The sequence below is a fragment of the Streptomyces sp. NPDC006552 genome, from assembly GCF_040611655.1.
Classification (GTDB): Bacteria; Actinomycetota; Actinomycetes; order Streptomycetales; family Streptomycetaceae; genus Streptomyces.
Genome location: NZ_JBEXOS010000057.1, coordinates 1 through 50,776, shown reverse-complemented (window position 1 = coordinate 50,776; position 50,776 = coordinate 1). Strand labels below are relative to the sequence as shown.

General features: G+C 70.8%; 41 protein-coding genes and 5 pseudogenes. 34 read left to right on the top strand and 12 right to left on the bottom strand.

Translation table 11 applies throughout. The annotated features are described in order from the left end of the window. The first annotated feature begins 112 nt into the window (after nucleotides 1-112). The 7 genes from ABZY33_RS27365 to ABZY33_RS27335 are packed head-to-tail and all read left to right on the top strand — an operon-like array spanning nucleotide 113 to nucleotide 10,317. A complete protein-coding gene (locus ABZY33_RS27365; protein WP_356494342.1) occupies nucleotides 113-1,477 on the top strand; it encodes a condensation domain-containing protein in 1,365 nt (454 codons plus the stop codon). 2 nt (nucleotides 1,478-1,479) lie between these two features. Continuing rightward, complete coding sequence (locus ABZY33_RS27360) at nucleotides 1,480-3,843, top strand: peptidase domain-containing ABC transporter (RefSeq protein WP_356494346.1); 2,364 nt, start codon at nucleotides 1,480-1,482, stop codon at nucleotides 3,841-3,843. Further along, entirely contained in the window at nucleotides 3,840-5,402 is a 1,563-nt protein-coding gene (locus ABZY33_RS27355; protein ID WP_356494341.1) for an AMP-binding protein, read from the top strand. Before ABZY33_RS27360 ends, ABZY33_RS27355 begins: the two co-directional genes overlap by 4 nt. Further along, on the top strand, nucleotides 5,399-6,715 hold the full coding sequence (locus ABZY33_RS27350) for a type III PLP-dependent enzyme (protein WP_356494340.1): 1,317 nt from the start codon (nucleotides 5,399-5,401) through the stop codon (nucleotides 6,713-6,715). The genes ABZY33_RS27355 and ABZY33_RS27350 overlap by 4 nt, the downstream gene beginning before the upstream one ends. Further along, on the top strand, nucleotides 6,708-7,931 hold the full coding sequence (locus ABZY33_RS27345; RefSeq protein ID WP_356494339.1) for an acyl-CoA dehydrogenase family protein: 1,224 nt from the start codon (nucleotides 6,708-6,710) through the stop codon (nucleotides 7,929-7,931). The genes ABZY33_RS27350 and ABZY33_RS27345 overlap by 8 nt, the downstream gene beginning before the upstream one ends. Next, on the top strand, nucleotides 7,928-9,241 hold the full coding sequence (locus tag ABZY33_RS27340; protein WP_356494338.1) for a hypothetical protein: 1,314 nt from the start codon (nucleotides 7,928-7,930) through the stop codon (nucleotides 9,239-9,241). The genes ABZY33_RS27345 and ABZY33_RS27340 overlap by 4 nt, the downstream gene beginning before the upstream one ends. Next, a complete protein-coding gene (locus ABZY33_RS27335; RefSeq protein ID WP_356494337.1) occupies nucleotides 9,238-10,317 on the top strand; it encodes a nucleotidyltransferase family protein in 1,080 nt (359 codons plus the stop codon). Before ABZY33_RS27340 ends, ABZY33_RS27335 begins: the two co-directional genes overlap by 4 nt. 41 nt (nucleotides 10,318-10,358) lie before the next feature. Here the strand turns inward: ABZY33_RS27335 and ABZY33_RS27330 are convergent, their stop codons facing one another. Together ABZY33_RS27330 and ABZY33_RS27325 are read right to left on the bottom strand one after the other, a co-directional pair. After that, nucleotides 10,359-10,847 carry a cytidine deaminase gene (locus ABZY33_RS27330; RefSeq protein ID WP_356494336.1) on the bottom strand — a complete coding sequence of 163 codons (489 nt, stop codon included), beginning with the start codon at nucleotides 10,845-10,847 and terminating at the stop codon, nucleotides 10,359-10,361. Between the two features lie 102 nt (nucleotides 10,848-10,949). Then, on the bottom strand, nucleotides 10,950-11,675 hold the full coding sequence (locus tag ABZY33_RS27325) for a class I SAM-dependent methyltransferase (protein WP_356494335.1): 726 nt from the start codon (nucleotides 11,673-11,675) through the stop codon (nucleotides 10,950-10,952). Between the two features lie 231 nt (nucleotides 11,676-11,906). Here ABZY33_RS27325 and ABZY33_RS27320 point away from each other — a divergent pair, with 231 nt between their 5' ends. The 4 genes from ABZY33_RS27320 to ABZY33_RS27305 all read left to right on the top strand — a co-directional run bounded on the left by ABZY33_RS27320 (nucleotide 11,907) and on the right by ABZY33_RS27305 (nucleotide 15,957). Next, complete coding sequence (locus tag ABZY33_RS27320) at nucleotides 11,907-13,106, top strand: YcaO-like family protein (protein ID WP_356494334.1); 1,200 nt, start codon at nucleotides 11,907-11,909, stop codon at nucleotides 13,104-13,106. A 38-nt stretch (nucleotides 13,107-13,144) separates the two neighbouring features. Then, nucleotides 13,145-14,572: a TfuA-like protein gene (locus tag ABZY33_RS27315; protein ID WP_356494333.1), complete on the top strand. Its 1,428-nt coding sequence runs from the start codon at nucleotides 13,145-13,147 to the stop codon at nucleotides 14,570-14,572. 250 nt (nucleotides 14,573-14,822) lie between these two features. Further along, complete coding sequence (locus ABZY33_RS27310; protein ID WP_356494332.1) at nucleotides 14,823-15,050, top strand: hypothetical protein; 228 nt, start codon at nucleotides 14,823-14,825, stop codon at nucleotides 15,048-15,050. 346 nt (nucleotides 15,051-15,396) lie between these two features. Next, on the top strand, nucleotides 15,397-15,957 hold the full coding sequence (locus tag ABZY33_RS27305) for a hypothetical protein (protein ID WP_356494331.1): 561 nt from the start codon (nucleotides 15,397-15,399) through the stop codon (nucleotides 15,955-15,957). A gap of 28 nt (nucleotides 15,958-15,985) precedes the next feature. Here ABZY33_RS27305 and ABZY33_RS27300 read toward each other — a convergent pair whose 3' ends face one another. Both ABZY33_RS27300 and ABZY33_RS27295 read right to left on the bottom strand, forming a co-directional pair. Continuing rightward, nucleotides 15,986-17,014 (bottom strand): helix-turn-helix transcriptional regulator, encoded by a 1,029-nt coding sequence (locus ABZY33_RS27300; RefSeq protein WP_356494330.1) that lies wholly within the window; start codon nucleotides 17,012-17,014, stop codon nucleotides 15,986-15,988. Nucleotides 17,015-18,162: 1,148 nt separating this feature from the next. Next, nucleotides 18,163-18,243: pseudogene (locus tag ABZY33_RS27295) on the bottom strand (IS5/IS1182 family transposase); the annotation flags it as partial. A 35-nt stretch (nucleotides 18,244-18,278) separates the two neighbouring features. On the opposite strand from ABZY33_RS27295, the gene ABZY33_RS27290 reads away from it, so the two are divergent. From ABZY33_RS27290 to ABZY33_RS27280, 3 genes and pseudogenes are all read left to right on the top strand, one after another. Then, nucleotides 18,279-18,755, top strand: coding sequence for a hypothetical protein (locus tag ABZY33_RS27290; protein ID WP_356494329.1), 477 nt, complete (start codon nucleotides 18,279-18,281; stop codon nucleotides 18,753-18,755). 123 nt (nucleotides 18,756-18,878) lie between these two features. Continuing rightward, complete coding sequence (locus ABZY33_RS27285) at nucleotides 18,879-19,637, top strand: hypothetical protein (RefSeq protein ID WP_356494328.1); 759 nt, start codon at nucleotides 18,879-18,881, stop codon at nucleotides 19,635-19,637. A 21-nt stretch (nucleotides 19,638-19,658) separates the two neighbouring features. Next, nucleotides 19,659-20,053, top strand: a pseudogene (locus ABZY33_RS27280) (helix-turn-helix domain-containing protein); the annotation flags it as partial. Between the two features lie 176 nt (nucleotides 20,054-20,229). Here ABZY33_RS27280 and ABZY33_RS27275 read toward each other — a convergent pair. Both ABZY33_RS27275 and ABZY33_RS27270 read right to left on the bottom strand, forming a co-directional pair. Beyond that, nucleotides 20,230-20,652: an ATP-binding protein gene (locus tag ABZY33_RS27275; protein ID WP_356494345.1), complete on the bottom strand. Its 423-nt coding sequence runs from the start codon at nucleotides 20,650-20,652 to the stop codon at nucleotides 20,230-20,232. A 408-nt stretch (nucleotides 20,653-21,060) separates the two neighbouring features. Then, nucleotides 21,061-21,396, bottom strand: a complete 336-nt coding sequence (locus ABZY33_RS27270) for a MerR family transcriptional regulator (protein ID WP_356494327.1) — start codon at nucleotides 21,394-21,396, stop codon at nucleotides 21,061-21,063. A 1,333-nt stretch (nucleotides 21,397-22,729) separates the two neighbouring features. Between ABZY33_RS27270 and ABZY33_RS27265 the strand changes: the two are divergent. The 4 genes and pseudogenes from ABZY33_RS27265 (at nucleotide 22,730) to ABZY33_RS27250 (ending at nucleotide 26,035) form a co-directional block, all read left to right on the top strand. Continuing rightward, nucleotides 22,730-23,604, top strand: a pseudogene (locus ABZY33_RS27265) (IS5 family transposase). A 101-nt stretch (nucleotides 23,605-23,705) separates the two neighbouring features. After that, entirely contained in the window at nucleotides 23,706-24,401 is a 696-nt protein-coding gene (locus tag ABZY33_RS27260; RefSeq protein WP_356494326.1) for an alpha/beta hydrolase, read from the top strand. 455 nt (nucleotides 24,402-24,856) lie between these two features. After that, nucleotides 24,857-25,267, top strand: a complete 411-nt coding sequence (locus ABZY33_RS27255) for a MerR family transcriptional regulator (protein ID WP_356494325.1) — start codon at nucleotides 24,857-24,859, stop codon at nucleotides 25,265-25,267. A 36-nt stretch (nucleotides 25,268-25,303) separates the two neighbouring features. Further along, nucleotides 25,304-26,035, top strand: coding sequence for a nitroreductase (locus tag ABZY33_RS27250; protein ID WP_356494324.1), 732 nt, complete (start codon nucleotides 25,304-25,306; stop codon nucleotides 26,033-26,035). A gap of 597 nt (nucleotides 26,036-26,632) precedes the next feature. Here the strand turns inward: ABZY33_RS27250 and ABZY33_RS27245 are convergent. Further along, nucleotides 26,633-26,824: a hypothetical protein gene (locus ABZY33_RS27245; RefSeq protein ID WP_356494323.1), complete on the bottom strand. Its 192-nt coding sequence runs from the start codon at nucleotides 26,822-26,824 to the stop codon at nucleotides 26,633-26,635. A 401-nt stretch (nucleotides 26,825-27,225) separates the two neighbouring features. Beyond that, a complete protein-coding gene (locus ABZY33_RS27240) occupies nucleotides 27,226-28,272 on the bottom strand; it encodes a helix-turn-helix domain-containing protein (protein ID WP_356494322.1) in 1,047 nt (348 codons plus the stop codon). 94 nt (nucleotides 28,273-28,366) lie between these two features. Between ABZY33_RS27240 and ABZY33_RS27235 the strand changes: the two genes are divergently transcribed. From ABZY33_RS27235 to ABZY33_RS27170, 14 genes and pseudogenes are all read left to right on the top strand, one after another. Further along, on the top strand, nucleotides 28,367-29,200 hold the full coding sequence (locus ABZY33_RS27235; protein WP_356494321.1) for a dienelactone hydrolase family protein: 834 nt from the start codon (nucleotides 28,367-28,369) through the stop codon (nucleotides 29,198-29,200). Nucleotides 29,201-30,010: 810 nt separating this feature from the next. Next, nucleotides 30,011-30,175: a hypothetical protein gene (locus tag ABZY33_RS27230; protein WP_356494320.1), complete on the top strand. Its 165-nt coding sequence runs from the start codon at nucleotides 30,011-30,013 to the stop codon at nucleotides 30,173-30,175. A 76-nt stretch (nucleotides 30,176-30,251) separates the two neighbouring features. Then, on the top strand, nucleotides 30,252-30,503 hold the full coding sequence (locus tag ABZY33_RS27225; protein WP_356494319.1) for a hypothetical protein: 252 nt from the start codon (nucleotides 30,252-30,254) through the stop codon (nucleotides 30,501-30,503). A 1-nt stretch (nucleotide 30,504) separates the two neighbouring features. After that, the gene (locus ABZY33_RS27220; RefSeq protein ID WP_356494318.1) at nucleotides 30,505-32,190 is read left to right on the top strand and encodes a radical SAM protein; all 1,686 of its coding nucleotides are present in this window, start codon (nucleotides 30,505-30,507) and stop codon (nucleotides 32,188-32,190) included. 4 nt (nucleotides 32,191-32,194) lie between these two features. After that, nucleotides 32,195-33,088 carry a DUF692 family multinuclear iron-containing protein gene (locus tag ABZY33_RS27215; RefSeq protein WP_356494317.1) on the top strand — a complete coding sequence of 298 codons (894 nt, stop codon included), beginning with the start codon at nucleotides 32,195-32,197 and terminating at the stop codon, nucleotides 33,086-33,088. Continuing rightward, nucleotides 33,085-33,864 carry a hypothetical protein gene (locus tag ABZY33_RS27210; RefSeq protein WP_356494316.1) on the top strand — a complete coding sequence of 260 codons (780 nt, stop codon included), beginning with the start codon at nucleotides 33,085-33,087 and terminating at the stop codon, nucleotides 33,862-33,864. Before ABZY33_RS27215 ends, ABZY33_RS27210 begins: the two co-directional genes overlap by 4 nt. Beyond that, a complete protein-coding gene (locus ABZY33_RS27205; protein ID WP_356494315.1) occupies nucleotides 33,861-35,189 on the top strand; it encodes an MFS transporter in 1,329 nt (442 codons plus the stop codon). The genes ABZY33_RS27210 and ABZY33_RS27205 overlap by 4 nt, the downstream gene beginning before the upstream one ends. Then, the gene (locus tag ABZY33_RS27200; RefSeq protein WP_356494314.1) at nucleotides 35,186-36,505 is read left to right on the top strand and encodes a hypothetical protein; all 1,320 of its coding nucleotides are present in this window, start codon (nucleotides 35,186-35,188) and stop codon (nucleotides 36,503-36,505) included. Before ABZY33_RS27205 ends, ABZY33_RS27200 begins: the two co-directional genes overlap by 4 nt. Beyond that, on the top strand, nucleotides 36,502-37,419 hold the full coding sequence (locus ABZY33_RS27195; protein ID WP_356494313.1) for a cupin domain-containing protein: 918 nt from the start codon (nucleotides 36,502-36,504) through the stop codon (nucleotides 37,417-37,419). The genes ABZY33_RS27200 and ABZY33_RS27195 overlap by 4 nt, the downstream gene beginning before the upstream one ends. 299 nt (nucleotides 37,420-37,718) lie before the next feature. Next, a pseudogene (locus ABZY33_RS27190) lies at nucleotides 37,719-37,835 on the top strand (IS5/IS1182 family transposase); the annotation flags it as partial. Nucleotides 37,836-38,030: 195 nt separating this feature from the next. Beyond that, nucleotides 38,031-38,660, top strand: a complete 630-nt coding sequence (locus tag ABZY33_RS27185; RefSeq protein ID WP_356494312.1) for a hypothetical protein — start codon at nucleotides 38,031-38,033, stop codon at nucleotides 38,658-38,660. Then, nucleotides 38,657-39,334 carry a hypothetical protein gene (locus tag ABZY33_RS27180; RefSeq protein ID WP_356494311.1) on the top strand — a complete coding sequence of 226 codons (678 nt, stop codon included), beginning with the start codon at nucleotides 38,657-38,659 and terminating at the stop codon, nucleotides 39,332-39,334. The genes ABZY33_RS27185 and ABZY33_RS27180 overlap by 4 nt, the downstream gene beginning before the upstream one ends. A gap of 406 nt (nucleotides 39,335-39,740) precedes the next feature. Continuing rightward, nucleotides 39,741-39,890 (top strand): annotated as a pseudogene (locus ABZY33_RS27175) (transposase); the annotation flags it as partial. Between the two features lie 243 nt (nucleotides 39,891-40,133). Continuing rightward, on the top strand, nucleotides 40,134-40,979 hold the full coding sequence (locus ABZY33_RS27170) for an LLM class flavin-dependent oxidoreductase (RefSeq protein ID WP_356494310.1): 846 nt from the start codon (nucleotides 40,134-40,136) through the stop codon (nucleotides 40,977-40,979). Between the two features lie 17 nt (nucleotides 40,980-40,996). Here the strand turns inward: ABZY33_RS27170 and ABZY33_RS27165 are convergent, their stop codons facing one another. Together ABZY33_RS27165 and ABZY33_RS27160 are read right to left on the bottom strand one after the other, a co-directional pair. Beyond that, nucleotides 40,997-41,170: a hypothetical protein gene (locus tag ABZY33_RS27165; RefSeq protein ID WP_356494347.1), complete on the bottom strand. Its 174-nt coding sequence runs from the start codon at nucleotides 41,168-41,170 to the stop codon at nucleotides 40,997-40,999. 280 nt (nucleotides 41,171-41,450) lie between these two features. After that, the gene (locus tag ABZY33_RS27160) at nucleotides 41,451-42,014 is read right to left on the bottom strand and encodes a TetR/AcrR family transcriptional regulator C-terminal domain-containing protein (protein ID WP_356494344.1); all 564 of its coding nucleotides are present in this window, start codon (nucleotides 42,012-42,014) and stop codon (nucleotides 41,451-41,453) included. A gap of 85 nt (nucleotides 42,015-42,099) precedes the next feature. On the opposite strand from ABZY33_RS27160, the gene ABZY33_RS27155 reads away from it, so the two are divergent. Further along, nucleotides 42,100-43,341, top strand: coding sequence for an FAD-dependent monooxygenase (locus ABZY33_RS27155; RefSeq protein ID WP_356494309.1), 1,242 nt, complete (start codon nucleotides 42,100-42,102; stop codon nucleotides 43,339-43,341). 973 nt (nucleotides 43,342-44,314) lie between these two features. Beyond that, the gene (locus ABZY33_RS27150) at nucleotides 44,315-46,201 is read left to right on the top strand and encodes an ABC transporter ATP-binding protein (RefSeq protein ID WP_356494343.1); all 1,887 of its coding nucleotides are present in this window, start codon (nucleotides 44,315-44,317) and stop codon (nucleotides 46,199-46,201) included. Nucleotides 46,202-46,222: 21 nt separating this feature from the next. On the opposite strand, the gene ABZY33_RS27145 is transcribed toward ABZY33_RS27150, so the two are convergent. Continuing rightward, nucleotides 46,223-46,915: a histone-like nucleoid-structuring protein Lsr2 gene (locus ABZY33_RS27145; RefSeq protein WP_356494308.1), complete on the bottom strand. Its 693-nt coding sequence runs from the start codon at nucleotides 46,913-46,915 to the stop codon at nucleotides 46,223-46,225. Beyond that, nucleotides 46,912-50,776 (bottom strand): RHS repeat-associated core domain-containing protein (locus ABZY33_RS27140; protein WP_356494307.1); only part of this gene is annotated, 3,865 nt, incomplete at its 5' end. The genes ABZY33_RS27145 and ABZY33_RS27140, both read right to left, overlap by 4 nt.

Sequence of the window (50,776 nt, the reverse complement as noted above, 5' to 3'; positions counted from 1 at the left end):
TGACTCTGCGCTCGCTGTGCAGACCCGTTGTGGTTGCCCGGTGGCCGGGGAGGGCGCGGCGCGCCCTCCCCGGCCACCGTCGCGTCCGGAGCACGTACGGAAAGGCAGCCCAGTGACCCAGCAGCGAACCGGCGGCGTGTCGGAGCTCTCCTACGCGCAGGAGCACGAGTACGGGCGGCTGCGGGAGACCCAGCAGCCCACGAAGGTCGTTCAGCTCGCCGAGCGGATCGAGGGCCCGCTGGACGTGCCGGCCCTGCATCGCGCCCTCTCGGCCCTGGTGACCATGCACGAGGCGCTGCGGCTGCGCGTGGGCACGGCGTCCGACGGCCGGCCCGTGCAGTGGCTCGCCGACGCGCCCCCGCCCGAGGGCCTGCTCGACGCCCGCCGGATCAAGGCCCGCTCACCGGAGCAGTTCGGGACGTACCTGGCCGGGGCCCGCGCCCAGGCGCTCGCGGAGCCCTTCGACCTGAGCAGCCGGCCTCCCTTCCGCTTCCGCCTCTTCCGCTACTCCGAGCAGCTGCACGCGCTCATCGTCGATCTGCCGACGCTGACCGCCGATCTCGCCAGCCGCTCCCTCGTCCGCGGCCGGCTGTGGGAGGCCTACGGCGCCGCGCTGGCGGACCAGGAGTACGCGAGCGACGGTGAGGGGGACGGGCTGCTCGCCGCGATCAGCCGGGCCCGCGAGCAGCACGACCGGCGTTCCGCCACGGTCGAGCACCGCTACTGGTCCCGCAAATTCGAGGCCATGGCCGCGCTGTTGGACGAGCCGGAGAACGCCGGGAGCGGAGCCGACGCCCCCTCCGATGCCCCGGCACCTGCCGCGATCACGCGTTTCTCGTTCATTCCGGGCCCGGCCGTCGCCTCTCTGCGGCTCAGCTGCCGGGAGGCGAAAGTGACGCTCTTCCAGTTCGCGCTCGCCCATTTCGCCCGCATCTATTTCCTGCACACGACGCGGCCCGGTCTCGCGATGACGCTTCCGCTGGACACGCGGAGCACCGGCGAACGGACCGTGGTGGGCAAATTCTCCCGGGGCCTGCCGATTCTCGTCGAACGCTCCACTGATCTCACGACGCTCCTGCGCCGGATCGGCTCCGAACTGATGCAGACGATGCGTCATCAGCACATCGCGTATACCGACCTGTGCCGGGCGCGGAGAGCGCCGGGCCGGGCGGACGGCGACGGGCTGCGCGGCGCCATCGTCCGCTACACCCTGCACGCGGAGCGTTTCGTGGAGGCCGGTCCCGGCGGGCTGCGTCTCACGCACAACGCGTTCGCCCCGCAGGTCAACTACACCTGCGACGGCATCAGTTTCATCGTCAACGAATACCAGCAGAGTGTGACGTTTGTCCTCTGTTTCGACCCCCGTGAGTTCTCGGTGGCGCAGGCGGACCGCTTCACGGCGGACCTGAACACGGCGCTCGGCGCCGTCGCCCGCTCCGCGTCGCCGTGGGCCGTCTTCCCGGGAGACCCCTCGTGACCATGTTCCCCTCCTCCCCTTCTCGCTCGGCGTCGCCCCACGGCGGCGACGCCCCCGCGGCGCTCACTGAACCACCGGACCCGGCACCACCCCGTCCCGGCCCGCTGCGCTACCGCCGGCAGGCGGTCAAGGCACGCGGCGGCTCCCGGGAGTTGGGCCCGGCCCTGGAGACCGGCCGGCTGCTGAGCCGACCGCTCCTGCTGCGTCGGCTGACCGAGAGGTGGCTGCCCTCGCGCGACCGGCGGCGCGTGCCGGTGCGGCTCCAGGCGCAGACCAGCGACTGCGGCGCCGCCAGCCTCTCCATGGTGCTGGCCCTGCACGGCGTCGACGTACCGGTGCGGGAGCTGCGAGAGGCCACCGCCACCGGCAGGGACGGTGTCTCCGCCCGCCGGCTCCTGGACGTCGCCCGCGGGTACGGGTTCGAGGGGCGGGGCGTGCGGGTGCCGTTGCCGCGGCTGCACGATCTGCCCACCGGCGCCGTCCTGTTCTGGAACTTCGACCACTTCGTGGTCCTGGAGCGGGTCAGCGGGCGGTGGGTCTACCTCGTCGACCCGCAGCACGGCCGCAGACGGCTGCCGCTCGAACAGGTCGGAGACTCGTTCACCGGGGTGGCACTGGTCCTGACCCCGCCGCTCGAGGACCCCTCCGCGGGGCGCGGACCCAAGCGCCCGGCGGGAACCGACCGGCCCTGGCGGTATCTGCGGCTGTTCCTCCCCAGGACACGTCGCTGGACGCCCTTCGTCGTCTGCTCGCTGCTGCTGCTCGGCTTCAACCTCGCGACCCCGCTGGCCACGAACTACGTGGTGGAGAGCGTGGCGCCGGGGCACGCCCTCGGCCACCTGGAGTTCCTCGCCGTCGGGCTCGGCTGCCTCGTCGGCCTCGACTTCGTCCTGCAGTTCGTCCGCTCCGCCGCGTTCCTGACCATCCAGACGCTGGTCGACGAGACGGTGACCCTCGGCATCGTGCACCGGCTGTTCGCGCTGCCGTACGGGTTCTTCACCAGCCGCAGTCCGGGCGATCTGCAACAGCGGGTACGGACCAGCTCGACCGTGCGGCAGACGCTCTCCGCCACCGCCTTCGCCAGCGTCTTCGACGGGCTGCTGATCCTCGTCTACATGGCCCTGCTGCTGATCGCCGATCCGCTGCTCGCCGCCTTCGTCATCGTGCTGGCGCTCCTCCAGGTCGCGCTGGTGGCCCTGTTCTGGCGGCGCCAGGGGTATGCGGGCGCCGACGCCCTGGAGGCGCAGGCGCGGGCGGACGGGGAACTGACCGAACTCCTGGAAGGCATGGGCACCCTGAAGTCGGCCGGTCTGGAAGCGGTGGCCGGGCGACGGTTCAGCCAGACCCTCGCCGAGGAGCTGAACACCCGGCTGCGCAGTCGGCGCCTGGCGGCCCTGGCGTCGAGTCTGAGTATCGCCTTGCAGGTCGGTGCTCCGCTGCTCATCCTGGTCGCCGGCTCGGTCCGCATCGCGCAGGGCGGGATCTCCGAGGGCAGGGTGCTGGGCTTCAGCGTGCTGGCCATGGGGCTGCTGGTGCCGCTCGCCAACCTGGCCCAGGTCGGCCTGCAGACGTCGGCGCTCGGCGCCTCCCTCTCCCGGCTGAGCGACATCCTGGAGTCCCCGGCGGAGCGGCCGCCCGGTACGGCGGGGCCCCGCGTCGCGGGCGAACTCGCCGTGGAGAACGTCTCGTTCGCCTACCAGGGCGGGCCCCCGGTGCTCACCGACGTCTCGTTCGACGTGCCGCGCGGCAGCTTCACCACGCTCATCGGGGCGTCGGGCTCGGGCAAGTCGACCTGCGGGCTGCTGCTGGCCGGTCTGTACGGCCCGACCGCGGGGCGCGTGCTCGCCGGAGGTCAGGACCTCGCCTCGGTCGACACCGCCGACTACCGTCGCGCCATCGCCTTCGTCGCCCAGGACGCACGGCTGTTCGGCGCCAGCATCCGCGACAACATCGCCTGGGGCGGCACCGACGTGTCGGACGCGGACGTGCAGGAGGCGGCCCGGGTGGCGGGCATCCATGAGGACGTGGCGGCCATGCCCATGGGTTACCAGACCCTGCTCGCCCCGGGGGGCGGCGGGCTCTCCGGCGGCCAGCGGCAGCGGGTGGTGCTGGCGCGTGCGCTGGTGCGCAAGCCACGGCTGCTCATTCTCGACGAAGCGACCAGCGCGCTCGATCCGGTGGTGGAGCGGGAGGTGTTCCGGCGGCTGACCGCGCTGGGCTGCACCCTGGTGGTGATCGCCCACCGGCTGACCGCGGTGGAGGACGCCGACCAGGTGGTGGTGCTGGAGAGGGGCCGGGTCGTGCAGCGCGGCCGGCACCGCGATCTCATGGCCGCCGACGGCCCGTACCGGGAGCTGGCCTCGTGAGGGCCGCGCACGGGAGATCCACGGCGACACACACCGACGACCGGCTCGCGTGCGCGGGCACCGCCACCGCGGCGAGCGGCGGCGTCGAGCCGCCCGTACCTGACGTGGTGGCGCTGCTCGACGCGGCGGCCGGGCGCTTCGGGGAGCGGCCCGGTGTCACCGATGACGCGGGCAGCTGGACCTGGCGCGAGCTCCAGGCCGCGAGCCGTCGCGTCGCCGGTGCCCTGCTGGCCCGGGGAGTCGCTCCGGGCGACCGGGTGCTGGTCGTGCTGGCGCCCGGCCGTCCGTTCACGGCGGTGCTCTTCGGCGCGCTGCGCGTCGGCGCCGTCGTCGTACCGGCGGGCGGCTCCGCCTCGCCGTTCGAACTGGGCTGGGTGCTGACCGACGCCGCGCCCCGGGTGCTCGTGTCGGACCGCGCCGAACTCACCGCCCTCGCCGAGCGCGTGGGAGCGAGGCCGGTCACCCCGGCGGAGCTGCTGGACGGACCGGTGGCCGAGCCGGTGGCCGTCCCTGCCGACGGCACGGCCCTGCTGCTGTACACCTCCGGTTCCACCGGGCGCCCTAAGGGCATCGTCTGCCCGCACCGGGCGGTCGCCTTCGCCGCCCGCGCGATCTTCGGGCGGCTGGCCTACCGCCCGGACGACGTGGTGTTCACCCGGCTCCCGCTCTCCTTCGACTACGGGCTCTACCAGATCTTCCTCTGTGCCCTGGCGGGGGCCGAACTGGTGCTGCCGGACGGCACGGCCTCGTCCCGCGAACTGGTGGCGCTGCGCGCGGCCGGGGCCACCGTCGTGCCGGTCGTCCCCACGTACGCGGCCATGCTGGCGCGGCTCGCGGCCCGCGACCGGCGTCCGCTGCCGGTCCGGCTGTTCACCAACACCGGTGCCGCGCTGACCGGTCAGGACGTCCACCGGCTGCGCGGCGCCTTCCCCGGCGCGGCGGTGGTCTGCATGTACGGCATGAGCGAGTGCAAGCGGATCACCGTCGCCGACCCCGACGAGGACCTGGCCCACCCGGCGACCGTGGGCCGGGCCCTGCCCGGCACCCGCCTGTGGGTGGTGGACCCCGCCGGGAGGCCCCTGCCGCCCGGCGAGAGCGGGGAGATCGTGGCGGCGGGCCCCCACGTGATGGCCGGCTACTGGAGGGCCGAGGAGCAGAACGCCGTGCGATTCCGCCCGGCGCCGGACGGCGCGGGTCCGGCGGTGTTCACCGGCGATCACGGCCGGCTCGACGCCGACGGACGGCTGTACTTCGCGGGTCGCGCCGACGACCTGTTCAAGCGGCGCGGCTGGCGCATGGGCACTCAGGAACTGGAGCTGGCAATGCTCGACATACCCGGAGTGCGGGCCGCGGCGGCGGTCCCGCCCGCCGCGGACGGCACCCTGACCGTGTGGGCGGTCACCGACCTCGCGCCGGAGGGGGTATTGCGCGGTCTCTGCGAGCGCCTCGGCGCCGCCCGCACCCCCGACCGGTGCGTCGTCGTCGCCGACCTGCCGCGCACCGCGCACGGCAAGGTCGACCGGGCCGCACTGCCCGCGCCGGAAGGGGCCGCGCGGTGAGCCCGGTCACGGCCGCCCTGGCCGACGGCGTGCCGGGGCCCCTGGACCACGCCGGGCTGCACGCCCTCGCGGAGCGGTTCGGCACCCCCGCGTACGTCTACGATCTGGCCGCCCTGCGCGAGGCCGCCGACGCTCTGCGCGCCGATCTGCCCGCCGGGGCCGCGCTGCTGTACTCGGTGAAGGCCAATCCGCACCCGCTGGTCGTCCGGGAGCTCGCCGGGTGCGGTCTGCGCAGCGAGATCAGCTCGCTGGGCGAGCTGGCGGCGGTGCGCAGTGCCGGCGCCCGGTGTGCGGACGCCCTGTACACGGGACCGGGCAAGACCCCCGGTGAGCTGCGCGGCGCGCTCGACGCGGGCGTGCGGCAGTTCTCCGTCGAGTCGCTCGCCGACCGCGACCGGCTTGCCCGGGCCTGCCGGGACACCGGCACGCGGGCGGAGTACCTGGTGCGGCTCAACGGGCCGCGCGGCAGCAGTGGCGGTTCGCTGCGGATGACCGGACGCCCGACGGCCTTCGGCACCGACTGGCAGGCGCGGGAGGAGCTGGCGGCGCTGTTCACCCCGGCCGGGCCCGCCCGGCCGGTCGGCACCCACACCTTCTCGGCCACCAACGTCGAGGACCCGCGGGCGCTGGCCGTCGAGCTCCGGCAGGCGCTGGCCACCTCGGTCGAGGTCGCCCGGAGCGCCGGTTTCGTACCGGAACTCCTCGACCTCGGCGGGGGCTTCCCCGCTCCGATGGCGCGGCCGGGCCCGCTTCCGCGGTTTCCCGCGCTGGCGGGAACCCTCGCGGCCGCTCTCGACGCGCACTTCCCCGGTCGCGGCCAGGACGGCGGACCGGGTGTCGCCTTCGAGACGGGCCGTCATCTGACCGCCGCCGCGGGCACGTTGCTCACCACGGTCGTCGACGTCAAGCGCTCCGGTGACCGGACCTTCGTGGTTCTGGACGCGGGCGTCAACGTCCTGGGCGGGATGTCCGGCCTGGGCCGTCTCATGGCTCCCCGGACGGTCCCGGTGCCCGTCCTGCCCGCTGAAGGGGCCCGGCCGCCGATCGCGCCCGCCCCCTCCCGCGCGGAGCGGGTGAGCCTCGTCGGGCCGCTCTGCACCCCTCTGGACGTACTCAATCCGGCCGCCGACCTGGCCGATCCCCGGCCCGGCCAGGTGCTGGCCGTGCCCAACACCGGCGCCTACGGACTGACCGCGAGCCTGCTGGGCTTCCTCAGCCGTCCGGCGCCCGTCGAGATCACGGTGGACGGACGCACGGTGGTGTCGGCCCGACAACTGACGCTGCGGACAACGGGAGTTGACATCCATGCCTGAGACCGGTCTGCGCGGGGCGCAGCGTCCCGCGGTACCTCGTGAGCGCATCGAGGGGCCCGATACGCTCGCCCGGCTCGTCGCGGTCCTTGCCGAGCACGCCGACGCGGCCGACCGCGAGGCCGCGTTCCCCGAGGAGAGCGTGGACGCGTTGCGGCGCGCGGGGTATCTCGGCTTTCTGGTCCCCACCGAGCACGGGGGAATGGGCGGGGACCTGGCGGGGCTGGTGGCGACCGCCCAGGCCCTCGCGGGGGGCTGCCTGTCGACCGCCATGATCTGGGTGATGCACTGCCAGCAGGTCGATGCCCTCGTCCGGCACGCCGGCTCCGGGCTGCTCGACCGGCTCCTGCCCGCCGTCGCCCGCGGCGAGCTGTACCTGGCCTCCGTCACTACCGGGCCGGTGACCGGCGGGCACTTGCTGACCGCCGCCGAACCACTGCGCCGCACAACCGACGACGCGTCGCAGGACGGCGGTCTGTGGCTGGAGCGGACCGCCCCCGTCGTCACCGGGGGCGGTCACGCCGACGGCTTCCTCGTCACCATGCGCGCGGCGCAGGACGCGGGCCGGCACTCCGTGTCCCTCGTCTACGCCGACCGGTCGGCCCTGACCGTCGAGTCCACCGGCAAGTGGAAGACCCTGGGCATGCGCGGTACCGACAGCGGGCCGCTGCGGCTGCGGGGCGAAGTCCCGGCCGATCAGGTCGTCGGTGCTCCGGGCGGGTTCCGCCGGGTGGCGACCGACAGCATGATCCCGCTCGCCCATCTCGGCTGGAGCGCGTGCTGGCTCGGCGCGGCGCGTGGTGCGCTGCGCGGACTGCTGGGGTGGTTGCGCGGCAGCTCCGCGCACGACACGACGTCCCCGCTGGTCCGCGAGCGCCTCGCGCGCGTACGGCTCGAACTGGAGCTGGTCAGCGCCTATCTGGAACGGATGCGGGAACGGGTCGACGAGGTGCGTGCCGTCGGTGGCAGCCTCGACGCCCCCGCTCTGCAGATTCAGCTCAACACCCTCAAACTCGCCGCTTCCGAGCTGTCGTTCAGCGCGGTGGACCGCATGGTCCAGCTGGCCGGACTCTCGGCCGGCTACGGCGCCGAGAGTCCGCTGCGCCTGGAGCGTGTCTTCCGGGACCTGCGGTCGGCCGCCCTCAACTACGCCAACGACCGGCTGCTGACGGCCAACGGCTCCCTCGCGCTGCTCGACCGGAAGGTGGGTCTGCTGTGAACGCGCCGTACCCGGCATCAGAGCGCCGCCCGTGGCCACCCGTCCCTGCCGAGGTCGCCGCCCCGCCGGTCACCGTGTCGTGGTTCGACCTGCGCCTGGAGGTGGTCACCGCCCTCGACGGCGTCCGCGCCGAGATCGCGGCGCAGCACGAAGTACTGGACGCCGCCCCCAGGTCTCGTACGGACCACCGCGTGACGCTGGTCATCGACCCCGGGCTCGTCGAGCGCGTCCGCTCGGCCGGCGCCGGACGGCCCTCCACGTCGGTGGAGTCGTTCGCCGGATGGTGGTACGAGACCTGGCCGGGCGAGGGAGCGGGCCGGGTGCTGGCCTCCGGCGAGGGCCAGGAGTGGGATCACGTCCTGCTCACCGAGGACTTCGTCTCCTGGACGGTGGTCGGCGCGGCGGTGGACGGAGCCGCTGTCGCCGTGGGCCGGCTGCTGCGTGAGCTGATCCGTGAGGATCTGGTACGGCGGGGGGCGCTGATGTTCCACGCCGGGGCCGCGGTGCTGCCCGACGGCCGGGCCGTGATGCTGCCCGGTGACGCCGGGGCGGGCAAGACCTCGTCGGCCGTCCGGGTGGCCGAGGCGGGCGGCCGTGTCGTCGCCACCGACCGGCTGCTCCTGCTGCCGCCGGGCGGCGCGCGCGGTCCGCACGGCTGGTGGATGGTCGGCCTGCCTTCCACCACCCGCCTCGGTGCCGGTGCGGTGGCGGCGTTGGGGCTGGCTTCCCAGCTCATGGGTGAGGCCTCGGTGGGCCGTTCCAGGCCGGACTGGCTGGCGGAGCTCGCTCGCTCCGGGGTGCTGAGCGAGAGCTCCCGGAGCGCCGGGAAGCTGTCGCTCGCCAACAAGGAGGTGCGCACCCTGGTGGGCGGGGGCTGCCTGAGCGCCGCTCCCCTCGACGGGATCGTCGAACTGCGGGCGCAGGACGTCGTCCGACCGGAGCCGACCCGTCCTGCCAACCCGCTCGGCGCGCTCGAGACCCATCTGCTCGTGCCCGACCCCGCATACCGGACGCACTGGCTCGCCGCCCGGCCCTTCCGGGAGGATCCGTCGGCCGCGCGCCGGGCACTGGCGCGGCTCGTCGCGGAGGTGCCCGTGCGGCAACTGAGGTGGAGCCCCGCACGGCACTGTGACGACGCGACGGCCTCGCTGCTCGGTGCGGCCTTGGAGAGCGCCTGCCGGGACGATGCCTGTGCCTGCGGTGATCCCGCGCCGCCGTCCGCCGTCGCGGCCGACGGCTTTCGTCAGAGCGTCCATCAGGGGCCCGCGGAGCATGCGCCGGCCACCCCGTCCTCATGGAGGAACGAGTGAGCACCTCATCGACACACGCGCCGGTCCCCGCGGCCGGCGGGACACAGCGACCGTTCGCGCTGGAGGGCGATGAGCGGACCGTCCTGCTGGCGGTGGCCGAGCGTCAGGGGCTCGACCAGGTGCCGGACGACGTCGGGGAGTTGCTGCGCCGGCCGGACTTCGACCACGGGCGGTTGATCGAGCACGCTCTGCGGCACAAGCTCGGCGCCGCGCTCTCCGACTATGTGCACCGGCACGGGCTGCGCCGCTCGTTCCCCGTCCCCCTGCGGGTGCCGCTGTTGTCGTTCCATCAGATCGCCCGCCACCGGGCGGCCGTACTGACGGCGGAGGCCGCCCGGGTGTCGCGGGCCGTCGCCGCGGCCGGGATCGCCGCCGCCTGGACGAAGGGGGTCGTCGCGCAGGACCGGCTCTACGACGGACGCGCGGTGCGTCAGTTCAACGACATCGACCTGATGATCCGGCCCGGGGACCGGGATCGGCTGAGAGCCGCGCTGGTCGATGCCGGGTATGTAGCGGAGCAGGTCTGGGACTCGGTCTCGGGGCGCCTGTTGCCCCGGTCCCGTGCCGAGTTGCGTATCTACCAGTTGTCACCGGACCACTTGCCGCACTTCCACCGGCTCGGCCCGGACCCGGTGGTGCCGGTCGTCGTCCTGGACGTCGCCAACAGTCTGACCTGGCACGGTGCGACGTGGCAGGTGCCGATGGACGAGGTCCTGGCCGGACGGCGGAGCCTGCCGGCGGGCGGGGCGTCGTTGCCCGCGCTGTCCGGCGCGCATTCCTTCCTGTTCGTGTGCCTGCACCTGTTCCGTGAGGGGTGGGTCGACCGGTTCGCCCGGCTGAAGGGCGCCAATCTCTCCCAGGTGGCGGAGGTGCTGCGGGAGTGGCGCCGGCTCGGTGCCGGTGAGCGCGCGGCGGTCCGCGACGCTATCGCCGCCCACGGCCTCGCCCGGCCGGTGGCGTGGGCCTGCGGGCACACCGACCGGGTCTTCGGGACCTCGCTCGCCGAGGACGTGGGGGTGGGCGAGGAGGCCACCGCGGAGTGGCTGGGCGAGGGCCGGGACGGCTTTCCGGGCTGACGTGTGGTGACGCACCCGGGCGACGTGCCTCGCGAGGGCGGTCACCGGCAGGCGCGCGCCGTGGGCGAGGGCGGCTCGGTCCGTGCCCGGCGGTTCTTGCGGAGCCGGCTCAGGACCTGTGCGCGGCCGGCGTGTTCGGCGAGCGGCAGCAGGTCCTCGATCCGGACGCTCCGCACGCCTTCGGGGGTGGGGAGGAGGACCCGGATGCCGGGGTGGTAGTCGAAGAGCACCTGGCGGTCCCTGCCGCACGGGCCGACGGGTCCCCGGCCCGCATCGCCCACCGCGACGATCGTGGACAGCTCCCTGGCGCCGGAGGCCCGGGCGTGGCCGAGCGCGACGAGTTCCGCGCAGGGGCCGCCGGTGAAATGGTAGACGTTGATCCCGCCGTACACCTTTCCGTCGGCGCCCCTGACGGCTGCGGCCATGGTGTGGGCGCTGATGTCGCCGTCGGAGTGCGCCTCGACGATCTCCTGGGCGAATGCGATGAGTTCGAGGTCGTCGGGGGTCAGTTCTCGGCTGGGAACAATCATGCGGTGATGCTAGAGAGGGTCGTTTGCGGGCCACCATCACGAGTTCTCTTGACACGCCTGGCGGGCTGTCCCGATGCCGGGTGACGTCGGCGGTGTTCCGTGTCAGAGGGCGGTGAACGTGAACTCGAACATGTCGTTCAGACCCGACCTGAGGTATGCGGCGGATTTCGCGTAGTAATTCAGGTGCCAGTCCAGTCGCCGTTCACTTACCAGGGAAAGCAGCGCGGTCCGGTTGGCGTTCAGGTTCCGGACGAACAGGTCGAGCGTGCGCGCGTAGTCGGCGGCCAGCGAGCCGGACGTGTGCACGTCGAATCCCGATTCCCGTGCGCGTTCCACGATCTCGTCCTTCGACGGCACGCGGAACATCCGGCGGTCGGCCGTCACCGTCAGCATGACCATGATGCCTCCCACCGGGAGCAGCGTGCGGCAGTGCGGAAGGAAGCCCCGCTTGTCCTCGAAGTTCTCGAAGGCGTTGACGCAGACGATGCGATCGACGGGTTCGGTGAACTCCTCCCAGCTGCTGAGACGGAAATCCACGCGCGGGCCGCCGCTCTCCGCGTCCCGTCGGCGCGCGTAGGCCAATTGCCCCTCGTCCAGGGTGATGCCGATGCAGTGCGCCCCGTACCGCTGCGTCGCGGCCCTCGCGGTCGCGCCCCAACCGCAGCCGACGTCGAGGACCCGCATGGCCGGCTCGATCCGGCAGCGGGACAAGATCGCCTCGGTCTTGGCGCGCTGCGCCTGTTCCAGGGACAGGGTGTCACTCGTGAAATAGCCCGAGCTGTGGTTCAGTTCGGGATCGAGGTGGAGCTGGGCATAGCTGGTTTCCATGGTTTCCGGTCCTTTCCCTTCCGGTGTCCTCCGCTCTCCGCGGTGACGGGCCGCCGGATCTCTTGCGCCGCTCTCATCCTGGCACCGGCTCCGCCGTTTCATCGCTCCGGTCGGCAAGTGCGGCCGTCACGAGTATTCGGTACTTATGGCGCGTGCCGGACTCCGGAAAAATGCGTCCCGCAGACATCGCCCGTACCGCCGGAACCCACCCTTGACGAAGGAATCAGCGTGATGGAACTTTCGCTGGACACCATCAAGTCAGCGGCCACGGCGAAGGGCCACCGGCACGGGACGGACCGTCTGGTACCGCCGCGGGAGACCTTCGAGAGGGTCCGCCCCCATTTCGCCGAGATCGGTCTGACCCGGGTCGCCAACGTGACGGGTCTGGACGTGCTCGGTATACCCGTTGTGCTGTCGGTCCGGCCCAACTCGCGTTCCCTCGCCGTCCACCAGGGCAAGGGCCTCACCCTCGACGCGGCGCGGGCGTCCTGCGTGATGGAGAGCCTGGAGCGGTGGCACGCGGAGAACATGACCCTGCCCCTGCGTCTGGGCACGCCTCGGGAGATGGCGCGGCTCGGGCAGGTGCTGGACCTGGAGCGGCACGAACTCTTCCGCAGCGAGGACGTCCGGGACCGCAGGCGGCTGTGGGTGGAGGGACGCGACCTGACCGGCGGCGGCGCCGTCTGGGTCCCCCACGCCCTCGTCACCATGGACTTCCGCTGTGACGGCTTCGACCTGCTCGGACATGCCACCGTACCGCCGTGGGGGAACTCCAACGGGCTGGCCTCCGGCAACCACCCCATGGAAGCCCTGGCCCACGCCCTGTGCGAACTGGTCGAGCGCGACACGTTCATCAGGGACTCCGTGCGGCCCGCCGCCCCGCGGAACACGGTCGACCTCGCCACGGTGGACGATCCCGCCTGCCGACAGGTCCTCGACGTCTTCCTGTCCGCGGGCCTTCGGGTCACGGTCCGGGACCTGACACCCGACCTGGGCATCCCCACGTTCGAGTGCGGCATCGGTGAGGACCCGGGGACCTCGCACAGTCCGCTGCCGATCAACACCGGCTGGGGAACGCATCTGCGCCGCGAGATCGCCCTTCTGCGTGCCCTCACGGAGGCCGCCCAGACCCGGCTCACCTTCATCTCCGGCGCCCGCGACGATCTGCCCCGCAACGTGTACGACTCGCAGCGCGACAGGCTGCGGCTCACGGCCAAGTGGAAGGAGATGTGCGGGAGCGGCGGCACGCGCGCCTTCCACGAGACGCCGAGCCACCGGCACGACACGTTCGAGCAGGACGTGCTCACGATCGTGGACGCGCTGCACGAGAGGGGGCAGTCGCAGATCGTCGTGGTCGACCTGACCAAGACGCACATCGGAATCCCGGTGATGAAGGTGCTCGTCCCGGGCCTGCTGGCCCCCATGGAGTGAGCGGCGCAAAGCACGGTGACCGACCAAGGAGCCAGACAATGACAGCGTTCGTCTTCGTGGGTCCGACCCTGGCCGAGGAGGACCGCCCGCAAGACTGGGACGTGGTGTACCTGCCGCCGGTCGAGCAGGGCCATATCAACGCGCTGGTGCAGGACGGCCCGACGGCGATCGGCATCATCGACGGGAGGTTCCACGACGTGCCCGCGGTCTGGCACAAGGAGATCCTGGAGGCGCTGCACGCCGGCATCCCCGTCTACGGAAGCGCCAGCATGGGAGCGCTGCGCGCCGTCGAACTCGCCCCGTTCGGCATGCGCGGCATCGGCAGGGTCTTCGAGCAGTACCTGGGCGGTGTCCTCGAGGACGACGATGAGGTCACCGTCGCGCACGCCGGCCGGGACGACGACCACGTACAACTCTCCGACGCGATGGTGAACATACGGGCCACGCTCCGCGAGGCGCGCGCCCGGGACGTCATCGGCGACGCCACCGAGCAGCGCCTCCTGGACCTCGCCAAGGCGACGTACTACCCGCAGCGCAACCTGCGCCTGACCCTCGCGGAAGGCCGCGCCGCCGGGCTGCCGGAGCACGAGATCGACGCGCTCTCGGCGTTCGTCGCGGAGCACTCGGTCGACCAGAAGAAGTGCGACGCCCTCGCCATGCTCGCCGTCATGCGCGGTGAGCACGGCACGCTCCCCAGGTCCGACGCGGGCTTCCCCCTCCAGCGCAACGCGTTCGTCGAACGGTCGCACAGCAACGGTCTGGTCCACGACGGGGACGGCGACTTCCTGCGGATCAACGCGATCCTCAACGAGGTCAGGCTGCGCCCCGCCCGCTATCTCCGCCTGCGCCGCGACGCGCTCGGCGCCGTCGTGCCCCGCCTGGGCACACCGCCCCCCGACGCGCGGACCAGGACATCGGCCGCGCTGGCCCGATTCCGCACGACCCACCACCTGACAGCGGATGCCCGGTGGCGGAACTGGCTGGCCGAACGCGAGTACACGCAGGAGGTCTTCACCTCCCTCGTCGAGGACGAGGTCCTCGCCCGCAGCCACCGCCCCTACGGCGGCGCCCTGAACCTGCCGTTGCTCCGCGCGCTGCGCTCGGACGCCGACCACGCGCGCGTCGTGCGCCGCGCCCGCGCGAAGAAGCACTTCATCGCGGCGCACGGACTCGCGGACCCGTCCGGCCCCGGCCACGTGGCGGACAAGGAAGTCCTGCGCTGGTACTTCGCCTCGATCGGCACGCCGTTCCCCGGTGACATCCACCGGTACGCCATCAGTCTCGACTTCCTGGACGGCTACGAGTTCCTGAAGGCCGTCAGGGACGAGTTCCACTACGTGCACGGCGACTCGACGACACCGTCCGCCGCCCCCGAGCTGACCTGCGAGGCGCGGGAGATTGACGAGGACGACCTCAAGCGCCACATCTCGACCGCTGTCTGGGAGGCCGAGTGGCCGAGCCGCTGAATCCGTCCGCCCCCTCGGAACCGTGGGACGCCGGACACCCGGCGGCCGCGTCGGCAGAAGTCCGGCCGAGGAGCACCGTTTTGTCAATCTTCGCCCCTTTTGCGGGCCGTTCGTCTTGCTGCCGAGCAGGTTGGTGAGCCCCTGATCCCATGGCGAGCGGGGCCCGTACCGGAGAACCTTGAGTCAGCGGGGGTTGCGGACCGAGAGCCCGCCCGCCGCGATTCCGCACCACTTCACGACAGGAGTCCCAGTGAACGCCAGACGCCCCGTCACCGCAGTGATCACCGCCGCACTGCTCGCCCTCGGCGCCGTGTCCGTCGCGGAGGGCACGGCCTTGCACTCCGCCGTCGCGGCGAACACCTCCGACAGCGGCTGGGGCAGTGTCGAGCCCCCCGTGGCTTCGGGCGAACTGCGTACGGCCGTCACGCCGGCCGACAGCGGCTGGGGCAGCATCGAACCCCCGAAGGCGTCCAGCTGAGCGCGCACCGCCACCGCGGGCCGCCGGCTCCCTCCGCTCCGGCCCCGTTGCGCGACCGCGAGCGCTCGCCCGTCGCCCCCGGATGACCCCGATTCCGGTCGGGGAGGACCACGCCCGGCAGGCCGCCCCTCGGCCTGCCGGGCGGTCGGGCTGTTGGGGAGCACATCCGCGCGGTGTCGCGGAGACTCGTGACTACACGGGCGGACGCGCGAACGTCACAATGCCTTTCACACCGCCGTCGGGTGCCGGGCCCGGTGGTAATTCTGTGCAGCGACGGAAGCGGCACCGACTCGACGGAGCCCGCGGTTTTCCGGCCTGGGACGGGCCGAGGCGAGATCGGAGAGTTGTGCCGCAGCCCCAACGGCTGGACAAGCCGCTCGATGCGTTCGTGCGGGAGATCGCGCTGTGCGTCGCGACGAACGGGGACAAGGGCCCAGCGCTGTTCTGGCCCGAGAATCTCCGCACTTTGCCCGCACTGCAACGCCTCGCGCGCTCCGGCCGTCCGCCCGGTGACGGGTCCCGCGCACCCGGACCGCGGGTATCCCCCGCGGCCGGGCCGCCGCGACAACCCGGGGCCGTCGGCCCGGAGGCCGAGCTGCTGGCAGCCGCGCTCGGCGAGCAGCTGGGCCTGCTGGTCCGCCCGTCCTACCGGTTCCTTTCCTGCGGGGCGGTCGGCGCCCGGCAGGCGTCGTGCGCGGCCGAGTACATGGTGACGGTGCTCGACGGCGCGTGCCGGTGCCGGGTCACGCGCGATGCCGATGCCGCGGGAGAATCTCCGAAGGATGCGGTGGACCTGCGCCTACGTGCGGGCGGGACACTGTTCGTGCCCCGCGGCCACGCCTATGACCTCCTCGATGTGCACACCCCGACGGTCCTGATGGAGCTCGTCCTGAACGAACCCGGGTGAGGGCCCGGGTTCTTGACGTGGCGTCTGTTCACGAGTCGGAGTTCTGGAGTTCCTCACCCTCGGAGGCCGGGTCGTCATCGCTGAGCAACCCCCGTGTGGCGACGGCGAATCCGGCCTGGAAGCGGCTCTCGGCGCCGAGCGTCTGCATGATGTCCGCGATGTGCTTGCGGGTTGTCCGCAGCGACATGCCGAGGCGGCGGGCGATCGTCTCGTCCTTCCGTCCGGTGGCCAGCAGCCGCAGGATGGTGCGGTCCAGGTCCTTGGCCACGGCCTCCAGTCCGTCGGCGGCCGCGTCGGAGAAGGGCTGCGCCTCCGTCCATGCCTGCTCGAAGAGTTCGCACAGGAAGTGCACGACCGACGGCTCACGGATGGCGACTGCCCCCCACGTTCCCCGGTGGTCGGGCAGGAACGCCAGGGTGCGGTCGAAGACGATCATCCGGCCGCAGAGTTGGTGAGCGGTCCGGTACTCGGCACCGAGGGCGCTGGCCAGCGCCACGTAGGCCTGGCTCGGGCTGTTGAAGCGCGCGGTGTGGTGGTACAGGGTGCGGATCCGTACGCCGCGCGCGAGCACCTCGCTGTCTCTGGCCAGCGCATCTTTGAGCACCTCGGGGGCGCGTGTGCCGCCGGGCTGGACGGTGATCATCTCCTCGCGGCACATCTCGGCGGCCCGGTCCAGAGCGGCCCGTACCTCGCTCAGAGCAGGGATGGTCTCCAGGGTGGCGGGGGTGCCGCGCAGCCCCTCCTCGTAGTGTGCGGAGAGCTGCACGAACTGGTCGCGGAGGGCCCGTAGGGATATTTCCTGCTCGCGGATGGCCCGTTCCACGGGCGCCGACGCCACCGCGGCCGCCAGGTGCGGATCGACGGCTCTGAGCATGCCGTGGCCCACCGTGTCCCGCTGGAGCAGGCCCAGTTGGAGGAGAGAGTCGACGGCGTCGGTCACCTGCGCCTCGCTCAGCGCCAGTTCCGCTGCCATCCGCGCCGGGTCGAACTGCCGGTGGAGGGCGATCTGCCGGTAGACGGCCTCCTCCTCGGCTCCGAGCTTGTGGTCGACACCCACTGTGGGATCTTCAGCCCACTGCCGCACAGTCATCCCCTGTCTATGCCGAACGACGCGGGAACACAGGAAACTCGCTTGGCCCCATGCGATGCGGGCGGTCGACTCTTCACAGACCTGAGGGTCCTCTCTTCTGTGGATACGCACCCGAGTTGGGGCGTGGGCACGACGAGGGCGCCCACCGCGCCGGGACCGCGAGGATCTCTCGCGTCTCCCCGTCGGCCACCCGTCGCGACGCTGCGACGGACGCTCCCCCGAACCCGCCCGGCCGACGTTCACGCGCCACCGATTCATGCTGATGATGCCCCCCCAAACGTGACCGGTGCGTAGCTGGGCGGGACATACCATAGCGCCCGAATCGAAACGGAGGCACGGAGGACATGCGGGGCACCGGCAAACGGGCACTCGCGGGCGGACGCAGGCGGACTACGGGCGCGGGGCGGTTGGTTGGGCGGCGGTGACCAGCCGTGGAGTCGGAGCCGGGGGCCCGTTCCCGGCGCGGAGCCCGCCCGTAGCGGCGCCCTGTCTACCTGTCCCCCGGCCCTACTGGCCGGTGGCCTGTTGGCCCTGTTCGGCGCGTTGAGCGGCCTGCTGTGCGCGGCACCCTTGGCCTCGCCGGCCGCGGCGTGAGCCTGCGGCGCCTAGGACCAGGCATGCCGGGACATGTCCCCCGGCAGATACGTCCAGAAGCACCTGGCAGCGGCGGACGAGACCCCAGGTGCCACCCGGTACGCGACGTTCTGGTCGAACTATCACGAGGTGGTGTTTGCCCAGCCGATGTCTCCCGGACTTTGTAATCACATCGTTCAGGCACCGACCCAGCTGGAGCTGCCCGTCCGTTCGGATGAAGTCGAATGTCGTTCCGGCGCCTGACGTGACGAGGGCGCACGCCATAACCACTGCGGAGATCCGCTGCAGAACTTTCTGTTTGCCATGAACTCACCTTTTCGGTTCTGCGGTACGCAGCGCGGGGACGGTTTCACTACGGACCGTAGAGACGTAGGCCACGGGGATAATCTGGCGACGGCGGACAGCCACCCGGTCAGCCCGCATGTGTACGTCGAACGCCCACGGTTACCGCGTGCTTGGACCGGAGCCAGGAGCAGTCCCTGGGGGCTGGCGATGTCGACCGCGGGGCCCCGGCGCTCTGTCAGCTTGCCGAACTGACGTGGGCTCAGTCCGGTGAACGGGGCTATACGGGACGGCTCGGACGCCGTAGTCACACCAGTCACAGCGAGATCGTCTCGAAGATTGACGGCGTGGCACGATGACCACCATGTCAGGTCAGGTCTGGGTTTCACTCATATCGCTGGGCGGCGTTGTCCTCGGTGGCGCGTTGTCCTACCTCGTCCAGCACAGGACTCAACTCTCGGCAGAACGCGCTGAGCAGCAACGGCAGCAGAACGCCTTGTCGGAAACCCGGCGCGGGGAACGGCTGGCTCTGTTGGAGCGGTTCATCGAGGTAGGGGCAGAGGCCGAGCGCGCGGCGTTCCGTCGGCCTTCCGAGTGGGAGGACACCGACGCCTGGTTCCTCACGACCCGGGACGCCATGAACAAGCTGTGGGTTGCGGAGCGGCTCCTCCGCATCCAGTTCCCCCTGCCCGTACACGACGCGGCCCGCGCCTACTGCCTCGACCTCAACCGGGCGGTGTGGGAGGGCTTGCCTGACGGCGAAAATGTGCGGGACTACCTGGAGGACAACCGACTGGCGTTTCTGGATGCGGCTCGCGCGGTCATGGGTTAGCGCACCGCCGTCTCCGGAGATCCTTGACGGGACGCCCACTAGTGCCGCATCAGGCAACGTTTACCTTCACCTGGGAGACCTCGCCTGGCCCACCCGTCGCAGGGAGTGTCAGTAGGCAGTGCGATGCTGACGCCAACAACTCCGCTCACGGTGATCAATGGGGGGCTGATGCCTGCTGAACGATCAGGGTCTGACTTGTCCTCGGACGGCTTCGATACTGCCTGGTGTGCCACCGACCTGGGTGTGTACCGGCCCTGCCGCTACACCTATGAGTACTACCCCTACGAGAGCCTGCCGCCTCTCGACTCCACCGAGCTCACGGGCACCTTTCAACAGCTCGGTGGTACCAGCGAAACTGTTCCCGAACAGGTCACGGCGCTCAATCGCTTGGCAGAGAACCTTGCGACCAAGGGCTTGACGCTACCTCGGGACTTCGTCACCTTCCAGGCCGACTCGAAGCTGCACTGCTCGCTGGACGAAGTCTCGGTGACTTGCTGCTGGACCGATATCTCGGAGCCCCTGCCCAGTCCGGTGGAGCCTGGCGCCTTCCTCGTGCGATTCCTGCGGGATCAACAAGACTCCGTCATCTGGTACCTCTACCTCCGTCCTCCAGGTGAGGCGTTCGTGGTGCACTCCTATCTCGACTACGAATACGAGTACGAGGCACGGCGCCATGGGGAGGGAACGGAGAGCAATTTCGACGATCCACAGGAACAGAGGGCCGCAATCCTCTGGTGTTCACCTTCGTTCGAGGAGTTCGCCACTCGCTTCTGGATCGAGAACCGTCTCTGGCATGCCCTGAGCGGCAATGACCTGTCCGGACTCGAGCCTCAGGTGCGTGACTACTTGCGTCACTACGCTCCGTCCGGGATACCCGCATGACCTTGCATTGAACGAGATCATGTGCGGACGGCAGAGCGGGTACGCGTTCGCGAGATCGATGGCGACGAGGGGCAGCGCCTGCTGCGGATCACCCGTAGAGGCACCGGTCCAGTGGTGACCTGGCGGCGGGCTCAGATGGTGCTGTTATCCGCCCAGAACATGCCGGTGGCGAAGATCGCCGAGGTGACGTTCACCAGCGACGACCGGGTCCGCAATGTGCTCCACAAGTTCAACGCGGACGGCTTCGACTCGCTGTATCCCAAGTACCGGGGCGGCCACCCGAAGACCTTCACCCTGCCCGAACGCCGGGCGACCAAGAAGTTTGCCAAGTCCAAGCCGACCGAGCACGGCCTGCCGTTCTCGACCTGGAGCCTGGCCAAGCTGGCCGACTTCCTGGTCGCCGGGGGGTGGTCGACGGCCGCCGAGAACGCGGCCGGCCATCGGTTCGGTTGCTGCGGGTGGCGTCGCAGCAGCTGGGGCGACCGAGCGGGCCGCTCAGGTCCACTTCATCAGGGCGTGGGTCCGGGACGGCGCCGGCTGTCACCCCCGGGTGCGCGCCGCCGTTCGGCCGGCTGCCCCTCTCTGTGTCATGTCAGAGCAGGCGGCCTGCCGGACTCCCGCCGGGATCGTCGGCCAGCACGACGGTGGCTTTGATGCGCTTGCCCACCGGGTCACGGCGCATCTCGAAGCTGCGGCACACGCCGATCACGATCTCCAGTCCGTGCTGCCCGACCCGGCCCGGGTCGGCGGCCTGAGCCACCGGCAGCGTGGGATCGGTGTCCCATACGCTGATTTCGACGGCACCGTCGCTGATCTCCAGGTCCATCAGGCACGGGCCGGGCGCGTATTTGTGGGCGTTGGTCACCAGCTCGCTGACCACCAGCTGCACCATGCCCATCGCCCGGTCCGACACCGGGATTCCGTGCACGGCCTGCACCTGGATCAGGAAGTCGCGGGCCGCACGCCGGGCCTCGCTGACCGGCTCGTCGCTGGCGAAGGTCAGAGCGGACAGGATCGGGCGGCTGTCCAGCGGCCTGTCTTCGTTTTCGGGCACCACTGGGAGCACACCGTCACCCTCGTCCTGAGTAATACGGATAAGACCCGTCGCATGCCCCAGAAGTCACACTCCACACACCTGATCCGCGGCGAGCTCCCGTCGCTCGCCTTACCTCGGTCAGGAGCGGTCCGCGCGATCTTTGACCTGTGCGCACAGGCCGTCTCTGCGGAAACGGCCTGGCCCACGAGCCTGACTGTCAGGAACGTGCCGAGAACCGGCTGCGGAAGTGCACCGCTCACGGCGCCCGCGGACAGGGCGCTGCCGGACGACGGGCCGCCGTGCCAGCGCACCGCCGCAATCGGCTCCGGCAAGACACGCGTCACTGCCGGCTCTCGGCACGTCCGCGGTGTCTTGCGGGTGGGTCCTTCAGGCCGCGGTCTGCTCGGCTGCCTCGGTGGTGGAGCGGTAAGCGGCGTTGATGCGCTGGGCTTCTTCGAGCTGGTCCTCGAGGACGATGATGCGGCAGGCAGCCTCGATGGGGGTGCCCTGGTCGACGAGTTCGCGGGCGCGGGCGGCGATGCGCAGCTGGTAGCGGGAGTAGCGGCGGTGGCCGCCGGGTGAGCGCAGTGGGGTGATCAGGCGGTGCTCGCCGAGCGAGCGCAGGAAGCCCTGGGTGGTGTTCAGCATGTCGGCGGCGCGGCCCATGGTGTAGGCGGGGTAATCGTCGTCGTCGAGACGTCCGAAGGTGTCGTCTGCGGTCATTGCACCTCTCTGGTCAACGCGTTGAGGGGCCCGGGCGCACTGTCGCGCCCGGGCCCCGAAGGAACTGTCACACCATCTGCCGACCCTGGTCCTGCGCCGGCCTGTTTTTTCCGCCGCTCCGGCCACAACTGCGCCGGAGGTGCGGGGATCGCGGTTGCGTGACCGGAGACCACCTCACTATCGATGTCCTGCGGTACCCGGGCTCACAAACTCCCGCCCGGGCGATCCCGATGGCGCCCTGCTCCTCCGTCCTTCCCTCTGATCTTTCTGAACTGTTACTGCGGGTGGCCTGATGTAGCGCCACCTTCAGCAGCCAGCCCCGTCGCCCGTCCTGCGGCCTGCTGTGGCTTGGAACCCCACTGCCGAACCTCCCGGTGCGCGCGCCCGCAGCCGACGCCTTCACCGAGGTACCTCCGACTTCACTGCTGGTACTGCCCTATTGCGGTCCTGCTCTTGGCGGCCCCTGATCACTGCGGGCCACCCGGCGCGGTCGCCAGCCACGTCGCCGTCCAGCAACCGCTCTGGCTTCGCGACTCCACCACCGCACCGTCCTACAACTGCACTTGCTGGTACTGCTGCCCGGCAGTTCACCTCTGCCGGGCCCTGCTCGATCTCTGCTACGACAGAAACCATAACCACACGGCAGGCCAATGTCTACTCCCGCCAACACAGATTTCCTGTGTGCCGGGAGAAGAGTCAGTCAGCAGGAGGCGGGTGACGTGGTCGGCCTGCGCAGGAATCCAGGCGCCGGTGCTGGGCGAGCGAACCGCGCACCATCGCGGCCTCTGCGAGCCGCCGGGGACAGAGCGGTGGCGGCACAGGGCGGCGCCCACCGCGCCCGTCAACGGTGAGCGCACGCGGTGAGCGCGGCGGGCGGACCGGCGCGGCCGGGGCCCGATGCGGCATAGCGGCCCGGTGCAGCCCGGCGACGGGCGGACAGGGCAGCACAGCCCGGATGGGCACGGGACGGCGAGCGACGCCGGGTATGGGGCCGGGCGGCGCGGTACGACGGCGGAGGCGCTGCGGCGGCCGGGCACTTCCTGCCCGGCCACCGCGGTGCGGAACGAGTACCCGATCGGGAAGTGGGCTACAACATGCGCGACGCTGCCCGGCTCGCGCACCGGATCGCCGCACGCCGCGAGACCGGGGAGCGGCCGGGCCGGAAGCGGGTGCGCTCACCGAGGCGGCAGCGGCAGCTCGACGACGTCGATTCCGGATGGCCCCGGGCGCGGGGACGCCGGGTGGCAGCGCTGCCTGCGGCTCGTACAGACGGCGGTCGCGGCGCTAGGACGTGTACCGAAAGTGGATCTTGAGCGTGGGATGATCTTGGTTCGTGGCACGTGGAGATCCGACAGACGCGCAATGGGCGGTGCTGGAGTCGCTGTTGCCGAAGGGCAACAAGCCCGGACGGCCGTCAACGTGGGCCAGGCGGCAGCTGATCAACGGCATACGGTTCCGGGCCCGCACCGGGATTCCGTGGCGGGACCTGCCCGCCGAGTACGGGCCGTGGGGCCGAGCGTACGACCTGTTCCGCCGCTGGCAGCGGGACGTCACCTGGCATCGGATTTTCACCGAACTCCAGGCCCGGGCTGACGCGAGAATGCTGATCACCTGGGACATCAACATCGACTCCACGGCGTGCCGGGCCCACCAGCACGCCGCCGGGGCGAGGGAAAAGGGGAGCTGCAGAAGGCGCCGCCCGGCGGCATCTGCGTCGAGCCGGACGACCACGGGCTCGGGCGCTCGCGTGGCGGTCTGGCCACCAAGTTGCACCTGGCCGTCCAACAGGGTCAGAAGCCCATGTCCATCGTGATCACGGCCGGGCAGCGGGGCGATTCCCCGCAGTTCGGGCCGGTCCTGAACAAGGTCCATGTCCCGCGTCTTGGGCCGGGCAGGCCGCGCACCCGACCCGATCGCGTACGTGCCGATAGGGCATACGCCTCCCGCAAGAACCGCGCTTACCTGCGGCGTCGCGGAATCCACTGCACCATCCCGGACAAGGCCGACCAGGCCCGCAACCGCAAGAAACGCGGCTCGCGCGGCGGCAGGCCGCCGAAGTTCGACCCGCAGGACTATAAGGCTCGGCACGCGGTCGAGTGCGGCATCAATCGCCTCAAGAGGTACCGGGCCGTGGCCACGCGATACGACAAACTTGCCGTCCGCTACGAAGCCACTGTCCTCATCACCGCAATCAACGAATGGCTGTGAACGCCCATATTGTGGAGGCGCATGGGCTAAGTCGACGCGAAGCGTTCTGCTGTCAGCCAAGACTGTCGCGCCTCCGAAAGCATGGGCGACAGGATCGTCACATGCAGCCGATCTTCGTTCTCCTGCACAGTCCGTCCGTAGGCCCCTCGACCTGGCACCCTGTGGCCGAACACTTGACGGCGGCGGGATACCAGGTGCGGGTGCCGTCCCTGCTGCACATAGGCGCCGGTGCTCCGCCCTTCTGGCCCCACATCGTCGACGCCGTCCGCGACGATCTGCGGCAGGTCCCGGCCGGAAGCCCCGTCACATTGGTGGCACACAGCAACGCAGGCTTGTTTCTCCCGATGATCCGCTCGGGCCTCGACCATCCGGTGGCCAGCTCGATCTTCGTCGATGCCGCGCTGCCGGCCCGGCCCGGACCGACCCCCGTCGCCACACCCGAACTGCTCGGGTTCCTACGCCCCATGGCTGTGAACGGCAGGCTGCCGCGCTGGACCGACTGGTGGGACGAGGCAGACGTCGCACCCATGTTCTCCGATCCGCTGGTGCGGCAGACAGTCGTCGAGGAGCAACCCACCCTGCCGCTGTCCTACTACGAGCAGCACATCCCGGTCCCCGACGGCTGGGACGACCATCCCTGCTCCTACTTGCTGTTCGGTCCTCCGTATGACGACATCGCCGCCGAGGCGCGCCAACGCAGCTGGGCCGTGGCACACCTGCCCGGCGCACACCTCCATCAGATCATCGATCCTGCTGGCACCGCCCAGCTCCTCGTCGAACTCGCCACTACGACTTGATCCACTTCCGATACACGCCCTAGCGGCGTCGTACCGCAGGCCATAGGCGCTCCACCCCCAACGCCGCGGAACACAGGGGCTCCTGCCGCGTGACCATGCGTTGCGCGTTCCGTCCATTGACGGGGCGCAGGCGGCGGACACAGAAGCCGCGCACGCGACGGGATGCCGGCTCCCGGCGAAACCTCGTCGCCGTACAGCGCACGTGTATCGCCATCCGGGAGCGGCTGCTGCGCGGCGCAGCAGGCGGCCGGGCTTACCGGCACTGGACCGTGGCCTTCGCGGTGATGCCAAGCCCCCGCGCCTTCGACGTTCGCTGAGTGCGACCATCCTGCACCCCGTTCCACTGCGCCCTACACCGCTGTGCTGAGGTCGAGCGGTACGAAAGGCGCGTCGCCGGCTCATGGTAGATGTGGCGGAGTCGGGGCGAGACGGATGGATTTCGAAGATGGAGCGGTATGCGCATCGGTGAGTTGGCGAAGCGGACTGAGGTTCCGGCGCGGATGTTGCGGTACTACGAGGAGCAGGGACTGATCACGCCGCAGCGGTTGGGCAACGGTTACCGGGACTACGACGAGTACGTGGTGGACCGGGTGCGCCAGATTCGCGGGTTGCTCGATGCCGGGATCCCCACGCGGATCATCGGTGACATGTTGCCCTGCCTCGGTGAAACGAAGGACATCGTGGTCTCGGGCCCTGACCCGGAGTTGCGCGCGCTGTTGGAGCGCGAGCGCGACCGGATGACGAAGAGGATCGGTTGCCTCACGCGGAATCGGGATGCGCTCTCGCGCTACATCGAGGCATTGGGACGAGCGGAGGGCCGCCCGTCGGGCGTGGCCGCCGAGATGGGTCCGACCACCCCGAGTTGACCTTCACACCTATGTGAAGGTTGCACGCTGGGAGGCATGACCCAGCAGATCACCCACGCGGTACAGCACGCGGCGCCCACCTCCCCGCCTATGGCGCAATCCTTCAGCGACATGATCAGGTCCCGGCACTCAGTGCGGGAGTTCCTGTCCGACCCCGTGCCGCCCGAGGTCATTCGCGGCGTGCTCGAAGACGCGCAGAGCGCACCTTCGCACAGCAACACCCAGCCCTGGCTGGTCCACATCGCCTCCGGTGCCACACGCGACGAGCTCAGCGCCGAGATGGTCGCGGCCTACGACGAGCAACGGTTCTCACGCGACTTCACGGACACCTACGGCGACGGGCTGTACCAGGAACGCTCGCGGGTCCTTGGCGCCAAGATGTACGACCGGCGGGGCATCGCCCGCGACGACCGGGAGGGCCGCAACGAGGTCGTGCGCGACAACCTGCGGTTCTACGGTGCACCCCACGTGGCGATGCTGTTCCTGCCGCAGCTCGGCGACGCGGTACGCGCCGCCAGTGACGTGGGCATGTACGGGCAGAACTTCCTGCTCTCCCTCCACGCCCGGGGCTATCACGGAATCCCGCAAGCCGTGCACGGCATGTTCGCCGACACGGTACGCAAGAAGCTGGGCGTGTCGGACGAGTTCAAACTGATCTTCGGGATCGCCTTCGGCACCGCCAAGCCCGGCTCACGCCTGTTCGACCTTGCCGTCGGCCGGGTGCCGCTGAGCGAGAGCGTCGTCCTGCATGACACCACGCTCGACTGAAACCTGACCCAATGGCGGGACCGGCGAAGGGCTGGCGCGGCGGTGCGCCACCCCTGGGCTCGGGCGCGCGGAGAGTGTGACGCCGGCACCGCTCCCGCGTCCGCACACCGCTCGGCATGCTTCCTGCCGTCGTGTGCCAGGCAGTTCGTACCGGACGAGCCCGGTGAACGTGTGGGGGCGGGCATCTCACGCCGCACGTTCACGCCCGGTGCGCTGCGCCGCTGCCCTGGTGTCGAGCCCCTCGACCACCCGCACTCGCGTCCGCGCCAAGTGCTCTCGCGCGCGGGCTGGGAGGAGCCGCCGCCTCACCGCCTTTTGGGTCCCTCAGGCTGCGGCTACGCCCGCGGCGTTCGTTCCCGCATCACCGATGGCACCTGCTCCCGCATCGAAGAGGGCGCACACGAACGGCGCTGATGCGACGGCCAGCGCCCCCTCGCAGCCGCCTGTGCTTCGGCTGGTCGGGTTGCGCCGGCGTTCTTCCACCATTGGCCGGAAAGGAGCTTCACCCGCTGGCACGGCGACCTGCGCCTCGACCCGGCCCGTTACGTCGCCGCCTACCGGATCTGACCTTCTGCCACCCCAGGCACCGTTGACTGCTCAGCCGAACGCAGAGAAGGCGCGCTCTTCCCTCTCCTGCGCGTCGCGCCGCACCGCGCTCCAGTCCAGCGCGTCGCGGGCCTGAGCCAGCATCTGCTCCGCCACTTCCCCGACCTCGGCCAGCACGTCACCACGCTCGCGGACCAGCCGCCCGTAGATCGGCGGATGCTCAGTTATCTCATCGCTGCTCATGACCTCGATCTTCCCCGGCTACCGGAAATCAGTCCCCGGCGCCGTGACAGCGGATGGACAGACACGTGCCATAACTCGTGCCGAGCGGCGTGCGGTGTGCGGTGTGCGGTACCAGGGGGACGACACGACCGCTCGGAGTAGCTTCCCCAGTGCCGGGCTGGGGCGAGTGAGTGACGCAGCCCGGCACGGCCTTGCTTGCCGGTCCCGGGGCCTTGCCTGTCTGCAGGCACGGATCATCGCCCGGGTCGGCAGCAGCGTCAGGAGCGGACCCCGCGCCGATACCTGTCCATCGTCCGGTGAGCAGGTATCGGCAGCCCGGCCGGCGCGCAGAGCCCTGTCGAGAGCATGCAGATGCCACGGCCTCATGGCGTCAGCATCCCAGCCACCACTGACATCCACCGTCAACCGTCAACCAGCTCGGCTTCAGGGAGCCTGGTATCGGGCTCGTACGGAATGTCGCCGATCGGCTCTGCGGGTAAGCGGCGGAACGTGGCCCGATAATCCCGCGGTCGCCGACCCGTGTGCCGGGCGAAGAGGGCACTGAACGTGCTCGCGTCGGCGTACCCGAGGTCGGCCGCGATGCGTGCGACCGTCCTGTCGGTCGTCTCCAACAGATGCCGGGCCCGGCGGACCCGGGCGGACTGCACGTACGCGAGGGGAGTCTGACCTGCCTCCTCGCCGAAGCGACGGAGCATCGTCCGCGTGCTCACGTTGAAGGCCGCGGCGAGGGCGGAAAGGTCGTAGCGGGATCCCAGATTGCGGTCGAGCCACCGCTTCACATCACGGGAGAACTCTCGGCCCACGACGGGCAGCAGCGCCGGATCGACGTAGGGGGCCTGGGTGGTGCGGGCGTCGTCGACGAGCGCCACGCGCGCCGTGCTGCGGGCGACGCCGGGGCCGTCTTGCCGGCGGATGAGCTGGAGCGCGAAGTCGTACATGGCGCTGAAAGCGGCCGTGGTCGTCACTCCGCGGTCGGTGACGACCAAGCGCTCGGGGCACACCTTCACGTCGGGGTAGCGGCGAGCGAGGCGATCTGCGTACAACCAGGAGGTCGTCGCCTCGCCCCCGTCGAGCAGGCCGGTTTCGGCAACGAGGAAGGCGCCGACGCAGATCGATACGACGGTGGCCCCGGAGGCTGCCTGCGAGCGAATGGCTGCCGCCTCGGGCCGCAGGCTCGCCAGTGCCGCGTCGAGATCGAGCGCGGGCGTGAGTTCGAAGCCCGGCACGATCAGCACGTCCACCGGGCGCATGGCCGAGACGCCGACGCTCAGACCACCGGCCGTGATCACCCGCCGCCTGGGCGAGACCACGGACGTTTCGCAGGAGGGGCGTGCCATCCCCTGCGCTGCTGCGACGTGACGGGCCATCACGAGCAGGTCCGGGACTCCGAACACTTCCGAGCCGAAACATCCGGGGTAGGCCAGCACTCCCAGTCGCAGTGCACTCAACGTGTCTCCCCGGCGCGAGCGGGTGGCGGTTTCGCCGCAGTACCTGGCGATGCCGCCGTATTCCAGGGGGCCAGTCTCCTGCCACGCTGCCCTCATGACAACCACGCACCCCCCGCACGACGACTTGCTGGACGATTTCTCGCACCGCGTCATCGAGATCGACACGGTCAGCAAGACCGTGCACGTCATCGGGTCGGGGCCGGCCGTCGTCCTGCTGCCCGAGATGCCGGGGATCAGCCCTGACGTCGCCCGCCTGGCGCGCTGGCTGCGCGATGCCGGCTTCCGGGTGTATCTGCCCTCCCTGTTCGGTGTCGACGGCGCCTACCCGACCGCCGACGCGGGCCAGGCTGTCGTCCGGCGCGCCTGCGTCAGCGCCGAGTTCCGTGCGTTCGCCGGCGGCGGTACCAGTCCCGTCGTGGCGTGGCTGCGCGGGCTCGCACGCGTGGTGCACGCGGAGTGCGGCGGGCCGGGCGTCGGCGCGGTCGGGCTGTGCTTCACCGGCAACTTCGCCCTGACCATGACGCTCGAACCCGCCGTCATCGCCCCCGTCGTCAACCATCCCTCACTCCCCCTCGACGACCCGGCAGGCCTGGAGATCGGAGCCGATGACGCCGCCCGCGTGGCCGAGCGCGTTCGGCGCGACGGCCTCAAGGTGCTCGCCTACCGCTTCGAGAACGACCGGTGGTGCACCGGCCGGCGGTTCGCGGCCTACCGGACGCTGCTCGGCGACGCGTTCGACGGCCGCGTGCTGGCGGACGAGGCGGCGAACACGAACCCGCCGCCCTTCTTCCGCGACGTCGTCGGCTGCGCCCACAGCGTCACCACGGCCCATCTCGTCGACGAGCAGGGACACCCGACCACGCGCGCCCGGGACGAGATCATCGCTTTCCTCGCCGAACGGCTGGGGACCACCACGCTTGACTCGTGAGCCGACGGGCCGACCTGATGCCAGCGCCTTGGCCGGGTCAGGTCACCGCCGCGGCGGACCGCACAGTTACTTCTGCCGGCACATCACCGGGCCGTGCCGGCAGAGTTCGCCGCCGACGTCATCGAGTACCAGGAGCGGGACGACGTCGACTCTGTAACACCCGGCAGCAGACATAGGCAAACGTTTCGTGGCGGCGGGCGAACAACTGGCGGACGGGCCCTGCACCGGCATGGCCGCGGCGGTCGAGGCGGCACGTCTTGCCCCTGCGTCGAACCGGTGGATCCTGTACGCGGACGGCACCCAGATGAAGTCCATGGCCCGCGCCTTCTTCCTGGTACGTCACGGCGGGGCATCCGGCGGTGGCCCGGCCAACCGGTTCGCCACATTTAAGGGGTCTACCCGCCGCTTTAAGGAGTCTACCCGCCGCATGCCTTGCACTGCACGCCCGCGGCGCAGCGTGGAAAGGCCCTTGACCGCCGTGGGCAGGTGCCGGCGACCGTGCACCAGGGCCGACCCGCCGGCCGCGGGGCGGACGCAACCGCACCCCCACCCGCCCATCCGCCATCGTGGGCTGCCGCAACGACCCGACCCTTACTCTCTGGGCCGGCCTGCAAGAGAGCCACGACAAGAACGACACCGGTGTCCCGTAGCGCGTCGTAAAACTCCGGCCTCGCATCTCCTCCCCACCCCACCCCCACTCCACCACCCCTCCGGCGCCGCGGAGCACCTTGGTCGGCAACCGGCCCCCTGGACCTCCACGGGGACCACGGCGGGTCCCGATGTCCTCGGGACCGACGAGAGGAGTACCGGATGGCCACCAACGACAAGAAGTCGTCGCAGCACAAGTCCCTCACCGAGCGCACCGAGGACGAGCTGGCGATCGAGAGCTTCGACGAGGTCGACACCCCGGAGGCGGACATCGTCAGCCTCGGCGACGCCAGCTACACCAAGATGCTCGGGAAGATCTACTCCTGACCCAGCCGCCCGGTGGCTCCGCGGATGTCCCACGCCGTGGAGCCGCCGGGCGTCCAGTGCGCGCCTGGGAGGGCCGATGCTGCGTCTCACTCCGGAACTGCCCTACCTGGACCAGGCAGGTCACGTCTACGTGCCGCTCGCCGGGCCCGACCGGTCCTGCCTGAAACTCAACCGGCACGCCTCGCACCTGTGGCGCACCGCGGTCGGCTCCCCGCTCGACCTCGACACGCTGGGCGAGCGGGACCGCGACTTCCTGCTCGGCCTCGCGCGGCGCGGTGTGCTGCGCACCACGCCCGTCACCGCCACCGCCACCGCGGAAGGAGCCTGATATGGCCGCCGCCGGCCCCGAGGCCCCCGTGCGCACCCCGAGGATCGCCTTCGTCAATCCGTCCGTCGGCTTCTCCGACCGCCGCAAGTCGAAGCCGATCGGCCTGGCCTACCTCATCGCGTATCTGAAAGAGCACGCGTACCCCAGCTCCGGTTTCGACTTCGGGGACTCCGAGGACGACCCGCTGGACCTGGCGCGGATCTACGGCCTGGACACGTATGACGTGGTCGGCTTCTCCGTCTACAACGAGTCGTTCCGCAGCTCCGTGGTCATGGCCGAGTGGATCAAGTCCCGCAATCCGGACTGTCTGATCGTGCTCGGCGGTCCGCACGCCACGGCCGTGCACGAGCACATCGTGCGCCGCTATGAGTGTGTCGACGTCGTGGTGCGGCGCGAGGGCGAGGAGGCGATGCTCGACGTCGTCCGCGCCCTGGACGATCCGGCGGCGCTGCGCCGCGTCAAGGGCACCACGTGGCGCGATCCCGGCACAGAAGGGGAGTTGATCGTGAACGCGGACCGGCCGTTCGTGCCGGACCTCGACCAGATCCCGTTCCCCGACGCCGACTTCACCTCGCACTCCGGCTACCCCGATCTGACGTACTTCGACAGTGTGCAGGGCCGGCTGAAGGCGGCGCTGACCATCTGCAGCAGCCGCAGCTGCCCGTACAACTGCTCGTTCTGCGGGGTGCTCACCATCGGCCGCAAGTACCGTTCGCGCGAGGCCGGGCGCGTCGTCGCGGAGTTGCTGCACTTCCGCGAGCGTCACCAGGTCCACTACGAGCATGTGTACTTCAGCGACGCCAACTTCTTCGTGTCGCCCACGCGCGCCCTGGAGGTCGCCGAGGCCCTCCACGAAGCCGACCCGAACATCTCCTTCAGCTTCGGTACGCGCGTGAACCAGATCCTCAAGGCGGCCGAGGTGCTGCCCCGGCTGAAGGAGTGCGGGTTGCGCTTCATCGAGCTGGGCATCGAATCCGCCTCCGAGCCCGTGCTCGAACGGCTCGCCAAACACGTCAAGCCCGAGGTCAACGTCGCCGCGGTGCGCCTGCTGCGCCGTCTCGGCATCGAGATCTCCCTCGACTTCATCATGCTCGACCCCGGCACCACGCTGGAGGACATCCGCGCCAACGCGGAGTTCCTGCGCGAGGCCGACTTCTACGACTGCGTGCCGCACGACCACCTCTACACCGCTCTGGTCCTCTACGAGGGCACCCCCATTCGGGGCTTCTACGCCCAGCGGTACGGCGTCGAGTACGACCCGGACGAACTGCCCAACCCGTTCACGATGTTCGAGGTCCCCGAGGTGCAGCGGTTCAGCGATGCCCTGCGTGCCTTCCGCAAGCAGTGGCAGGACCGTATCGACGAAACCCTCGGCACCGGAGAACTCGCTCTCGCCTCACTGGCGGCGGACCCCGGGAGCGGCGGCATCGACCGGGCGACCCACGCCCAGCTGCAACTCGACGTCGTGTCACTGCGGCACGCCCCGAACCTGGTGTTCGAAGCGCTCCTGGAGGACGCCGAGCACAACTTCGTCCGCCTCGACGCGGGCGGCCTGGACGCCCTGCTGCCACGGCTCGGCCCCGACCGGCTCTCGCTCGGCCATCTCATCGCACGCACCGACGACGTCGCCCGCCGGGCCGGGTTCCACCAGGTTCCGGGCGCCGTCGGGCACCACGGGAGGGACTGACCCCATGACCACCGCCATCCACAAGGGCCCGGCGATCGACCGGCTCGGCCCGCAGGGCGTCCGCGGCGTCTGTTTCAGCTGCGACGCCATGACCGGCATGGACATCGCCGAGGAGACCGTGCGCCGGGCCGGCGACGACCTCACCTGGTTCGGTGTCGGCATCCTCGCCGAGGACGAGGAACTCGCCCTGCGCAGCGCCGACTTCTGCCGCAGGCACGGCCTGCGCGCCCTGTTCCACCCGCTGGACCTCGACGTGTGCGGCAGTGACCCGCTCGACGACCGGCAGCTGCGTGCCATCGGCCGGCGCGCCGACGAACTCGACTCACCGTGGCTCAACATCGACCTGGCCATGTGGGTACGGCGCGGCGAGAGCCTGCTGGAGAGTCTGGTGCCGATGCCGCTCGTCGACGAGGCCGTCGATGTGGCCGTCGACCGCATCAAGCACGCGCAGGACGTCATCGGACGCCCGCTGACCATCGAGAACGCGCCCTACCCCTACGTCGTCGGCGACGGCGACGTCCTCACCCTGATGACCCGCATCGCCGAGCGCGCCGACTGCCTCATGACCATCGACGTCGGCCACCTGTACGGAGTGCGGGTGCAGAGCGGCCGCGACGCCGTCCTGCCCAGCGACGACGACATCGCCTGGGAGCGCGTGGTCGAGGCTCATCTGAGCGGCACCTTCATCCGCCGCTTCGACGGTGGCGTACGCCTGGTCGACGACAAGCACGACTGGCCGGTCAGCGCCGAGGTGTGGGAGCTGGCCGACGCCCTGCTGCCCAGGGCACCCCATCTGCGTTCGGTGATGGCCGAGGCGGAGGGCATGACCGCAGACGAACTGACCGACAGCGTACGGCGTTTCGCACGCCGGACCGAGCAGTGGTGGAGCGCGCCGTGAGCAGTGACCTGACAACGGATTTCACCCGGATCACCGACGCCACGTGGCACATCCTCAACGCCGGCGCCGAGCGCCGCGGTGAACTCCTCGACGAACTGCCGCCGGCGCACCGCGCCATCGTGGCCGCGGGCACGAGCGGGCCCGGTTTCGTGATGGAACAGGCTCGCCGCCGCAAGACCATCGCCAACGTCCTCAACACGACGTTCCCCGTCACGTTCTTCGCGTACTACGGCCGCACCGGCGCCGAGGGTCTGCACGCCTTCCTGGACAGCGAGCCGTGGCAGCGGCGGCCCGCCCAGCCGGGCTCGGTGTTCCCGCCCTCCGCCACGACGTCCGCGGCGTTCGCCGCCCATCTGCGCGACTCCGGCTGGCTCGCGGCACAGGAGGACTGGGTCGGTGAGGCCTTCGCCTTCGAGAACGACTACCTCTTCGGCGACGCCGTCGCCGCACCGCGCGCCGGTACGCGGCTGACCGCCGGCGCCTGGGTCGCCGAAGCCTCCTTCGATGTCCCCTCGTACGGACGGCAGTTGCGGGAACGCGCGGCGGTCGACCCCTGGCCGGAGGCCCTGCTGCTCGTCAAGCGGCGCCCCTGCCCCCTGGCCGTCGTGTCGCTGCCCGAGGCGGACCGCGTACGCCGCTTCCAGCTGAGGGACGACAATGTGGCCGCGCTGCGCTGGCTGTGGGACTCCGCCGCGCAGGTACCGGACGACGCCACCGACAGCCGCGCCTACGCCCGCGCCCTCGCCGCCGGTCTGGTGGACGGAACCGGCCGGTGACCGCACCGGGTGACGGCGGCGGGGCGCGGAGCCGGTATGTGGCGCGGATGCACCGGGCCTACCTCGCCGTATCCGGCTTCGACTACTTCGCGGACATGCTGCTGACCGTCACCTCGGTGCTGCTCCTGCAGTCCTACGGGATGAGCTCGTCGGCGGTGTTCGCGCTCGTCGCGGCTGTGTGGATCGTCGAGGGCGTCTGCGAACTGCCCACCGGCATCCTCGCCGACATGATGGGCCGGCGAGCCTCGGTGGCGGTCAGCTTCGTGCTGCGCGCCGTCGGCTACGGTGCCCTCTTCTTCAGCGACGACGTGAGGGTGGCGGCCGCGGGCACCTTGCTCGCCGCCTTCGGCGGCACGTTCTCCTCCGGCGCCCTGGAGGCGTGGGCCGTGGACGAGACCGGGGCCCGCGACCCCCGCGAGCTGGACCGCCTGTTCACCCGCGGGAAGATCGCGGAGAACTCCGGACTGGTGCTCGGCACCCTCGCCGGAGCCGCGCTCGGCTCCCTCGACCTGGCCCTGCCGCAGCTCGTGGCGGGCGGCGCCTGCGCGCTGTCCGCCGTCCTCGCGCTGGCCCTGATGACCGGCGGACACCATGCCCCGCGCGAGCCGCGTACGTTCGTGCAGGGGCTGCGCGCCTCGGGCCGGGACGTCGCGACCGGTGCCCGGCTCACCCTGCGCGGCGACCGGGTGCTGATCGCTTTGATCGGTGGCACGGGACTGCTGTGGATGTTCCGCGGGATTCCCGGCGTGCAGTGGACCGTGGTGTACGAGTCGCTGGCCGGGGGCCATCTGCTCGTCCTCGCCATGATGCGCAGTGTCGGCTCGCTCCTGGAGATTCCGCTGCTCGGCTGGATCATGGCCCTGCAGCAGCGCAGGGACACGGCACGCCGCACCATCGTGGTCACGGCCTCCGTGGTGGGCGCGGTGGCCCTCGCCGCCGCCGGTGTGATCCGCGACCCCGTGCCGTCCATGGCCTGCTATGTGGTTTTCTCCACGGCGTTCGGACTGTGCATGCCCGGTCTGCGGGCGGCTCTCAACGAACGGATCGACGCCGCCCACCGGGCCACCGTGTTGTCGGTGGCCTCCCTCGCCAACAGCCTGCTCACCGGGGGCGGTCTGGCGCTCGTCGGCAGCTTCGTCGGCGATCTCGGCAGCGCGGGCCTGACCTGGCCGCTGGCGGCCGCCGGGTTCGCCGTGGCGGGGCTGTGGCTGGCCGCGCTCGCCGCGCGGGGGGTGACGCCGCGCCGCGCGGACGTAGCAGGCTCCCGGTCACAGGTGCCCGCGCCGATCGCACCGGCTGCCGCCCAGGACGGGTCGCCCGTATGACCACCGTCGTGGAGGAACAGGTCGAAGTGCTGCTGGCCGACCTCCAGTTGGAGCGGTCCGGGCTCGCCCCGCACGATCCCGAGCCCACAGCCGGCCGCGCGTCGCGCCTCTCGGAACCGCTCGCTGCCCTCGGGCTCACCGCGTTCGTCGCCGAACTGCGCGGCCAGGCGCCCTGTGTTCCCGGCGTGCACAGCCTGCTCGACCTGGAGGCCGACGAAGCGGGCCGCGAGGTCTCCTACCGGCTCCGGCGCGCCGAGGCACGGGCGGCGGCGCCCGAGATCTGGGCGTGGCTGCGCCGGTGCCGGGACAGCGCGCCGTCCGGCCGTCCGTGGTGGACGGTGGGCAGCGCGCTGCCGCTGCCGGCGGACTCCGTACGCACCATGGCCGCGGTCACCGCGCCCGTACCGGATCTGACGCCGGTCACGGCCGCGTGGGCCGCGCAGTGCGGGCTGCGCCGGCACACCGCCGAGTACAACTGGCGCTGGCTCATGCTCGGCAAGGGCCTGCCCCTGCCCGCCGGCCGGCCGCTGCCCCGCCTCAATCAACTGATCAACGGGCTCGTGCAGCAGGCCCGTGAGTACGGGCTGCTCCCCCGCGCCCACCACGTCCAGCTCATCCGGCGGCCCAACACGCCCTCCATGGTGATGCCGGTGCGGCTGCCCGGACTGTCCCTGCTGTCGGTGCCCACCGCGGTCACCCCGGTGACCGTCCAGTACCTGCAACACGAGATCGCGCATTTGACCGAGCACGGTGTACGCCCGGCGCGGGCCGCGCTGCTGGACCGGTGGGCCTTCGACCCGCTGCGGTCGGAGGGCTGGGCCCTGCTGGTGGAACACCTCGCGGCCTCGCCCGCACTGCTCGTCCGCCTCGGCCTGAGCGACGACACCGCCGAAGCCGTCGCCCGTTTCCTCGGTCAGGAGGAGCGGTTCAGCCGCGGCATGATGGCGGTGGATCTCGCTCTCGACCGCGACCTGGAGGACTGCGCGAGTACCGCCGAGGCGCTGGAGGCAGCGGCCGCGCACGCGGCCCGCACCGGACTGCGCTGGGCGCCCGAACTGCTGCTCCTGCGTCAGACCAGCATGCTGAACTGGCGCTCCTACCTGGCCGGTTACGCCTGGCGCGACACCGTCCTGACAGAGCTGACGCGGCACTTCGGCCCGCAATGGGAGCTGCGGGACGACGCCTGGGCGGCCCTGCTGTCCGCGCTCGCGGGCACCGGGTCCGCGGCGGACTTCCTGCACGACCTGCACACCGGCCAGGCCGACGAAGAGCCCGGACCCGTGATCCACGACGAGCGCAGCAAGGAGACCCCATGACCCCGACGACGGCCTCCCGCCCGCCCGCGGCGGTGACGGGCGCGGCAGCCCTGCTGAGCAGCGACCCGGACCAGGTCCGCGACCTGCCCTGGGGCGCGGCCCACGCACTCTTCGACGCCTCGCCACGGCTCGCGGCCATCATGACCCGCGAGGACCTGGACGACTGGCTCGACTGCAGCCTGCTGCATTATCCGGTGCTCAACGCCATGCGCGGCGCCACGCCCGTGCCGCCCCAGGACCTCACCCGGACCATGACTGTCTCCGGCGATGCGCGCGGCGGGTATGCGGACGGGGCCAAGGTCCGTGCCCAGCTGCGGGCCGGCGCCACCGTCGTCGTGCAGAACCTGCACGAGTGGCACCGGCCGGCCCGGGAGGTGTGCCGCCGCGCGGCCGAACTGTTCGAGGCCAAGGTGGGCGCCGTGGCGTTCTGGTCACCGCCGGGAGAGGCGGGGCTGCGCGTCCACCGCGACGACGGGCACCTGTTCGTCGTGCAGATCTGCGGGACGAAACGCTGGTACCTCTACGACACGCCCGCCGCCCCCGGCCTGTGGGAGCCCGGCTACGTGGCGGACCCGGCGGAGCTGGGCGAGCCCACCACGGTCGACGTGCGGGCGGGCCAGGTCCTGTACCTGCCCGACGGTATCGCCCACCACACCGAGACGCTGGACGAGGAGTCCGTGCACGTCACCCTCGCCGTCCGGGAGCCCGCTCTGCGCGACATCGCCGAACTCGCCGTCCGCGCCGCCCTCGCCCGGGTGCCCGCCCACGCCACGGCGGGGGGCTCCTTCGCGGACCGCGAAGAGGCCGTCGGGACCGTCCTGGACAACCTCGCCACCGCCCTCGGCCGCGTCGACCGCACCGCCCTGACCCGACATGTCACGCGCCGCGCGGTCGAGGCGCGGGGCAGCCGTTGAGCGGGGCGGCAGGCCGGAGGCCGGGATCCGTGCCGGATCGCCGGGTCACCGGACATCTGCGCTGCCCTACCCGGCCGGGTCCGTCCGACCACTGGCCGGTGGGGTTCGGCCCTTCGGTGCGCCTCGGGCCGCGGCCATGCGAGAGGATGCGGGCTCGCCCTCCTCAAGAAAACGAGTCCCATGACGGGACCTGCATGACGGGACCTGCCGGAAAAGAGCTGGGTCAACGCACATCAAGAACGTCTGCAACGGGGGCGCTGAGACGTGCCGCCTGTCGAACCGGCCGACACCGAGTTCAATCTCAGCACCGCCGGCTCAACCACCGTTACGAACGCCGTCCCCGCAACCGCCGGGCCTTCCACGTCCTCGCATCAGCCATCTGCTGGTACAAGCGACTCGTCCGCCTCACCACATAGGACACGGCCCTGGCGCAGCTGAGCTGTCAGCGCGTCCGCCGGGCAGCACGCCCGCCGCGCGAGGGGATGTTCAGTAAGGTCTGAGCCTCAACACGCCACGGTGGCGGGCGAGTTCGTCCTACGGCGGGTGCGAGGTACGGACTGCTACCGTGAGCCCGCAAGCGCTGCGCGCCCCGGTCGTGAACGGAGCTGATCGTGCCCGACGCAGACGTGATCCTGCTGGATCTCGGCGGAGTGCTTTTCTGCGATCCCTGGGAGACGCTGCTGCTTACCCCGGAACGTGGGCTCGCCGACCGGCTCGGTGTGCCGAGACATACCGTCGAGGCCGTCGGTGCGCAATTGTGGGACGTGTTCTCCGTCGTACCCGCCGAGGAATCTTCCTACTGGGAGCAGTGCGCGGCGGGTCTTGGGGTGGCGCTACCCGTCGAGCTGATCCGGCAGGTGGAGCGGGAGCTGCTGACGCCAAGCCCTTGGGCGCAGGAGTTGCTCGCGGCCGCCGCCGCGACCGGGGCGGAGCTGGGCATTGCCTCGAACAACACCTCGTTCTGGTACACCAAGCAGGCCAGGGCTCTGCACCTGGACAAGTGGATCGACCCGGCACTCGTGTATGTGTCGCACGACCTCGGCGTGACGAAGGGGACTCCGGGGCGTGGCCTGCTGGAGATCGCGGCTGAGGCGGTCACCGGAAGCCGAACGGGCCTGGTGGAGGACCGGGAACCCAACCTCCGTCGGGCAGCGGCGCTGGGCCTGCATCCCTTCCCCTACGCCTACGAGCGCGACGGCGACCGCTTCCCGTGCTTCTCCGCCTCCGAGATCGACGGATGACGGTGCCCGGGCCGCCGGGGCCGCGCCCGCCGACGCCGCCCATCCCGCCGATGCCGTCGGCACCGCCGGGACCCGCCCCGGACCCGCCCGCCGCGGTTCTGCCGGTCGCCGTGCAGGCGCTGCTCGCCGAGTACAACTCGCTGCGCCAGGAGAGCCTTCAGGCCATCAGCAACCGTATCCAGATCATGAACTTCGCCTTCACCTCACTGGCCGTGATCATGGCGGCCATTCTCGGGTCGTCGGTGTCTCCGCTGCTCGTCGTACCGATCTGTCTCGTGTTCATCCCGGTCAGCGCCAAGGCGAGCTTGCTCATCTGGCTCGGTGAGTACCACCGCTCACAGCGCGCAGGGCGGGGCGTGGCAGGCATCGAGGTCCGGATCAATCAGCACCTCGCCGATCCCGACCTTCTGTCGTGGGAATCCAAGCTGATCTCCTCCCGCACGCACATGAGCTATCCGTACGCGGCGACGGCGGCCTACATGCTGTCGGCCGGCGTCCTGGCACACGTCGTCGGAATCTACTTCCTCGCGAACATCGTCGACGCGTACGGCAGGACGCCGACGCTGGCGGCGCTCTTCGGTGCGGTGGTCTACGCGCTGGCGCAGGAGGTGCTGTTCTTCCGTTTTTTCCGCCGCAGGTGGCGCGCGATCAGGCGGTTTTCGCACAACCAGTGACGATCGGCCCAAGATGCCGATTGAAGAGGTGCAGGCTGCTGGCCAGTTCATGGCTATGGCGGACTGCCCCTTCAGTGCTGGTGTGACGAGACGGGGATGCGGCACTGACATTCCAGTTGATGTGCTGCCCGGTGATGCCGAGACCAGCCGGGCGGTGAGACTCTCGCCGAGACGCTGCCGGGCCTGGCGCAGATCAACGCCATGCCGTCGGGGTTCGATCCGGCCTGGCGGCCAAGAGCGGGACTCGTGGTTGCGCACGATGTGCTGGGCGGGGTGTTCGTCCTCAATGGGGAGAACCCCATGAGGCCGGCCGGCCCGGCGAGCCGGGCCAAATCCTCTACTTCGCCCCGGATTTCCATGACTCGGAGGCGCTGGCGTTGGGCACTCGGCTTGGCCGCCCGCAAGCGGCATAGAGTCGTCCCAGCACCTGGGACGACACCGCTGGGTCGTGGAGCGGACTGTGTCCTGGCTGTCCGGCCGCCGACGTCTGCACCGCCGTTACGAGCGCACGCCGGAACAGTTCCTGGCCTTCACCGCCATCGCCGCAAGCCTCATGTGTCACCGCAGACCGACCAAGCGAAATGGCCTCCAGGGCGGTTCCGGATGTCCTGCGTGTAACTGCTGGGGGCAGCGGGTGACCAAATCGGCTTGTTCCACGAACACCGCTCGCCCTAAGGTGAAAGGACTTCGATGAGACGTTCCCCAGAAGCACGCCGCAGAGCGGGATCGTCCCACCTCGCTGAGGTGCCGGAAGGGCGGCAGCAGTCTTTGTCGACCCTTCCTTTAGGAGGTCTCCTTCATGAACATCGGTATCGGCCTGCCCATCGGCGACCCGACCACTCTGCTCACCTGGGCCCAGCGCGCTGACGCCGGGCCCTTCAGCACACTCGGCCTGCTGGACCGGCTCGTCTACCACAACCCCGAACCCCTGGTCGCGCTCGCCGTCCTCGCGGGCGCCACCTCCCGCATCCGCGTCCAGACCGAGGTGTTGCTCGCCCCGCTGCGCGATACCACCCTTCTCGCCAAGCAGGCCGCCACCTTGGACCGGATGACCGGTGGCCGCTTGGTCCTCGGCCTGGGTATCGGAGGCCGGGACGACGACCACCAGGTCACGGGGATCGACAAGCGCACCCGAGGCCGACGCCTCGACGAGCAGATGGCGGTGATGCGCCGCCTCTGGTCCGGCGAGCCGTACGGCGACGGCGTCGGTCCGATCGGCCCCGCACCGGCCCGGTCCGGCGGCCCCGAGGTGCTCTTCGGTGGATTCAAGCCCGTCGCGCTCGAACGCGTTGCCCGCTGGGGGGACGGCTTCCTCGCCGCCGCTGGGCCTTCGTGGGCAGGCGGCCTGTTCGACACTGTCCGCACCTTCTGGAAGGAGTACGGTCGCGACGGCGAACCGCGCATTGTCGCGCAGGTCAACGTCGCCCTCGGCCCTCACGACGTGATCGACGACGCCCGGACCAGCATGCGCGCGTACTACACCTTCACCGGCATGGCCGACCGGATGGTCGCCGGATTGCTCACCACGCCCACGGAGATCCGCGATGCGATCGCCCGCTTCGCCGACCTCGGCGCCGACGAGGTCATGCTCTACTGCTACGGCCTCGACCCGAACCAGGTCGACCGCCTCGCCGACGTCCTGTGACGGCTTGAGACGCCATTTCAGTTGGCGTGCTCTTTCGGCGGTCTGAGGTGACGACTGCTTCGCTTGTCGAGCGGATGGCGCCGGAAGACTTGTGGGAGTTGTTCCGACGAATGGTGCCGCCGGCACCGGTTCGCCCGCACTTCCACCACCTCCACCTCGCCCAGCCCGGCGAGCGCGGCCAGCTCGATCACGCGCTCCGTCCGGTCTGGCACAGCAGGGGCACCAGCAACTGACGGGCCGCAGCGCAGACTTGCCCGTGCAACATGGCTGCGTCGGCCAGATCGACACCCGCACCATGCAACGTGCCCGGCGCCTGGTCGTGCAAGTCTCCCCACACACATGCAGCGCCCCCTCCTGCGCACTGCCCGGTAGGGGCTGCCCTGCCACCTGGCCCGGCCTCACCTGTGACCGGACGGCCCCGGGGCCGCCTCGCCCTGACCGTCCGGGTCTGCCGGCGGCGCCGGGTGGTGGTCAGCTGGCGGCGGCGTGCTGGTCGAGGCCGCCGAGGATGAGGGCGAGGCCCCCCTCGAACGCCGCTTCGTGATCGAGCTCGGGAACGTCGTCGGGCAGGTCCCCGGGGTCCGGGGTGTCGGCGGCGGCCTGCTCCTCCAGTACGCAGCCGACGGTGAAGCGGCTGGAGGCCAGCATCGCCATCAGCGCCTGCTGCTCTGGCACCCCGGAGGTGACAAGGAAGGCCATTTTGTGGCGGATACGGTCCAGGTCGCCGGTCGGGATACTGCCCGCGTGCAGGCGGGCACCGTCGCGGCGCATCAGCAGGGTGCGGCGAAAGCTGCGGGAGTTGTCCAGGAACCAGGTGCGCCAGTCGTCGCCGGGCTGAGGCAGGGGCGCGGTGGCGTGCGGGGCCATGGCTGCCTCCGCCATCGCGGCCAGCAGATCCTTCTTGGTCTTGAAGTGGTAGTAGAGCGACGGCTGCTCCACGCCCAGGCGCTTGGCCAGGCGCCGGGTGCTGACGGCATCCAGCCCCACATCGTCCAGCAGGTCGAGCGCCTCGGTGACGACGGTCTCACGGTTCATCTTGGTCACGTTGACAATCTATCGCTGATAGAAGACGCTGAAAAACGGTGAATCAATCAGCGATAGACTCTGGAGTGGGTCGGTCATGGCGGGCAAGAACGTAGGGCGGACGCTCCGGATCCTGGTGGCGGGCGGCGGTGTGGCCGGACAGGCACTGGCTTTCTGGCTCTCACGCGGCGGCCATGAGGTGACGGTCGCCGAACGGTTCCCGGCGCTGCGGGCCTCCGGAGCGCAGGTGGACCTGCGCGGGCAGGGCATCCACGCGGCGGCGCGCATGGGGCTGCTCGAGGACGTACGCAGTCAGCTGGTGGACGAGGCCGGGGTGGCGTTCGTGGACTCCCGGGGCAGGCCGAAGGCGACGATCATGGCGAACACCGCCGGCAGAGGCCGTCAGACGCTGACCTCGGAGTACGAGATCATGCGGGGCGACCTGGTGCGCATCCTGTACGCGGCGACGAAGGACGACGCGGAGTACGTCTTCGGCAAGAGTGTCGACAACTTCGACCAGCACGCCGACAAGGTCACCGCGCACTTCTCGGACGGGACCTCGGGCGAGTACGACCTGCTGATCGGCGCCGACGGGCAGGGCTCGCGCATCCGGCGGGCGCTGCTGCCCGAGGGCTTCGACCCGTACTGGCGGATGGGCGTCCACATGGCGTACTGGTTCGTCCCGCGTATCGCCTCCGACACCAACATCCGTGACACCTACATGGTCCCGGGTGGCCGGCAGATCATGCGGCGCAGCCACAACGCGACCGAGACGCAGGCGTACTTCGTGATGCGCGAGGACTCGGCGGAAGCTTCCGCGATCCACCGTGCGCCCGTCGAGGAGCAGCAGAAGTTCTGGGCCGAGCGATTCAGGGATGCGGGTTGGCAGACCGAGCGGTTCGTCCAGGGCATGAAGGACAGCCCGTTCTTCTACTCCCAGGAGATCGCCCAAGTGCGTATCGCCGGCTGGTCCGAGGGCCGGGTGGTCCTGGCCGGGGACGCCGCGCACTGCGCCTCCCCCTATAGCGGGATGGGGATCTCCGGCGGCCTGGTCGGCGCCTACGTCCTGGCCGGGGAGATCAACCGCATCCCGGGCGACCTGACGGCGGCCCTGGCGACGTACGAACGCGTCCTGCGCCCGTTCGTGGACAAGATCCAGCGCGAGGTCAACCCGAGGATCCTGCGGTTGGGCATGCCGTTGCACAAGCACGCCATCACCGCGTTCCAGAACGTCACGGCACTGGCCTGCTTCCTGCGCCTCCCCGACCTGGTCGCCCGCATGTCGAAGGAGGACCGCGGCGGCGACTGGCAGCTACCCGTCTACACCGACGCCGCCTGATCCGGTCCGCGCTGTGCTCCGGCACTCTGGTCATCCGCCACCGGTCCCGTCGAGTCGGTCGAACAGCGACCACGCCTGTACCGGGCCTGAACCGGACGGTGCGGAAAGCGGCGAACTCGTCGAGCGGTTGACGTCCCGGGCGCGGGAGGTCGCTGCGTCGTGGGCGGCGAGTTCTTCTCGGGTTCCAACGAAGGCGAGGCCGCGGTCGGGAGGGAGACGGTCGACCACCATCGTGACGGCTCCTTGCACCGTGGCGGCCGGCTCCACAAACTCGCTGCGGAGGGGCCGACGGCCCAGTATTCGCCTTCTACTGTGGGCTGGACGTAGGTGACCCGCGACCGCGCACCCTTGCGCAGCCCGCTGCGCACCCTTGCGCAGCCCGCAGCCCTCAGCCCGTTGCCCCCGACCGACAGCAGGGCACAGAAGTTCACCGGCCGTTGCTGACACAGTCCTCCCGGCGTGAACCTCATACATCACATGCGTATCGGCTGCGGCGTTTCGGCCAACCTCTGTCGCGGCGAGACCCGCGCCATACGCGGGGGCAAGTGTTCGGGACATGCGCATCCCGCACCACGTCGGCGCATCCGCTTCGTCCTAAACACGCGTGTTCGATCCGCCCTGCCGTGTCGTTGACCCGGGCACCATCGCAGAACCACAACTCACGCCGAATCGCACCGAGTTGCGCCACATCTCGGCTGCCCTCATGTGGCGCCCTGAGGAGGAGAAACGCCATGCACCCCGCCCTCGCCGACTTGCAGCGGACCGCCGAGAACGGCCATCGAGCCGCCGCGCTGTCCCACACGGACCAGTTCCGCGCAGCAACAATCCCGGATACGAGGTGGGCGGCATGAGTGAGCCCACCCGTTCGTCAGCCGACAGTGTCCCGGGACCGCGCACCACCGGGCCGGCCGCTGCTTCCGCCGCCCCGGCCGCGCCGGCCGCGTCGGACGGCCCCACCTCGTCCGAGCAGCAGATGCGCTTCGTCGACGTGACAGGTAGCCGCGAGGCGGCCGGGCGTTCGATCCGGATGCGTGACATGGCCCGCCGCCTGCCCCAGTTGGTGCGCCGCTCGCTGGCCCTGGGCTGGCGCGTCGACCGGCGGGCGACCGTCGGCCTTCTGCTGTGTCAGCTGGTCAGTGGGGTGATGCAGGCCCTGGGCCTGGTCGCGATCGCCGGCACGCTCACCGCCCTGCTGCGCGACGGCGACGTGTACCACCGCCTCCTCGCGGCGTGGCCCTCCGTCGCCCTGCTCGCCGGAGCCGCCGGGGTGCGCGCGCTCCTGGGCATCACGGTCAACTGGCTGTCCTCCCGCCTGAGTCCGCTGATGACCCGCGAGGCCGAGCAGATGCTGCTCACCGGCTGTGTCGAGGTCGAGCTGGCTGCCTACGACGATCCGGACTTCAACCGCGACCGTGAGGCCGCGGACCGCGGGGCCCAGGTCACCGGCGAGCTGATCAACGAGGGCCAGGACCTGATCGCCTCGGCCGCCGCCTTCCTCGCCGGGGCGATCGTCCTGGCGGGTGTGCACTGGGTGCTTCTCCCCCTCCTCGTCGCCGCCAGCATGCCGCAAGCCGTGGCCCAGGTCAGTGCCGCCCGTGCCCGCTACCTGGCCAATCTGCGCAGCAACGGCGACAACCGGTTGCTGGCGATCCTGCGCTGGCACATCTACACCAAGGACGCCGCCGACCAGATCCGCGCCGGCACCATGGCCGACTTCCTCTCCGGCCGATACCGCAGCACCGTCGCCCGGATCAACCGCGAGGACCGGGCCGCGGCCGACCAGGGCGCCCGCATGTCCCTGATCGGCGCCGTGTGCGGAGGGCTGGGGTCGGCGGTGGTGTGGGCCGCCGTCGTGTGGCTGCTCGCCACCGGCCGGATCACCGTCGGACGTGCCGGGACAGCGGTCTTCGCTCTGCAGACCGCCGGCATGGCGGTCCGGGGCCTGGTGGCCGTCGGCGCGCGCGCCGTACGGACCGGGCTCTACATGGACGACTGGACCCGCTTCCTGGACCGGGCCGGCGGCTTCCGCATGCGCCGCGGTCCGCGCCGGCCCCCGGCGCCGGAAACGATCGAGGTCAAAGCGCTCACCCATCGCTACGCCGGCAAGGACCGCGACGCCTTGTCCGACGTCTCCCTCACCCTGCGCCGCGGCGAGGTCACGGCCCTGGTCGGTTACAACGGCTCCGGCAAGTCGACCCTGGCGAAGCTGATCAGCGGCCTGTACCTCCCGGACGGCAGCGGTCAAGTGCTCTGGGACGGAGTGCCCACCGGCACCATCGACCCGAAGGCGTTGTGGCAGCAGGTCGCCCTCGTGCCGCAGGACTACGCCCACTGGCCACTGACCGTCCGCGAGAACGTGACGCAGGGACAGCCCACCGAGCGCGGCGACGAGGCGGTCCGCGAGGCTTGCGCGGCCGCCGACGCCGACGAGGTCGTCGACACGCTCGGCGCCGGTCTGGACACCCTCCTGGCGCGCGAGTGGCTCAACGGCGAGGAGCTCAGCGGCGGCCAGTGGCAGCGCATCGCCCTGGCCCGGGCCTTCTTCCGCCGGGCCGGACTGCTCGTCCTGGATGAGCCGACCGCCAACCTCGATCCCCGCGCCGAATTCCGCATTTTCCAACGGCTGCGGTCTCTGGCCCGGGACCGAGCCGTTCTGCTGGTGACCCACCGCATGACCAGCGTCGCCATCGCCGACCGCATCGTGGTCCTCGACGAAGGAAGGATCGTCCAGGAAGGGACGTACGCCGAACTCTCCGAGCAAGAGGGCCTCTTCGCGAAGTTGCTGTCCTACCAGATCGCCTCCGACCGTGACGAGGCCCGGCCGTCGGACGGTCCGGAACGGGCGCACCGCGGGTCCTGACAGCTGACCCGCACGCCACCTTCACTCGTCGTGAGCTTCCTCCCATGCCGTGAGGACCGCTGCCGGGATGCGTCCTCGCTCCGGGACGTCGTAGCCGTGCTCGCGGGCCCACGCGCGGACGGCGGCCGAATCGCGCGGGCCGCGGGCGGGGCGGCGGGGGGCGGCGGGGGACGGCTCCTGCCCCGCTCGCCGTTCGGGCGAGGGTGTGAAGAAGGGTCCGCGCGACAGCAGGCTGTCGGGGAACAGCGGCACTCGGGTCCGGCCGCTGAGGACCGCGACGAGAAACTCGGTGAGCGTGCCGTCGAAAGTGAACCACTCAGCTCCGCGAGCTTCGTTGACGGCGATCGTCCACGCGGCCGGGTCCTGTGCCGGAGCGGTGTGCCAGAACCCGAACTCCCCGTTGTCGGTGACGGCGATCGGGAACAGGTCCTGGGGCGCGTAGGGGACGGAGCGCCCCCGGGCCCGGTCGTCCTCCAGCTGGTTCCGGAGCTGGGTGGTCATGGGGCCGGTCAGGTCGATCCAGTCGGTCATGCCCAGCGGGTGGCGCAGGCTGAGGTAGCCGCAGAAGGAGCCCGGCCCGTAGCGGGACGCCAACTGCCGGTAGTCCTTAGGCAGAGCCATGCCGAGCGCGGTCTCGACGCTGTTCCAGTCGACCGAGGACGGAGCCGGCGGAGGCGGACACAGGCGGGTGAGGTGTTCGAGAGCAGTGGTCACGGAAGGAGTCCTTGGCGGTCGAGCTGTTGCTGGTCCCACGCGGGGTTACGCAAGGGGACGTCCAATGTGAAGCCCCGGTCGCCCGTGGCCTCGAGCTGGATGTACTTCGGTACGGAGTCCTTCAGGTTGTCCGTGTACTCCAGGTAGACGTTGTAGTGGATGACCTCGCCCTTGTGCGCCGCGTCGTAGATGTCCTGCTCCCAGTCCCGCATGTCAGGGCTGTTGGTGGGGTTCTGCGTGATGGTGAACAGGTTGTCCAGTGTGTCACCGGAGCCACCGAGCATGCGAGCCAGCAGGTGACCTCGGGCCTGGTTGTAGTCACCGCCCAGGAAGCCGGGTGGGCGCAGGTTCCCGTTGGCATGGGTCCCTTCGTCCAGCATGTCGCGGGTGATGACCGCGTTCATCTCGTAGGGGCGGTCGTGGGGGTCCCGGGTGAAGGTGACGCGGCCGCCCCACGTGGGATCCGCGGTGCAGCCCGCCAGGCCGAGGGGGTCGGTGAGGGTGAAGGGGTTGGGGACGTAGGCGTAGTGGTTGGGGGCGGGGGCGAGGCCGAGCGGGTCGGGGGTGAGGTAGCGGCCGAGGTGGGGGTCGTAGTAGCGGTTGACGTTGTAGTGCAGGCCGGTCTCGGGGTCGTACTGCTGGCCCGGGTAACGCAGCGGGGTGTACGCGGTGCAGTCGCGGTTCCACTGGGTGGCGCCCCAGACGCTGCTGCGGGCGCGCCAGGCCAGGTGGCCGTCGTGGGTCAGGAGTTCGCTGGGGGCACCGGTCAGGTCGGCGACGATGGCGAAGAAGCGCCGGTCGATGTCGTCCGGTGCGTCGGCCGGTTTTGCCTCGCGCTGGGCCAGCGGGCGCTGACCGAGGTAGTCCCAGGTCAACGTGATGCCGTCGGCGTCCTGTTCGGCCAGTTGCCCGCCGTCCCAGGTATAGGTGACACGTTCGACGATCTGGTCGTTCTCGTCGAGGCGGTGCTTGCCGATGCGGCGGCCCAGTGCGTCGTAGAGGTAGTGCCAGCGGCCGTGGTGGGGGGTGACGGCGTGGGTGAGGCGGTCCTCCGCGTCCCAGGTGAAGTGCCAGGTGAGGGTCTTGCCGCTGAGGGTGGTGCTCTGGCGGCGGATGACGCGGCCCTGGGCGTCGTAGTGGTCGCGTGTGCGTCCGGCCTGGGTCAGGCGGCTGCCGCGGTGCTGGTGGGCGCCGGTCCGGTCCTGTCCGGGGGCGCGGTCGGGCAGGGTGGCGTGGGTGAGGTCGCCGGCCGTGTTGTAGGCGTAGGTCTCGCTCCAGCCCCGGGCCTGGACGGCGGTGACGCGGCTGGCGGTGTCGAGGGTGTAGGTGCGCTCTCCGGTGAGGCTGTCGACGATGCTGGTCGGGGTGCCGTCGGCTTGGTAGGTGTAGGAGCGCTGGAGCAGCTCGTCCGCCGCGGTGGTGAGGGACTGGGAGACGACGCGGCCGACGCTGTCCCAGTGGTGGTGCAGGCTCAGGTGGCCGTCGAGGGTGCGGGTTCTCTCCCGGCCCAGGGCGTCGCGTTCGAAGGTGAAGGTGTGTTCGCCGCTGGTGTACGACGACAGGACTCCGGCGTCGTAGGCGAGGGTGCTGGTGGCGCCGCTGGGTGTGCGGCGGTGGGTGCGGCGGCCGAGCGCGTCGTAGCCGTAGTGCGTGGTGCGGCCGTTGACCGTCTCGGTCACGATCCGCCCGGCGTGGTCGCGTTCGAGGTCGATGCGGGCGTGGGGGTTGGTGATCCGGGTGACGTGGCCGCGTTCGTCGCGGGTGAAGGTGGACACGGCGCCGTCGTCGTGGTGCAGGCGGGTGACGCGGCCCAGTGCGTCGCGCTCGAAGGTGAGGGTCTGGCCGGCGCCGTTGGTGCGGGAGGTGAGGCGCCCCAGGGCGTCGTGCCGGTAGGTGAGGGTGCGGCCGTCGAAGTCGGTTTCGCGGACCAGGCGGCCGGCCGCGTCGTAGGTGTACTGCCAGTGCAGGCCCTGGGCGTTGGTGACCTGGGTCAGGCGGAGTTCGGTGTCGTGGGTGAAGCGGTAGTCGGCGTCGTCCGTCGTCGTGGTCGTGGCGGGCTTGTCGAAGTGGGTCACCTGGTGGTGGCTGGTGCGGCCCATGCGGTCGGTGTGGCTGGTCAGGTTGGCTTCGCCGTCCCAGGTCCACTCTTCCCGGCTGCCGTCGGGCAGTTCGCGCCAGGCGGGGCGTCCCTCGGTGGTCCAGCCCTGGCGCAGGACGCCGCCCAGGGCGTCGACGGCCTCCACGACGCGGCCGAAAGCATCGCGGACCAGGGTCGTCGCGGCGGTGTCGGGGGCCTCGATACGTACGGTGAGTCCGGCGGCGTCGGTGGTGACCTTGGTGAGGTCGCCGACCGGATTGCGGATGGCGGTGATGTGGCCGCGTGGGTTGTAGGTGTACTCGGTGCGTGCGCCGTCGGGTTCGGTCACGGCCGTGGCGTTGCCGTGCTCGTCGTAGGCGAAGGTGCGGCGGGCACCGCCGCGTTCGGTGACAGCGACCGGAAGGTCCCACTCGTTGTAGACCGCGTGGGTGTGGACGCCGTCGGGGGCGTGCAGGCCTGTCAGGTTGCCGCGGGCGTCGCGCTCGTAGCGGGTGGTGGCCCCGAGCGGGTCCGTGTGGGACAGGATGCGATCGTGGTCGTCGAAGGTGTAGGAGTGGGTGTGGCCCAGCGGGTCGGTCTCGGCCACGACCTGGAGGGCGCTGTTGAGGTAGTAGACACTGGTGGCACCGGTGGAGTCGGTGTAACGGGTGATGCGATCGCCCGTCTCGGGGTGGCGCGTGTAGGCGAAGGCGGCTGACAGGGCGCCGTCGGGGCCGACGGTGCGGGCGATGCGTCCTTCGCCGTCGTAGACGTAGCGGAAGGTCGAGTCGTTGCGGTCCGTCCACGAGGTGATGCGGTCCGCGTCGTCGTAGGTGAAGCGCAGCGGCAGGCCGGAGGAGTTGGTGACCGCGTCCAGGCGGCCCTGTGCGTCGTAGCCGTAGCGCAGAACCGGTTGAGGACCGTCGGGAGTGCGCAGGGCCACGGTGCGGATACGGGCGCTCTCGACGGTGAGCGCCACGTGGTAGCCCCCGTCGTGGACGAGGGCGGTGGGAGCGCCGTCGCCCTCTCGGTGTATGGCGATGTGGTTGGTGTGGCGGTCTTCGATCTGGACCAGCCAGTAGGCGGGCGAGGCGTGATAGGGGCTGCCGGTGAACGTTCTGACGAGCCGGGTGACCGGCTCGGTTATCTGGTACGTGGTGGTGCCGTTGGCGTGCCCGCCGTGCACCAGGGGCAGGCGGGGGCCCTCCAGCGGAAGGACGCCGTCGGTGTCTCCCGGCGCCGGCAGTGCGGGGTAGACCAACAGGGAGCCGTCCTCGCGAGCCCACACCGCTCCCTGGCCCTGCGGGTCGAGTTCGATGCGTTCGTCCAGGGTGGAGGCCCAACTCCGCCCGAACCACTGCCCGTAGCGGTACCCGGACAGGTGGGTGCGGCGTAGCACCAGTGGGAGGACGCCGGGCAGCGAGAGGTCGGTGTGCGGGAGGGTCATGTCGCCGGTCGCGATGTCGACCGGGTCGTTGAGGCATTTCTTCTTGAGCAGGGGGATGGCGTTGCGGCGTGGGTCGTCCTTCGCCCCGTCGAGCCGGTCGGGCTTGGTGTGGCCGTCGCCGGTCCTGTTGCGGGGACCCGGGATCGCCGGCGCGTCGCCGGAGCCCTTGCCGTCCCCGTGCTTGCCGACGTGGATGCCGTGCGCCTTGTCGCGGACGTCGATGTCGTTGTGCTTGTGCAGCCGGGAGGTGGCCTTGGCGCGGTCCGGCACGGTCTCCGTGATGTGCTTGGCGACCTTGCCGAGCGCCTTCTCCGAGCCCTTGAGCGCGCCGTGCAGC

Coding starts and splice junctions, on each gene's coding strand:
- ABZY33_RS27360 (WP_356494346.1), top strand. CDS start 1,480: ATGTTCCCCTCCTCCCCTTCTCGCTCGGCGTCGCCCCACGGCGGCGAC.
- ABZY33_RS27345 (WP_356494339.1), top strand. CDS start 6,708: ATGCCTGAGACCGGTCTGCGCGGGGCGCAGCGTCCCGCGGTACCTCGT.
- ABZY33_RS27330 (WP_356494336.1), bottom strand. CDS start 10,847: ATGATTGTTCCCAGCCGAGAACTGACCCCCGACGACCTCGAACTCATC.
- ABZY33_RS27325 (WP_356494335.1), bottom strand. CDS start 11,675: ATGGAAACCAGCTATGCCCAGCTCCACCTCGATCCCGAACTGAACCAC.
- ABZY33_RS27320 (WP_356494334.1), top strand. CDS start 11,907: ATGGAACTTTCGCTGGACACCATCAAGTCAGCGGCCACGGCGAAGGGC.
- ABZY33_RS27315 (WP_356494333.1), top strand. CDS start 13,145: ATGACAGCGTTCGTCTTCGTGGGTCCGACCCTGGCCGAGGAGGACCGC.
- ABZY33_RS27290 (WP_356494329.1), top strand. CDS start 18,279: ATGACCACCATGTCAGGTCAGGTCTGGGTTTCACTCATATCGCTGGGC.
- ABZY33_RS27285 (WP_356494328.1), top strand. CDS start 18,879: ATGCTGACGCCAACAACTCCGCTCACGGTGATCAATGGGGGGCTGATG.
- ABZY33_RS27270 (WP_356494327.1), bottom strand. CDS start 21,396: ATGACCGCAGACGACACCTTCGGACGTCTCGACGACGACGATTACCCC.
- ABZY33_RS27260 (WP_356494326.1), top strand. CDS start 23,706: ATGCAGCCGATCTTCGTTCTCCTGCACAGTCCGTCCGTAGGCCCCTCG.
- ABZY33_RS27255 (WP_356494325.1), top strand. CDS start 24,857: ATGCGCATCGGTGAGTTGGCGAAGCGGACTGAGGTTCCGGCGCGGATG.
- ABZY33_RS27250 (WP_356494324.1), top strand. CDS start 25,304: ATGACCCAGCAGATCACCCACGCGGTACAGCACGCGGCGCCCACCTCC.
- ABZY33_RS27245 (WP_356494323.1), bottom strand. CDS start 26,824: ATGAGCAGCGATGAGATAACTGAGCATCCGCCGATCTACGGGCGGCTG.
- ABZY33_RS27235 (WP_356494321.1), top strand. CDS start 28,367: ATGACAACCACGCACCCCCCGCACGACGACTTGCTGGACGATTTCTCG.
- ABZY33_RS27230 (WP_356494320.1), top strand. CDS start 30,011: ATGGCCACCAACGACAAGAAGTCGTCGCAGCACAAGTCCCTCACCGAG.
- ABZY33_RS27225 (WP_356494319.1), top strand. CDS start 30,252: ATGCTGCGTCTCACTCCGGAACTGCCCTACCTGGACCAGGCAGGTCAC.
- ABZY33_RS27220 (WP_356494318.1), top strand. CDS start 30,505: ATGGCCGCCGCCGGCCCCGAGGCCCCCGTGCGCACCCCGAGGATCGCC.
- ABZY33_RS27215 (WP_356494317.1), top strand. CDS start 32,195: ATGACCACCGCCATCCACAAGGGCCCGGCGATCGACCGGCTCGGCCCG.
- ABZY33_RS27200 (WP_356494314.1), top strand. CDS start 35,186: ATGACCACCGTCGTGGAGGAACAGGTCGAAGTGCTGCTGGCCGACCTC.
- ABZY33_RS27195 (WP_356494313.1), top strand. CDS start 36,502: ATGACCCCGACGACGGCCTCCCGCCCGCCCGCGGCGGTGACGGGCGCG.
- ABZY33_RS27180 (WP_356494311.1), top strand. CDS start 38,657: ATGACGGTGCCCGGGCCGCCGGGGCCGCGCCCGCCGACGCCGCCCATC.
- ABZY33_RS27170 (WP_356494310.1), top strand. CDS start 40,134: ATGAACATCGGTATCGGCCTGCCCATCGGCGACCCGACCACTCTGCTC.
- ABZY33_RS27160 (WP_356494344.1), bottom strand. CDS start 42,014: ATGAACCGTGAGACCGTCGTCACCGAGGCGCTCGACCTGCTGGACGAT.
- ABZY33_RS27155 (WP_356494309.1), top strand. CDS start 42,100: ATGGCGGGCAAGAACGTAGGGCGGACGCTCCGGATCCTGGTGGCGGGC.
- ABZY33_RS27150 (WP_356494343.1), top strand. CDS start 44,315: ATGCGCTTCGTCGACGTGACAGGTAGCCGCGAGGCGGCCGGGCGTTCG.